The sequence below is a fragment of the Alloprevotella sp. Lung230 genome, assembly GCF_014385435.1.
Lineage (GTDB): Bacteria > Bacteroidota > Bacteroidia > Bacteroidales > Bacteroidaceae > Alloprevotella.
The window spans coordinates 346028-403698 of record NZ_JACSUD010000001.1; the positions used below are offsets into that span (position 1 = coordinate 346028).

The window sequence follows — 57671 nt, forward strand, 5'->3', positions numbered from 1 at the left end:
CACATACCGGTCAGAACTCAACTCATTAAAGGAGTCACCGGCAGCGGCATTTTTGGCACGAGGTATCTGCGTAACATCACCATTTTTTCTCCAGCGCCAGTCTACCGACGCCATTTGGTTACTATTGTTACGCATACTTTCGGCCTGCATCTTTGCGATGTTAATCACCTTACTGCCGACACGGAAGTTGAAGTTGGTCTTCAATGTCCAACGACCATAAGTGAAATCAACTCCAAAACCACCATAGAATTTCGGGTTGGAAGAGCCCAAATAGACAATATCCAATTCGTCAATCTGTCCATCGTGGTTGATGTCTTCATAAATGACATCACCGCCTTGGAACTGGTAGTTCTTACCGCCGTAGTTAAACATCATCGGAAGAGGATTACCGGCTTTGTCGTAGACCACATTACCCTGTGCATCTCTAACAATCGGCGCTGTCTTTCCTGTAGCAGCAGCAGTGTTGACCAAGCGGTTGCCGTTGGCATCCTTCTCAGCCATATAATACTTATTCTTTTCAGGGTTTTGGAAATAGCCTGAGTGGTCATAGTCGTAGGCATACACTCCTTTATAGCGGAATCCATAGATGCCGCCCAATGCATGTCCGATTTGAACACGACTTAGATATTTTTCATTTTCATAGCCAAACTCCTTATTGATAGAAGCCAATACACTGGCATCCATTTCGGTGATGGTGTTCAGAGTTTGCGACAAGTTAGCACGAAGCACCGTGCTGAACTTTCCAACACGGAAGATGGGTTTAGTGTTGAAGAAAAGCTCCCAACCTTGGTTTTCCATCGCACCGACATTGGCATTACCTATGCTGGAGAATCCAGTTGAAGAGGGTACTCTCACTCCGGACATCATCAGGTCGGTAGTGTACTTCTTATAGACATTAAAATCAAACTGGAACAGTTCTTCCAAGAGATGAAGGTCAAAACCGACGTTCCAAGATTTGGTCTTTTCCCAACGGATTTTTGTCAGACGTAAGTTGCTGGGAGCAATACCCTGAACACCGGCATAGTATCCATAAGATTTATACTGGTTGTAAATCAAGCCTTCGCCGAACGAAGCATTACCATTCACACCCCAACCCGGTCGTACAGCCAGCATATTGATGTACTTGGTAAGCGGCTTGAAGAATTTCTCGTCAGAGATATTCCAACGTGCAGAAATACCAGGGAAGAAGCCCCACTTATTACCCGAACCGAACTTGGTCATACCATCGGCACGGAAAGTGAAGTCAAAACTATACTTCGAGCCATAGCTGTAGTGAAGACTACCTGTTCCACTCAAACTACGTCCTCTTGAAGTAGAGGTGTAAGTACCTGAGAGATAGCCCGGCACAGTGGGATCAGTGATTCCCCCGGAAATACCGCTGGAAGACAGACCTTGTGAAGTTGAGTTGGTGACTCTGGTTTCAAAGCGTCCCAACATTTGAAGAGAGTGATTCTCATTTTCAAAATGTGGACGGAAAACAAGTTCGTGGCGGGTCGTAAAGGAGAAGTTTTTGAAATCATCCGTTTTCGTCTGATCCACACCTTGGTTCCAAGAGTTAGAGGTCAACTCATGAGGGAAATAAGAAGAGTTCGTACGTGTGAAAGCATAGAGGTTCACATCCCCCTTATAGTTCAATTGTGTTTCCGCATCGTCCTTACCTAAGAACTTATACTCTACGCTAAACTGAGGGTTGATTGTATAGGTGCTCTCACGTTCCCAAGCACGGTTGGCGATGGCCACGGGGTTTCCGTTATCCACCATATCCTTCAAATAATAAGAAGTGAGATTTGAGTTATTGGCAATCATCACATTCTTATAAGCGTCAGAAGCGGCAGGAGGCATAAGGTAGTATTCTCCCGTGTCGTAATACCGACCAGTGGCTTGGTCATACTCCCAGCGAGTTACAGACATATTGGGCATTGCACGATAGGCTTTACCCAAGATGTTGTTGCCGTAGTTCTTATTGTTCTTCGTGTAAGTGAGCGAGAAGTTTGAAGTAAACTTGATGCGGTCTGACACGTAGTAGTCCAAAGCCAATGAGGAGGTAAAACGATCCAAGCTCTGCTTGATAATGGTTCCCACTTCATGGTCATAGTTACCCGAAATGCGGAAAGAGGCTTTTTCACCACCACCCGAAAGGTTTACGCCATACTTGTGAGTCTGGCCAAATTGTTTCACCTCTTTGACCCAATCGGTATTTTTATTATAGTTATAATAGTAGGCAGGATAACTGGGAAGATACATCAACTCCACAATACTCGAAGCGTTATCACTCTGTTTGGGGTTGAAGTAGGCTTCTTTCAGCATCATAGAATACTGATTACCATTGAGCATACGCATACCCTCAGGCTGCCAGGAGCCCGAGAAACTATAACTGAAATTGACACGCGTCTTACCACGCTTACCGCGACGTGTTGTAATTTCAATCACACCATTGGCACCACGAGCACCCCAAATGGCTGTCGCAGCAGCATCTTTAAGCACTTTAATGCTTGCGATGTCTTCGGGGCTGATTTGGAGAAGCGTTGCAAACTGCTCCGTATTTTCAGTATTGCTATAATCGAGATCAGACTTGTCAAAGTTCTCAAGGATATAACCATCACGTACAATGAGTGGTTCTTGAGAGCCATTGATGGAGCTGACACCGCGCAAACGCATCGAGGTACCCGAACCGAGGTTACCAGAATTGGCTACAATGTCCAAACCGGCAATCTGTCCTTGCAAAGCCTCACCGGCCGTTTCAAAAGCAAGGCCTTCCATGTTATCCATATTGAGGGTCTGCGTTGCAGTTGAGATTTCACGTTCAGGAATGACCAAACCATTGGAACGCACCTTACGGGTTGTCTTAACAATGGCTTCATTCATGCTGCGCTCTTTCATTTCCACTCGGAAAGAAGACTGTCCGCCAATCGCCATTGATTGGGTGCCATAACCGATGTAGGAGATTTCCAATCGGTTAGCGGGATTCTTAATAGTCATGGAGAAGTTACCACTCATGTCGGTCTGGGTTGCAGAAATAACACGATTGGATTTATCCTTCTCTACCACATTGGCCATAGCCACCGGACCATCTATTTTACTGAATACATGTCCCGAAATGCGCTTTTGTTGAGCCAAAACAACAGAGCTGCAAAATACGAGCAGAAGCGTCAAAATGTATTTTAAGTTATTCATAATGGCTTAGAAATTATTCTTTGATTCTGAATTTGGCTACAAAAGCTTTCGCTTTCTTGGGAGACGCCCAAGCTCTCGTATAACTGCTGGAGAGTGATTTGTCGAAAACCAAGGCTTTGTTGATTTGATGCACGACAGCATAAGAGCTGCTTTGAATATAAGTGGGCGCATCCAAAGAGTTATGGTTGGCATCACGCACCAGCATATTGCAGTGACTATTGTCCACTTCTACCTCATTGCCCGCAAGGTCAGTGATTTTCAAGCTATTGCTCGACTGCTTCACTTTCAATCCCAAATAGACTTTCTTCTCTTCATCTACACAAGATGTCATGTATTCTGCGGTACGGGTGGGGACATTGTCCACAAAGAGCGTTTCGTCTTGGAAGTGATACTTCAAGAAGTTCACAAGCGTAGTAATCATAGCTTGTGCCTTGACCTTAACTGCGCTATTGGCAGCTTTGGCAGCGTCAACTGCGGCTTGATTGCTCTTATCTGCGGCCAATACAGGCACAGTCTGTAAGTTGGCTGTGAGATAGGCATCAATTTCGTCCCAAGTTTTCAACCCCTTTGCCAGTTCCGCATCAACTGCAGTATTGGTGGGTACATACACAGTGTAGCGGTAGTTGTTAAAGAAGCGTACCAGCTTGTCGTTTTTCGCAGCATTATACTTGATGGCAGCCTTTTCACCACGCAGGAACACATAGTACTTCGCAGCGACCTTGTCCCATTCTGCGGCAATGGTTTTAGCTTCGCCTCCTGCGGCCAAGATAGAATCCTTGAAACCGGCTTTTTCAAGCAACGCATCAGAAACTCCTTCACAGAGCGAGAGGAATTTCGAATAGTTCGCATTGCTGGCGATGGTGTGATAAGTACTGTTGGTGGTAGACTGGAGAGGACGATCCAACAAGTACACCATACCATTACCATAACCATTGGTCGCTGCGGTTTGGTCAAATTCCTCCAGCACCTTACAAGGGGTTGCTGAGAATTGTTCTTGGAAACCACCGCTCACTTCCATGCCCACGCCACGATTGCTGCTCTTGATGACCACCGGAGCACCGACACGAGAGAGGAAGTATTTTTGATTGCTCTTCACCCCATTGGCCTCATTCTCATTGTGAACAATGATATGTTGGTTCACCATTTCCACAAGAAGTTGTTGCTTCACTCGGCCTGCGGGTAAGTCTAAGAGTTGCTCTGCTTTCGAGCTCTTTTGGTTATCAATATTACCAACAGCCTTACCCGTTGCGAGGTCATACTTATAGGCTTGGGCAAAGACACCGATACGCTTTCCCCCCTTGCCGGAACCGACAGAAGCAGGAATCCACTTGTACACCAAATAGCGGTTGGCATTGCCTGTTGCCAACGAGGCCGGGTCCACATAACCATATTCAGCAAAACCCTTATCGGAAGGAATGAAGAACGAGAAATTGCTCTGCATGGCCTTGAGATAGGTAGAGAAGTACTGCTTTAAGGGGGCGTTGTTATAACTATTACCCTGAATAAAGGAGTCGTCAGCGCGCACAACGGTGCGCATCACTTCGGCATCTTCATTATAAAGTGCAGGAGCGATGACAGAAGCGTAGTCGGCAGGAGTAATCACCTTGTTCATCACATAGACCACGCCGTTATTAGCAAGCAGACTCTTGGTAAAGTTGCTCTTATAAGATTCTTCTGTGGGATAATCTTTCGCGGTAAACATCTGGTCGCGAGCGTCGTTCATGATGGTCAAATACTTAGAAGGCACAGACTCATTAAACGAACTCTTCATCAAGTTGTTAACCAACGCTTGAATAACATCGAGAGGAATTTGGTCGAGGTTATAAATCAGATTTTCACGTGTATTGGGCTTAGTGGCATAGCGTTCAATCAAGACGCGACCACCTCCTCCGGGGAGGAAGTACTTAGCCAAAGCCTCATCATTGGGAACGAACATCGCTCCCATATCTTTCTCTTTCTGTTCAGTATCAGAAGAACGATAAGCGTTCCAACCGGGATCGAAATTGAGCAACGGCATATCGTTGTTGACCAAATTCTCCGGATCTACATTGAAACGTCCGCTACGCGTATTGACAGCAAAATAACGCTTTTCAAAAACAGAGTCGACATTTACATTGTAGAGCGCCTTAAAGTTTTCCGTGAGGGTGGCATTATAATAAGGTGCGCTGAAGCGGTCGAGAATATGGCTGAAAATCTGCGTATCTTCATTGGTACGAATCACTTCGGCCATATTGCCGGGAGGCACCATCACCTTATCTAACACATGAAAATAACCATTCAAGCACACCACGTCTTGCTTCGCAACACGCGCATCGTAGATATAAGAACGATTTTCATCCTCCGGCCACGTATTATTACCGAAGAGAATGAACGAAACGTCACTATGCTTGATACCTTTTTCATTCATTTGCCCTTCCAAGAAGTGCGTAAGCATGGGCATGGTGGCATCATTGGCCATATATATGCCCTTCTTATTAGGATCAGCATGGCGTTTCCAGTACTTTGCCTCCTTTTTGTCTTCATTATAATTGACCGGCAACTGGTCCCAGCGCCAGAAAGGCACAGAATCGGTAGCGGCAGCAGAAGAAACCTGTCGCAGGCACAGATTTTTCTCACCGTTTTCGCAGTTGGACATCATTTCCACCACATAGGCATTGTTCAACTGAGCACCATTAAAAAGGATCCGCTTTTGCGCCATCGTGAGTCCTTCGTAGCTTTTCACTCCCCAAGGATTGTTCTTGAAGAAAGCATCATAAGCCTCATCATTTGCGACAAAAAGTGTCTTACTACCCGTCTTGGACATCACATCCGTGTAGTTCAAGTCGTCGATTAAGCGAATAGTAGTCTTAAAGTTCCCCAACGATTTCAGTTCGTCGTAAATACTACCACCCAAGAAGTTAGGCTTCTTGTCGTCCAAATCATAATCATCGGAGCAAGAGTACGCCAGACCACTCATCGAGAGCAAAAGGCAAGCTCCAAGGACAGCTTTACCCATTCTGCAAAAGCGGTTATTCATACGCATCTTTTAATTGAATGTTATTTATTTTCTTTTTATTGCTAAGTTGCAAAGAGATTTTCGTACCCTATCCACAGAATACGACACCGCAAATTTAATGCAAATTCCGATGTCCGCAAACAAAAAATCAACGTTTTTTTCAACTCCCCTCTAAAAAAGTTATCATAAGATAGGTTTAGGGAAAGAAACTGCAAATAAAAAGACAAAAAACACTTTTACAGTGCAAGAAGAATACAATAAAATACCGTCAAAAAGAATGATTTTCAAAAGCAGACCTTGCAATTAGACAAAAATACACAAGAAAAAGCCGTCTTTAATGATCAAAATCATATAATATACACCTACACATTTATGCAACTTTCGCTTGCATAAAATAAGAAAATGACGTGCTATTTTGAAAAGCGGGATTGTATTTTCACAACCGAAATGAAGCCTACTGTTTACAAAATCCAGAGGGAAACATTTCCATAGACGTATTCCCGAAAAATTCCTCCACTCTCCCAACAGGAAAAATAATCAAAAAAGGTTAATCCCAAAATAAAGAAAGGGGAAGTTTTTAAAGTTGTAAATAACACAAAAATAAAGGCTGGTTAAACGGACAAATTCACGAGAAAAGTAAGCAGAAGGAAAACCACACATCATTTTGTAGAAATACCTATACACAGAAACAAATAAATCTTTTTATTTATAGCCATCTTCAGAACATATACATAGAAATACATATACAAATGAAAAGCAGATTACAAAGAGATCGAGAAAAAAACACAGTTTTTTCGCACAACGAATATTGTCAAAAAAATATTTTCACTATCTTTGCAGCGCATTTTCACTCCTACTGATATACCCTTTCATAGATAGGAGAAATTGGAAAATCTTCTGTTTCAACCTCTAAAAATGTAAACCCTCAATTTGACATTTGACAAGAAAATGAATCAAGAACATTTTGTATCTATCCTCGGTTGGATGGCTACTGCAACTGTCATGGCCATGTACATTTCCGAAGTAGGTATTCAGAATTAATTGATACCAGATTTGTTTCCATTTTTGTCTGCTTGTTTTTGCGAAAAAAGAGTGTAGCGGGCTACACGACTGATGAACAAAAGGGAGACAAAGATAGTGTGAAAATAGAGAACATTCTACAATTAAATCACCCACTTAACCGACAAAGCAACATGAAAAGACTACTTTATATACTGCTGATTTTATTGATACCGGCTCCCATGTATTCACAAATGCTGTTTTCAGAAAATCTTACGATGAACATCGACAGCACCAAAACGATACAAGGAACGATTTCACCCGTATTGGATTTCAAGACAGAAAAAGAAAATGTGCTTACCCTCAAGAATACGGCTAATCTCAACCTGTTAATAGGGCGCAATAGAGTCATCAATCTAATCAACAAACTGGAATTTTCAACCTATGGCAAAAAAGTAACCGTGAGCGGAGGCCATGTCCACACCGAATATCGTTATCTACTCGACCACGCTTTTGAAATCTATCCTTATGCTGAATCTCAATGGGCAGAGAGTAGAGGTATGGCCTATAAGATTTCTACGGGCTTGCAATCGCGTTACCGACTGATTAACAGCAAGCATTGCCTAATATTTGCAGCTGCGGGTCTGTTTTTCGAATATGAAAAATGGGAAAATCCCTCCCCCACCCCTTTAACCAGCAAATACGTAGACAGCCGCAGAGTGAAAAGCCACTTATCACTTAGTTTCAAACATCGATTGGGAGAAAGCTGGGAACTGACAACAACCGCCATCCATCAAGCCACCCCCGACAGCTACTTCAAGAAAGCGCGTTTTGGCGGAGCCATCGACCTCAAATATCGCATCACTCCAACAATCGGCATACGCGGTTCTTACAGACTCATCTACGACACCCACCCGATTGTACCTATAAGAAAAAATTATACGACAATCGACACCGGTCTTGACATTTCGTTCTAACTCAAAGTAAAGGAGTCGAAGCAAGTAACAGACAGATGGCTTTCATCACAAAGAGATTTATAAAATCACTTTCCGTTTTTCAGCAAGAGGATTACTTTCTTGTGGTTTATCCACTTTTGCACAACATTCACTTCACAACATCCATCCGGGCATTCTGCCCCTATCATCTTCCTCTTTCATTGCCCCCAAGAACACGCCTAAAAAACATAGGAGATAGGAAAATCTACCTCAGAGAAAAATAAATTTACCTCAGAGATAGAAAAAACTATCTCTGAGGTAAATAAAACGGAGCGTATGGACTTTGCAGAGGTCTGCACCGCTTCATCAGGAGTACATCATAGTGACGCATTGCATAGAGGAGGGCAAGACGTTGCCCACCTGCTATCGGAGCAATTCCGGGAGTTCCATCGTGTCGGACTTGAGGGTAGCCAACCGTTCTTCCCCTCCGGGCGTCAGTGTAAAAAACATGCGGCGCTTGTCGTCTTTGTCCATGCGGCGCTTGATGAGCCGTTGGCGTTCGGCCGAGGCGATGACCTTTGAGGTGTTGGAGTGCGTCAATCCCAAAGCCTCCGCCACTTCGCCCGCTGTCATCTGTGTGCGTTCTGAGAGCGCACACAGCAGCATCGCCTCGTTGAGGTTGAGGTCATAATGTTCTTCGACATAAGCCTCAAAGGCTATGATGGCACGATAAGTGTCGCGGATGCGGCAAATGCTTGAACTATCCATAGACGTAGAAAAGAATGAAAGAGGGGAGAAGGGAGAGCAACGCTGAAGCGTGGTAACATCAAGACATCGGAGCACCGGAGCCTCGAAGCCTCCATAGCGTAGCCCTCGGAACGTCGGAGCATGCCCTACCGTTTCTTGCACAGACACTGCAACAGCAGTTCGAGCGGGCAAAAGCCCGTAAAGACCGACTGCACGAGATTTGCGCCTGCAAAGATAGAAAGAAAGTTCCAATAAGGCGACACAAAGTGTCCAAGAATGATTTCAGGGAGGAGATTTCGTGCATTTCTGTTGTTTCTTTGGAGGTGGTAGAGATCAATGGTCCTAAGAAACGTTGTGTGAAATCAGTACATTCCCTCAATCGAGCCAAACAAACCTATAGAGAATCAGCGCCTTGCAAGAGATGCGGGTGGGATAAGAGCGTCAATCATCCGGAGCAACTGCGTAAAAAGTTTTGGAGGCCGTCGATGATTTCCGTGAAAAAGAGAGGAGATTTCAGAAATATCGTGTAACTTTGCTCGTGAATTAACAACCGATTGTCTCGCTGTGGTTGGACAGAAAGGACCTTGCATTTCCACCATGAAAGTCTTAAGTAGGTCTTCAGAATGAATTGATACTATATTTGCTTCCATTTTTCGTCAGTTTGTCTTTGCGAAGAAGGAGTGTAGTGGGCTACATGACTGATGGACAAAGGCGAGATAGTGGAAAAAGCAACAAAGAGGGCATCAAAGTAGAGAACTTCTTACGATTAAAATAGCTACGATTAATTTTGAATACCTACACTTACCTTCTGTGGCATTCTTTTCCCTGGGATTTCCTTTTCGAAAATTGAAATCCGGCACGTTCATTCAGACAACCACCTTGACAAAACTAATAAAAAACATCACCTCATGTACGGCAAATTTCAGCAACATCTACAAGCTGAGCTTGCGGCCATTCGCGAAGCCGGGCTTTACAAAAACGAGCGTCTCATCACAAGCCCTCAGCAGGCAGAAATCACAGTAGGTCACCAGAAGGTGCTCAACTTCTGCGCCAACAACTATTTGGGCTTGTCCAACCACCCGCGGCTCATTCAGGCGGCCAAAGACGCGATGGATACGCGCGGCTATGGGATGTCGTCGGTGCGATTTATCTGCGGCACGCAGGACCTGCACAAGCAGCTCGAAGCCTCCATCGCCGACTTCTTCAAGACAGAAGACACCATCCTCTATGCCGCCTGCTTCGATGCCAACGGCGGTGTGTTCGAGCCCTTGCTCACGGCCGAAGATGCCATCATCAGCGATGCCCTCAACCACGCCTCCATCATCGACGGCGTGCGCCTGTGCAAGGCCAAGCGCTACCGCTATGCCAACGCCGACATGGCCGACCTCGAAGATCAACTGAAGGCAGCGCAAGAGCAGCGCTTCCGCATCATCGTGACCGATGGCGTCTTTTCGATGGATGGCAACGTGGCGCCCATCGACAAGATTTGTGACCTGGCCGAAAAGTACGATGCCTTGGTCATGGTCGACGAAAGTCATTCGGCCGGTGTTGTAGGCAAGACTGGCCGTGGCGTTTCCGAGTTCTTCAACACCTACGACCGCGTAGACCTCTACACCGGTACGCTCGGCAAAGCCTTCGGTGGTGCAGTGGGCGGATTTACCACTGGTCGCAAGGAAATCATCGACATGCTGCGTCAGCGCAGCCGCCCCTACCTCTTTTCCAACTCCATTCCTCCCTCGGTGGTGGGAGCGGCCATCGAGACCTTCAAAATGCTCGACGAGAGCAACGAAATCCACGACCGTCTCGTGACCAATGTCGAGTACTTCCGCACCCGGATGCTCGAAGCAGGATTTGACATCAAGCCCACCCAAAGTGCCATTTGCGCGGTGATGCTCTACGATGCCAAACTCTCGCAGGTCTACGCTGCCAAACTCCAAGAGGAGGGCATCTACGTGACGGGCTTCTACTACCCCGTTGTGCCGAAGGACCAAGCGCGCATCCGTGTGCAAATCTCTGCCGGCCACGAGCGCGCTCATCTCGACCGCTGCATCGAAGCCTTCATCAAGGTGGGCCGTGAGCTGGGCGTGTTGAAATAATCGCTGTCTCTACCTCATCCACATGCAAAATGCGTTGAGAAAGAAACTTTTCTTTCTCAACGCATTTTGCATGTGAACAAGTTCTGTAAATGAGAGAGGTCGAGTCAACCGGCAAGTGCAAAATTAAGCTATTCTTTTGAAGAACTCTGCTTTTGGTGTCTCAAACTTTAATTTTTTCCTAGGTCTGCTGTTGATTTTCTTTTGTATGCTCGCAATCTTTTTATCTGTAACTTCATCGAAGTTGGTGTGCTTTGGAATATACTGTCTGATGAGTTTATTTGTATTTTCTATCGCCCCCTTTTGCCATGAGGCATAAGGATCGGCGAAATAGACGACCGCTCCTAAATATTTCGTAATCAGCTTGTGTGGCGCAAATTCAGGACCATTGTCAGTGGTAATGGTCTTGATATATTTCTTGTAGGGCAGAAGCAGCCGTCTGACCTCCTTAACCAAGGGCTCTGCCTTCTTCCCATGGGCAAGTTTGGTCATGAAGAGCATGTTTGTGGAACGCTCCACGATCGTGAGTATGGCGTGGTTGTGTCCATCCACAATCAAATCCATCTCAAAATCCCCAAAGTGTTTTCCGTCCGCCTGCTCGGGACGCGAGTGAATGCTCGTTCTGTCGGCTATGGGGAAAGGCCTGCGTTTGGGTCGGCGCCTATATTTGAGTTTGTGACGGGTGTGGCGCGCCAATTCCCCGCTTGCATCGGCATGAATCATGTTGTAGATGCTTTGATGTGAGACTCTGACGCCTTCCTTCTTCAATACGCCCGATATTTGTCGCGGTGACCATTGTTCTTCTATGATGAGTTGTTTGATTCTCCACACCAATTCGGGAGCAAGGGCTGCATTGCGTGTGGAACGCTTGCGACGCTCCATTGCCTTGTCGTGCGCCTTGAACCAAATGTACTTGCCCGACCGAGTACTGTTGCGTCTTAATTCACGAGAAAGCGTGGATTGACTGGTCCCCACGATACGTGCAATCTCTTTTCTTGGGCATTTTCTTTGCTCTGAGGTTAGTTGTTTGTACATAGCAATACAAAGATAATTAATCTCCAAGAGTCCTCAAAAGGGGACTCTTTTTTGTATTGTCGGTATCGCTCTTCGGGGCTGCGCGCCCCGGCCGCGAGGCAAACCCGCGGTGTTTTTCATAGATTCGGACCTATGAAAAAAACGAATGATTTGTTGCACTTCGATTTTGAAAGTACGACGACGCGTCTACTTAATACTACCCTTTTTAGTTAGTTGTAAGCGACATTTCAGCATAAAGTAAGCGGGAATCACATTCTTGAAGGTTTCAACGTGTCCCTGACTATTGATGGTCTGTGTCGTATTGCTTAAACGGCGCAAGATATCAAAACCTTCCAATTCTACGCTCCACCGCTTACTCAACTCACGGTGTAAACGCGCATTCCAGATGAGTTCATTGGTATTCGCCGCAGGATTTTCATACCCACGCCGACTATACATTTTCAAATCCGTAGAAAGCTGAAAATTCCATAGGCGAGGAGATTTCAGCGTGAAACCATAGTGGAACTCTCCAACGCGGACGGCTGTAAAATCTGCACGCTTACTTGTTGCTTGGTTAAAGCCACCACCACCGAGAAGCGTTAAAGAAAAATTCTTATGGTTGTAGCCTAATTCGATATCGGAGGTCGTCCAAAGCGTATGCACAACGCTTCGTAAGGGGACTGTGTTCGATGCTCCAAGATAATCTACTCCTCGATTCAGCATAAGATAGGACGTGATTTCCAAACTCAGCTGCTGCTTCTTGTCTAGGAAGCGCGAGTGCGTCAGTTTGATGTCCCAGTTGCAATTGCCATCCACATTGCGAGGCGTATAGACCGTGACGCCCGTGTGCCGATTGTAGACCGACGCGTAGCCAATGCTATTGCACTCCCAACTCAAAGAGGAGTTAAGGCTATAGGTCGTATTATCTTCCCTCGGCTTCCATTGCAATTCCGCCTCCAAGTTGTGTGTATGCTCCGGCTTCAAGGCACTGTTTCCCTTCATGATGTTCAACGGGTCGAGCGTATTGTCCTCCTCGATCAAGTCGGTGGTCGTGGGCTGTTGGGCGCTGTGGCTATACTTGAAATTTACATAACTATTTCCCTCATCCCAGCGGCGGCGGAGGTCAATTTCTGGGACAAAGAAAAGATAGTTCTTCCGAATCCTTCCATCGAATCCTCCTCGCGCGTATTTGAAATCAATATGCTCTCGCGTGAAGGGGAATTTCAGCAACACATACCATAGGGAGGTCTCGTACTTCAAATTCAACGCCAAATTGTGCCACACAGCGTGCGAACACAGTTCAAAAGAATTCTGTCGGTCAATATGCTTCAAATACTCTACCTCGGAGGGCAAAGTCCCAATCTCACGGCGAGTGTTTTCGCCCCAGCCTGCCACTCTGCTCAGCAAATAATGTCGGAAATCCTGACGTGTCCTACTATATCGGAGACTATAATCTGCGGTAAAAAGCAAGGCAGCGTTCATCCACGCCATATAGGTTGCACCGCCCTCTGCCGAAAGACTCGAGGAGGGATCCATTTTACTGAAAAGTCGGTCAAAATTGCTAGCCACCGTCTGTGAATGGGGATAGACGACCGAACGATTCAGAAAATCCTTGCTCCTTTCTTGCGAATACGATATCGAACTGTTCGCCAAAATCATGTCATTGCCCCACACTCGCCGCTGCAGACTGAAGGAAGCACTCCCCACAAACGCCTTACGCTTATTCAAATACTCCGATGTGAGTCGGTGCAAAAGCGATTGTCCCCAGGTGGCATGTGGCGACAGCACACGAAGACTGTCCGTGAGGCCCAACTGCGTAAAGGGAGATTGCGAAAAAAGCCCTTGCAAGTTCGCGCCCTGCTTCTTCATGTCCTGATACGATGCATTGAGGCTCAGCCATGTCCACGTGTGTTTCCAAGGATGAAATTCCCAAGTGTTCTGTGTGGTTACGCCAAAGTCACGTTGGTGGTCCTCCAAGGTTTTGTACTTCCACAGACTGCCGTCTGCCACAAAGGAAATGCCCGTCTCTTGTTGTTCCGCAAAACTCTTTTGCGAGAGTACCTGCGTGTTTCCATAGACCTTGTAGCGCTCTTCGGGATGGGTGAAAAGGTAATCAAATCCACCTTTCTTAGTCGTCACTTGGTAGTCAGAAAGGTCATTTGGCGTCCAGTCCTCGTTTTCCCCAGGCTTGTGTTCGTCGCTGATATTGTTCGCATTGCCATACACCGAGAGTCGCGAATGAGGCGTGAAGCGTATCGCAAAGAGTTGCCCCACTTTGCGATTATGCGTGCCGACTCCTCCTAGAAGATGCCCCAGCCAACCGACACTATACGCTTTCTTCAGCCGAACGTCCATCGTAAAGATTTTTTTCTCGGCTTCCTTGCCCATACGACGGCTCAGTTCTGTACTTTTTTCCAAGACCTGCACGCGCTTCACCGTGTATGCCGGCAAATTGTCCAGTATTAGGCTGCGGTCCTCTCCAAAGAATTTCTGTCCGTTCAGCAGTAGATCCTCCACGCGCCTGCCATTGACAAAGATTTCTCCGCCCTTTTTCAACTCTACCCCGGGCAACTGCCGAATAAGTGCATCGAGCATCGACCCTTCGCCTACCTCAAAGGCATCGGCATTAAACACAAGCGTGTCGCCTTTATGATAAAACTTGATTTTTGTCGCCTGTACTACCGCCTCTCCCAACACTTTCTCTTTCGGTTTTCTTCGCAAATAGACGTTGGGCATTTGGCGCATAGTTTCTCTTGACTTAAAACTAATCGCAGGCAACTCTATCTCATGCTCCTCATACCCAACCGCAGAGAATAGCAACTTCCCTTTCGGTACATGCTTACCACACGAGAAGTACCATGTTGCATTATCGTAGCCCACTTTGACATTCTTATCCGTCACCATAGAGTCTTGGGCGACTCCATCCTCCGAGAACAAGGTCACCTTAACACTATCCACAATAATTCTCGTTGCTGCATCAAAGACGCCACCATAAAAATAATGCTCTTGTGCTGAGACTCCGAGAGAAACAAAAAATAGCACAATAAAAACAAGGGATACCTTATCGCGTGTGGTAGCTTTCACTTTCACTGTAGTTTTTATTCTGGTTATGAAGAATTTGCGAAAATAACAAAAGTATTTCCTCGTTAGATAATAAATTCAGCTGATTCAACTCTTCTACGATAGTCGATAGTACCCTTATCTCGCGCCAATGCGGATAAAAAGCCCTGAAAGTGTTTTCAGTCGCTTCCTTTCCCGAAGCTTGTTGCCGGGCTTCCTTGGCTTTCTTCACGTTTTGCCAATTGTTTTCAATGGCTCTGCGTACCGCTTTCCTCATCCGAATGGTCCATGAGCGGTTTTCGACCTCGTCCGGGACGTGTCTTCAGCCCCTTGATGCCCTCCACCTCGAAGCGTTTCAACCATGGGTGACCGAGATGTGTGTCATTTCCGTTTGCACACCGACCTCTTTGGAGGTCAAGCCTTGGGATTTCAATAGGAGGACACGGCAACGCATACGATATGCATGGCTCTTGCCGTGGCGAAAGCCCTCTTCCAATTACAGGCTATCTGATATAAACTAATTCTCAACATCTACCGATCTACTTATGTGCTTGAGGAAAGAGGGGCTTGCAACTGGGGCTTAAGACTGCCCCCGAATCTACGGAAGCTTGTCTTCTCATCAGTCGAAGTAAAAAAAGACAGACCGACAATCGTGGTGATTGCCAGTCTGTCGCTGTACTCCGAGCCGGGGTCGAACCGGCACAGGTTTCCCTATCGGTGTTTGAGACCGACGCGTCTACCGATTCCGCCATCGGAGCATTGGGTGTGCATTGAGTTGCGGTTTGTGGGTGCAAAGATACACGTATTTTTGAAACCGACCAAACCTTCCGGCGAGAAATCTTGCTCTCATTCGGAAAAGTTGCTGTTTTCTGCATTTCTCGGGCAATAGTATTGCTTATTCTTCGTTCTTTCCGTATCTTCGCATAGCAAAATATAGCTCTACGACCGTCCTTCCTATCGGGAGAGAAAGACTTTTCTATAAAAACGGTGGTATTGCTCCATGAGGACTAAAAACACTGCTCAGGCAGAACGTTGCCCATTGTTTATTGCACAAAACAAAGTTTCGACTATGAGAACGCACGACTATTGCATCATCTTGGCCGGTGGCGTCGGACGGAGACTGTGGCCGGCGAGCCGCGAACAACGCCCCAAACAATTCATCGACTTCTTCGGAGTGGGCCGTACCTTGCTGCAGCTCACCTACGATCGCTTCGCTGCCATTCTCCCCCCGCAGAACATCTACATCTCCACCTTTGCCAACTACGAACAGTTGGTGCGCGATCAGCTCCCGATGCTCACCGACGAGCAAATCCTCATCGAGCCGGTGCAGCTCTCCACGGGGCCGGCGGCGGCATGGGCCTCCTGGCACATCGCCCAGCGCGACAACGAAGCCTGCATCGTGACCACACCGGCCGACCAACTCATCACGGGCGAGGTCGCCTTTGCGCGAGAGATTGCCGAAGGGCTTGACTTTGTGCGCGAAAGTCGGCAATTCCTGGCGATGAGTGTCAAGGCCGCGACCCCCATGACGGCCTATGGCTACATCCAGAAAGGAGAGTCTCTTGCGGGACATCGCTATCAGGTGAAGTCGTTCACGGAAAAGCCTCCCCTCGAGTTTGCGCGCACCTTCGTGGAGAGTGGCGAATTTCTTTGGAACACCGGCCTGTTTCTTTGGGCGGTCGGCACGATGTGTCGGGAGTTTGAACGCTTGATTCCGGGATTGGTGCACGCCGATGTTATGGTGTCGACTCGCGAGGAGGAGCAGGCCCTGATTGCTCGCTGCTATCCGGCGGCGGAGTTTCGCACCCTCGATGCTGTGGCGCTGGAAGGCGATGTGCCTGCCGTGGTGCAGGAGTGCACCTTCGGATGGCGCGATGTGGGTTCTTGGCCGGTGATGAAAGAGGCGCTCGAAGGCGATGTCGACGGCAATGCTCGGATTGGCGGTGCGGGCGTGGTGTTTCAAGCCACGCAAAACACCCTTATCTGCCTCCCCGAAGGTGTGGGGGCGGTGGTGCGCGGGCTGAACGACTATTTGGTGGCGCTGGAAGGTAACATGCTGCTCATCACGCCCAACGACGATGCCTCACGTCCCCGCCACCTCACCACCGAGGTGCAGGTGAAGTTGGGCGAAAGTTTTTTGTAAGTAGGTCTTCAAAATTAATCGTGACAATCTTCTGCGTAGAGTGTTCTCTACTTCGACACCATCTTTGTTTCAATTGATTTTGAACACCTACTTAGCCTTCTGCCCCTTTGCTCTCTCCAAATGGGTTTGCGCTTTTGGCAAATCGACAGCTCCGTACTTTCAAAATCGAAGTGCAAAAAAGGACGACAACGAGGCGGTTGGTTGTGAAATAATCGTTACTTTTGCAGCCAAAATAGAGCGAAAACGTTTATATCCTTAACGTTCTACAGAGTTTTATTCAAATGGCACAACCCAAAATCATCGACATCGAACAAGTGTTGCGCAACAAGATGGGGGGCAAGGCTCGCTTTGTTCCCCGCTTTTTGATCAACTACCTCAAGCGCATTATTCACCAAGAATGGCTCAACGAATTCATTCTGCGCGAAGGCGAAACGGAAGGGGTGCGCTGGATGGAGGATTGCATGCAATATCTGCGCCTCAACATAGAAGTGCACGGACTGGAGAAGTTGCCGAGTGATGCCGATGGACGATGTTTCACCTTTGTCTCCAATCACCCCATCGGAGGGCCTGATGGCATTGTCTTAGGCGCGGTCTTGGGGCGTCACTACGAGGGGCGCATCCGCTTTTTGGCCAACGATCTACTGATGAACCTCACCGGACTCGCCCCCCTCTTCATTCCCATCAACAAGACGGGCCGCAACGGGCGAGACTTTCCGCGCATGGTCGACACAGCCTTCCGCGGCGACCACCACATCATTTTGTTTCCCGCCGGCTTGTGCTCGCGCCAAATCGATGGGCGGATTCAAGACGTCGCTTGGAAGAAAACGTTTGTCAGCAAAAGCATCGAGACGCAGCGCGACGTCATCCCCATCCACTTCAGCGGGCGCAATTCCGCCTTTTTCTATCGGCTGGCCAACCTCTCCAAATGGCTGGGCATCAAGTTCAACATTGCCATGCTCTACCTTGTGGACGAACTCTACAAAAAGCAGGGCCACACCTTTGTCATCCACATCGGATGCCCCATCCCCTGGCAGAGTTTCACGGCCGAAAAGACACCCGCACAATGGGCTGCCGCCGTGCGCCAACAAGTCTACGACCTACCTCAGCCCTCCTCGGCTGCACCCCTCTAAGCCTTATGCAAGAAATCATCGCTCCCATCAGTCGGGCTTTGCTCAAAGCCGAACTCACTCCCGAACTCAAACTGCGCCAAACCAACAAGGCCGGCAACGAGATTTACATCATCACCCATCACAACGCCCCCAACGTGATGCGCGAAATCGGGCGCTTGCGCGAAATCGCCTTCCGCGCTGCCGGGGGAGGCACAGGACTTCCTCTCGACCTCGATGAGTTCGACACCTGCGAGCACCCCTACTATCAGCTCATCGTCTGGAATCCCGATGCCGAAGAAATCCTGGGAGGCTATCGTTTCCTCCCCCCGAGCGACATCCGCTTCCAAGACAATGGGCAGCCACGTCTGGCCACGGGCCACATGTTTCAGTTTTCCGACAACTTCATCGAAAACTTTCTTCCGCAGACCGTCGAACTCGGGCGATCTTTCGTCACCCTCGAATACCAAAGTACGCGCAATCTGGCTAAGAGCCTCTACGCCCTCGACAACCTTTGGGACGGACTGGGTGCGCTCACCGTCGTCATCCCCGGTCTGAAATACTTCTTTGGGAAGATGACCATGTATCCCTCCTTCGACCGCCAAGCGCGCGACATGATACTGCACTTCCTCAAACGACACTTCGGCGACCGCGACGGACTGGTCACTGCTGTGCATCCCATCCTCCCTGAAATGCCCGAAGACGAACTCCGCCGCCTCTTTGTGGAAGACGACTTCCGCGCCGACTACAAAGTGCTCAACAAGGCGGTGCGCGAGCGCGGCTTCAACATCCCTCCGCTCGTCAATGCCTACATGAATCTTTCACCCACGATGCGCGTGTTCGGCACCGCCATCAACGAAGACTTCGGCAAGGTCGAAGAGACCTGCATCCTCATTGCCGTCGACGAGATATTGGAGGACAAACGCAAGCGCCACATCGAAAGCTACGTTGACCCCGACACCCTCCCGGGCATGCACAACCTCTTCTTCAAAGAGTAAGCCTCAAGCCGCATGCGACCTCCCTGCCGCTTCTCCACCTTCGTATAGCTCCACAAAACGCCACAGCTCAACTTCGCTGTGGCGTTTTTTGTTTGAATACACCGATGATCCATCTTCCTCCTATGAAGACCGAAATTGTCTTATAAGAGAATTAAAATTGTCTTATAAGAAAATTGAAATTGTCTTATAAGAGAATTTGAATTGTCCTACAAGAGAGTTTGACCCTTAAGCTTCTTTTCGTCCAGCAAAGTGGTGGAAAGTGTGACATAAAAACGCTCCTACTCGAAAGGGAGTGTCTCACCTTGCGAGTAGGAGCGAGAAGTTCCTCCCGAATTGGTGTGGAGAATCAAACAACTCATCATAGAAGAACAATGGTCACCGCGACAAATATCGGGCGTATTGAAGAAGGAAGGCGTCAGAGTATCACATCAAAGCATCTACAACATGATTCATGCTGATACAAGCGGAGAATTGGCGCGCCATACCCGTCACAAGCTCAAATATAGGCGCCGACTCAAACGCAAGCCTTTCCCCATAACTGATAGAACGAGCATTCACTCGCGTCCCGAGCAGGCGGAGGGAAAACGCTTTGGGGATTTTGAGATGGATTTGATTGTGGATAGGTACAACCACGCCATACTCACAATCGTGGAGCGTTCCACAAACATGCTCTTCATGACCAAACTTGCTCATGGGAAGAAAGCAGAGTCATTGGCCAAGGAGGTCAGACGGCTGCTTCTGCCCTACAAGAAACACGTCAAGACCATTACCACTGACAATGGTCCTGAATTTGCGGCACACAAGCTGATTACGAAATATTTGGGAGCAGTCGTCTATTTCGCCGATCCTTATGCCTTATGGCAAAAGGGAGCTATAGAAAATACAAATAAACTCATCAGACAGTATATTCCAAAGCACACCAACTTCGATGAAGTTACAGATAAAAAGATTGCGAGTATACAAAAGAAAATCAACAGTAGACCCAGGAAAAAATTAAAGTTTGAAACACCAAAAGCTGAGTTCTTCAAAAGAATAGCTTAATTTTGCACTTGCCGGTTGACTCTACGACGTTGTTCTTTAATCATCATTGATTGTTAAAGAGATTACTTTTTGTGTCCCCTCGTTGGAAAATTATTTTCATTAGCGTGAAAGTTCCGTTTTTCTTCGTTTTATTCATTATAAGTTCATAACTTTGTAGTCAAAACCAAGATAAACTATCATTCGATGGGACAGAAAGAGCATATCAACCTCATCAAGGAGCATTTGAAGAAGCGAGGTATCACCCAAACATGTCTCGCCAAAGAGTTCTGCGAATTTTGCCCACCCATTATGCAAGTTATGGGCTGACAATAACTATGAATGCTTACGTCCTATATAACAGTTAATCATCTGATAAAGCAGTTGATGTTTCCAAAGATATTATTGGTAAAGTAAAGATAAGGGAATAATTATGTGGCCAGATAAAGAAACAGAGATTGACTACCTAAATTTTGGTTACATGGTAGATCTGGTTGCTGATATAGCGACCAATAGAGATTTGTCACCATCAACAATAGGGTTGTATGGCGACTGGGGCAGTGGCAAATCTAGCCTAATGAAATTAGCTCAAAAGAAAATTGAAGAGAAGTACCCTAAGAACGAGAAAAAGAAAGATACTGTTAAAACCCTATGCATAGAGTTTAACGGTTGGCTTTTCGAAGGATATGAAGACACCAAGACATCTCTTTGTGGTGCGATATTGGATGCACTTGCTGACGAGAAACGCTTTAGCAAGAAAGTGACAGATTATGCAAAAGAGCTGATAAAGAAAATCGACATCAATAAGATTTTAGGGAAAGGAGTCAAATATGGATTGGATTTATTTCTGTCTGGAGGTATTGGGATATTGACCGATTTGTCGCTTAGGAGTTTACTATCTACCATTAAGTCTAATGCAGGCGAAGTACAAGCGAAAGACATAGAAGAGATCCTTAGTATGCTTAAGAAGAACGATAAGACACGGACAGAGATCAAAAACTTTCGAAATGAGTTTAAAGATCTGCTGAAGAAGAGTAAGGTGGAAAATGTCGTTGTGTTCATTGACGAACTTGACCGTTGCCTGCCCGACACCGTGCTTGAAGTTTTTGAAGCCATGCGATTATTCTTATTCGTAGAAGGCATGTCATTTGTTATAGGCGCAGATGAACGTCTGATACAGTATTCCATAAAGAGCAAATACAAAGAGGTTCCAGGAAATAATTTGGATATTGGGAAAGAGTATCTGGAGAAGGTAATCCAATATCCGTTATACATACCTCAATTGACACGAGCTGAAGTCAATCAGTATCTTGCTTGTCTGTTGTTGAAACAAACGCTATCTGATGAAAAGTTTAAAGAAATACTAGGTATAGTCTATACTTTGACTCCAGATCAAGACTTTTCTATGGACCTTATTAGTGACAAAGCACCAGATCTTACAGAAAATTGCAAACAGGAAATGGCACTTGCGCGACAAGTTTCATCTGTATTGGCCCCTAGTATTAATGGAAACCCTCGACAGTGTAAGCGTTTTTTGAATACATTGTATATGCGACTTGAACTTGCCAAAGCAAGGAATGTTACTCTTGATAAGAATATATTGGCTAAGCTTATGTTGGCAGAATATTTTAATCCAGAATTTTTCAAGGCCGTCACAAAGCCTGAAAATAGAGAGCTTTTCAAGGCTTTTGAAAAAGGAGAGGAATTGAATGAAGACAATCCTTTTGCTGCGTGGAAAGAAAAGGATTGGGTGAAAAAGTGGATGCAAAATGGTACACGATTGGATGACGAAAAGTTAGATAAATACGTCTATTTTGCAGATATCAAAAATCGCTATGGACAATCAAATCTCGATCTATTGAGCCCAACTGCCCGCAAGTGTTATGATCTATTAGTTGACGGTACAGAAATGAATAGAAATGTTGCCTTAAAACTGGTAGGCAAACTTTCACCTGGAGAGAAAACCATCATTGCATCAGAGGTTTTTGCTGTGATAGAAAATACATCAAATATGAATGTGGAGGTGTTAAGGTCTTATACCGAGTTCTGTTTGAAAGCGGAAATGATGGAAGAAGCAGTGAAAAAACTGATGGAGCAACCTGCAAGTAAATACAGTGCTATTGCTTACAGTCAGTTAACTCCATTTATAAACAAGCTATCGCCGGAGGGGGCAAAGGAGTTTAATTCTTACCTTTCGACAAACATGGAAGTGAAGAAGACCATTGAGAGACAGGCAAAATTAAAATCAATAATACCTTCAGATAAAAAATAATGGGCACATCAAGTTTATATGGCGGTCCAAAGAAGACATCTTTATTGCCATCTGATTATGATCCTAATGTGAATCCAGAACAGGAAGCTCCTGCAGAAGATGCACCATTCGCGGCTGTACCTACTGAAGACAGACCAGAAGAGGAAGAACCTCAACAGGGCAAGCCAGAGGGTCAAGAGAATGAACAACCGAACCAACCCTCTGCTAACTGGGGTACGGCACGCGGTTCGATGCGGAAAGCCATGAACAATGGAAGTAGTGGCAACGTCAAGAGTGCTATAAGAAATTATACCAAAGCACTTGGCGGACATACTAATGCTACGCGACAGGCTACGAAGGTTCGCAGAACTGCAGGAATCCTCTACTCCTACTTCGCAGGAACTCCTGAAACCATTCGTCAACGCCTTGTAGAGATAGGGATACGGTTCGATGGAAGGGCTACGAAAGACATCTTTAATGATATATGCAGACTTATTGCCCCCATACCCAACGACCTTGAAGACTCTCTGACAAATAAAGCCCTACGGGAGACTTTTGCAGATGTGGCGGCAGATCAGAGCATCGACCTCAATCAACTTGAAAGCTTTAATGAAGAATTACTGCAACGATTAGTGGGGGGATTGATAAAACATTATATTTTTGACAAACTGTTACTACAATCTGAGCAGACTGCACTTAAGAACTGTGAACAGATATCAGGCCTACGAGAGTTGGAGAAATCCATTAAGATATACATTGATGGGATAGTTGACAGTGTTGTTCCTGATCTTATTAAGAGTGGGTTGAATCCTGCGGACTTCAACCGTGCACTGGAAACATTGTGTGATATTTCTTATCAACAAATGGAGGAGCTGCGATGAAAGAGAGTTTTGTTTTTACATTGTCGGAACACGATAGTTTTCAAGCTGATGGATCAAGAAGAGTAAATATCAATGATTCGTCAGCATTCCAATATACATTTTGGAATCCAACTGCTGGTTTGGGAAAGAAACAGATGTATGTCACGCCCCTGAGTTTTACCGATGAGGCTCTAGACTTATTGTACATTTCCCTTATGGTATTCTGTGTTGACAGGAGTGTGGGTCGTAAAAAACAGGAAGATGCCTGGACTCGCAACCTTGAACTGTACATCCCTGTAAAGGCTTATGAGAAATGGGAACGTTCTAAATCTATTCTCATAAATGCACTCAATTTCTTGACAGGTGATCACTGGACAATACATTTCAGAGAAAGAGTTGCCATTACGGAAGATGAGGACAGCTACAAAAAAGGCAGATGGCGTTATCGGCACTCTGTCAGAAAGATAGACACTGATGTTTTCTGTATGCTTTCTGGTGGATTGGATTCTTTTATCGGTGCTATTAATCTACTCAAAGACGGAAAGAGACCTATCTTCGTCAGCCATTATGGTGGTGGCAAGGGAGTGAAAAAATTCCAAGACAAAGTAGTTAGCTTATTGAAAGACCAATATTCTATTGTCCCAGAACGATTCTTCAGGTTTTATGCCGCTTCACAGAATGGTGTGGAGGACACAACACGTTCCCGCTCGCTCATGTTCTTTGCCCATGCCATTGCTATTGCTTCAGGTATGGGACATCATGTTGACTTGTATGTACCGGAGAACGGTGTGATTTCGTTGAATATACCCCTGACCGTTATGCGATTGGGTAGCCTCAGTACACGCACGACTCACCCGTATTTCATGAAAATGCTTCAAAATCTATTAACAGAGTTAGATCTTGAAATTTCGTTAGTCAATCCTTTTCAGATGAAGACAAAGGGTGAAATGATGAAGACCTGTAAAGACCTTGATTTCCTTAATACCCATTATAAGGAGACATTGTCTTGTTCGCACCCAGACCAAGGACGCTGGACAGGAGAGGCAGTAGGGCATTGTGGAGAATGCCTGCCTTGTACCATTAGGAAAGCGGCTATAAAAGCTGCAGGGTTAGATGATGTCACTACCTATCGACACCATTACGAAACTAAAACAGGAGTAGAGGCATTATGTTCTTATAAATTGGGATTAACAACTCAAAAGGACAGTTATGCGGCCATACAGATGTCAGGTCCAATTTCGGAACATCTACATGATTATGTCAGTCTTTACGAACGAGGTATCAAAGAATTGGAAAATCTAATCAATTTACTATAATGGAATACCTCTACGACACCCATTTTCATTTGGATTTACAGAAAGATCGAACTGCGGCTATTCGAGAAATCGAGGGGAATAAAATATATACTATAGCAGTTACTAACTTGCCAGATTTATATAGGAAGGAATCTGGTGAGATAGCGAGCCAATATATTAGATTTGCACTTGGTTTTCACCCAGAGTTGATTCATCAATATAAGAGCCAAATTCCATTAATGTGGGAACTCTTGCCTGAAGCACATTATATTGGAGAAGTAGGTTTGGACTTTGTTGATACAATGTATAAGAACGAACAGATAGCATTCTTTAGTGAACTGATAGAAAGATGCCGTTTTTGTAGAAACAAAATAATAACAATCCATTCACGTCGTGCCGTACGTCAAGTTCTGAGAATTATTGGCAATAATTATAGGTTTAAGCCTATCCTTCATTGGTTCACAGGTAGTAATGATGAACTACTTGAGGCTGTAGATGCTGGATTTTATTTCTCTATCAATGGAGCGATGATGACTTCTAAAAGATTTCTCGCCTTACTTCCATTAATCCCTAAAGAACGATTATTACTGGAAACAGATAGCCCATTTACATATTGCCAGAAGACACACCACCACACGCTGGAGAACATCATGCGCCTTATAAAGAAAGAAAAAGAAAATGTTGATCTATGGTGTAATTTAAAGACGATATTGTCATAATAATAGAATTCTTTACTATATTAATTTATTGCTGTCCGGTAAAAGTTTTTCTCTCCACATAAAATAAGGCTGAAGTCCGTAGTTGGACTTCAGCCTTTTGGTTTATCTTTGTTTTTACCACAAAACATGATAACCATGAACAAAGGTACTCATTTCTTCGGACAGCCGATGTACGGTCAGCTTATAAGTTTGCTCGACAAAGCGCAAATTCTTCGTATCAGTCAAGAAAACGGTGGAGAACACTACGTCAAACACTCCGATGCTTGGCAACACTTGGTCGTTATGCTCTATGCAGTGGTCAAACGCTTTGACTCCCTGCGCGAAATTGTGGCATCTATGCTACCCGAAGCCCGTAAATTGGGACATTTGGGCATTAACGCCATGCCGCGTCGCTCCACACTCTCGGACGCCAACCTGCGCCGCAACGAATGTATCTTCGAAGCCATTTACCGAGAGCTGTATGCCACTTATAAGCACGTGCTTTCCGCGGACAGCCGACGGCGCGGGTGTCCAAAGTGGATCGAACGCTTGCAAATCATCGATTCGACGACCATTTCGCTCTTCTCCAATCTCATTTTCAAAGGTGTCGGACGGCATCCGAAGACAGGGAAAAAGAAGGGCGGGATCAAAGTCCACGCCAATATTCATGCCAACGAGTTTGTGCCCTCCGATATCCGCTTCACCTCGGCGGAAAAGGGTGATTCCTTTATGCTCCGCCCCTCCAACTACCACTGCGGCGATATCTTGGCCTTTGACAGAGCTTATATCGACTACGCCAAGTTTGAAGAAATGACGGAAGCCGGCGTGAAGTATGTCACCAAGATGAAGAAGAATCTCCGGTACGAAACCCTTGAAGATGTGATGTATATGACCTCGGAAGAGGTGATGGTATACCGCGTGCAGCAAGTGGTGTTCACCAAACGGAGCAAAGGAGGAGAGGAACTAAAACACCGGGCAAGAATCATCACCTACGCTGACCGTAAGAAGCACAAAACCAAACTGATCTCGCTGCTTACCAATGACATGGAAATGTCGATTCAGGACATCATCGAGATCTATCGCCAAAGGTGGGAGATAGAACTACTTTTCAAGCAACTCAAACAGAATTTTCCCCTCAGATATTTCTATGGAGAGAGCGCCAATGCCATCAAAATTCAGATTTGGGTCACATTGATTGCCAATTTACTGCTCATGGTGCTGCAAAAGCGGATCAAACGCAATTGGAGTTTCTCTAATTTGGCCACGATGGTGCGCATCATGCTCATGTACTACATTAACTGCTATAGTTTCTTCGAGCATCCGGAAAAAGATTGGTCGAAGATTTTGGATACCCACGATAAGCCACCCGCCGAACCTTCACTCTTTGACTAAGGGGGCTTACTTTTCGAAAAAGGAATCCGCAATGCCTATGGATGGGCGTTGCGGATAGGGAAAATGTGTCGTTTTGAAGTTTAGCGGACAGCAATAATATTAATTTAGAAGAGAATCAAGTTTGTGAAAATAGCCATATAATCCCCAAGAAGTTTTGCAACTCTTTGCTGGAATACTTTCTTTTTGGGGTGTAATAAAGGGTGTAAATCACATAACTTTCTGATTTACACCCTTGTTTGCGGAGAGAGAGGGATTCGAACCCCCGGAACAGTTACCCGTTCACCGCATTTCGAGTGCGGCCCGTTCGACCACTCCGGCATCTCTCCTGGGAGTGGAATTGGTAAAGATGAAATAGGATCCCTTTTGGAAAACCACGAAGGTATCTGATTCGGCTGCAAAAGTACAATCAAAAAACGACGTGAGCAAGCCTTTTCTTCGCTTTTTTCGTCACCTGCCCGATTTTGAAAGTACGACGACGGTACGGTACGACGACGGTACGACGACGGTACGTACAGATTTTGAAAGTACGTACAAGTTTTGAAAGTATAGGTTTTGAAAGTGCAACAGATTTTGAATATACACATTTCGGCAGAAGCAGAAGCCAACTCCTCAGACGACTCCGATGATGTCGTGCAGGTCGCGGATGCCGTGGCTGTCGCACCATTCGTTGATGCCGTCAATGACTTTAAGAGTGACGGTGGGGTCGATGAAGTTGGCCGTACCGATTTGGACAGCGGTGGCGCCGCACATGAGAAACTCGATGGCGTCGTGGGCATTCATAATCCCTCCCAAACCGATGACGGGGATGCGCACAGCTTTGGCCACTTGGTGCACCATGCGCAAAGCGACGGGCTTGACGCAAGGGCCGGAAAGTCCGCCCGTTCCGATGCTCAGCCGGGAGCATCGGCGCTCGATGTCGACGCTCATGCCCATGAGGGTGTTGATGAGCGAAACGCTGTCGGCGCCCTCAGCTTCGACAGCGCGAGCAATTTCGGCGATGTCGGTGACATTGGGGGAAAGTTTGACAATCAGGGTCTTCGGATAGGCCGCCCGCACGGCTCTGACGACGGAAGCAGCTCCGGCACACGTTACACCAAAGGCCATACCGCCGTCGTGTACGTTGGGACAGGAGATATTGAGTTCGATGGCGGGAATGCGGTCTAACGCTGCGACCTTTTCAGCGCACGCGGCATAGTCTTCGGGCGACGAGCCACTCACGTTTACGATGGCCGCGGCGTCAATGTCTTTGATTTGAGGATAGATGTGTTCGGCAAAATAGTCTACGCCTTTATTTTGCAGTCCCACGCAGTTGAGCATCCCACCGGTGGTTTCTGCCATGCGCGGATAGTCGTTGCCTTGTCGCGGCATAAGGGTTGTCCCTTTGACAACAAAGCCTCCGAGGCGGTTGAGGTCGATGAAGTCGGCAAACTCAAGGCCGTAGCCGAATGTTCCGGAGGCGGTGAGCACAGGATTTTTGAGTCGAAGCGCTCCAATCTGAACGGCAGTCTGTACCATTGTCTTATTCCCAGGTTAGTTCGTTAGTATTGAATACGGGGCCCTCGGTGCAGACACAGAGGTTGCCGCGCACGGTTTTCTCGACACAGCAAAGGCAGGCACCTACTCCACAGGCCATTAGGTTTTCGAGCGAAACGTGGCAAGGCAGTTCGTGCTGTCGGGCCAATCGGGCAACGGCGACCATCATCGGTTTGGGGCCGCAGGCGGCCACGGCATCAAAGGTTTCGGTTTCCCAAAGGCTGTGGTGGGTCACAAAACCGCGTTCGCCCAGCGTTCCGTCTTCCGTGGTCACGCACACGGTGCCAAATTCAGCAAACCGCTCTCGTTCCAAAATGTCGCGGCTGCTGCGTCCGCCGAGCAAGAAGGTGGGGCGGTGGCCTGCAGCGTGCAACTGCCGACCGTAGAGGAGCATGGGAGCCGTGCCCACGCCGCCGCCCACGAGCAGTAGACGCTGCGATGCGGCAGTGGGAGCAGGGAGTGCAAAGCCGTTGCCAAGCGGATAGATGCAGTTGAGCCGGTCGCCCACTTGCAGCCGCGCCAGTGCGCGCGTACCCTCACCGACGAGATGGATGAGCAAATCGAACGTGTTGTGCACGGCATCGTGGTCGTTGATGGAAATGGGGCGACGCAGGAATGTGGTGGGCGAACCCTCGACGGCGATTTGTACGAATTGCCCTGGCAACATGGGGGGAAGCGGTGCTTGCTCATCGGTGAGACGCAGGAGGAGATAGTCTTCGCGAAGCATCTCGCGACCGACCAGCCGCAGATCTTTGACGTATTTTTTCATAAGGGAAACAGATGGCCTGAACGGCTGTTTACGGAAAGAAGAGCGCTTGCGCGCTTAATTTTGGCGCGAAAATACGAAAAAAACGGCTGTTTCTCCTCTCTTTTCCTGGGTAATTCCTATCTTTGCTCAGAAAATTGTTCGTTTCTAAACGGAAAAACTTCCTTAAGTGAGACGCAATCTATAAACCAAACTTTGAATTACATAAACCAAACCTTGGTTTATAGATTTCCTTTGAGAAAACCAACTTTTTCACTCAGCCCGACAAGAATTGCCCTAAGGACAGTGTTGTGGCGAGAAGGAACACCGACTTAAGAAACATAAAAACAGCAATAATAACAGTATGGCCTTATTAGAAGTATGCTGCGGCACGTTGGAAAGTGCCCAAAATGCGCTGGCAGGCGGTGCCGGTCGTATCGAACTTTGTGCTGCACTCGACGAAGGAGGGCTCACCCCGAGCTACGGCTTGATGCACGCCGTTGCGCATCTGAAAGGCATCGGCAAGCACGTCCTCATCCGCCCCCGGGGAGGGGATTTCCTCTATTCGGAAGCGGAAGTGAACCTGATGCTCGAGGACATCGCTTTGGTGCGTCGTTTAGGACTGGACGGCGTTGTTGTGGGGGCTTTGCTTCCGGATGGAGACATCGATGTGCCGACGATGCGACGTCTGATGGCGGCAGCGGGAGATTTGTCGGTGACTTTCCACCGCGCTTTCGATCTGTGTCGCGACAAGGGTGCAGCGCTCGAAAGGTTGGTTGAGTTGGGCGTGAATCGCGTGCTCACCTCTGGAGGCGCTCCCACGGCCTGGGCAGGACGAGACACCCTGCGCCATCTTGTGGAGCAAGCAGCAGGCCGCATCGGCATTCTTCCCGGCGCGGGCGTCACCCCCGAAAATGCAGCGGACATCTTGCGCGCTACCGGGGCTTGCGAAATCCACGCTTCCTTGCGCGTTCCGCTGCGCAGCAAGATGCGGTATCAGCAGCAGGGCGTCACCATGGGCGCTGCCGATCGCGATGAATTTGAACGAAAAGAGACCTCGACAGAAAAAGTTGAAGCCCTTTTGAAAGAAATTTCCTCAATCGCTTGGTAGTTTCAAAAAAAGGCCGTACTTTTGCATCGCATTTGAGAGGAACACATCTCGCAAGCAAAACGGGCGCTTAGCTCAGCTGGTTCAGAGCGTCTGCCTTACAAGCAGAGGGTCGGGGGTTCGAATCCCTCAGCGCCCACAAAATAGCATCATTTCAAGAGATTGAAATGATGCTTTTTTCTTTTTGCATTTTTGTTTTCTCTTTCCCATCGACCTCTGCCTGCCAGGGCGCTCTGTTCAGATGGTTTTCTCACCCCAACACCTTCTCGTAGGCCATACGCTGCCCTTGCGGATAAGAGATTTCTCCGCAATAGACAAACCCTTGTTTTTCAAAGAGTCGCTGCATGCGCTCATTGTCGTAGTTGGTGTCCGCCTTAAAACTGCACACGCCTTTGGAGCGGCTCAGCGCTTCCACCTCCTGCACAAAGCGCATCCCGATGTGACGACCTCGTTCGCTTCCGACCACGGCAAGACGATGGAGCACCACGTAGGGCTGCTCCGTCAGCCAGTGGCCTTGCAGCGCCGCGTAGGCTGGTTCGCCATCAAACATCACTGCGCCATAAGCCACAAGGCGTCCCTCTCGAAACAATCCATAGGCACAGCCACCTCTGATGTCCGCCTCGATGTGCTCACTCGTGGGATAAGCCTCGCTCCATTGGCGCTTCCTCTCCCGAAGCATCTGCTGCTTGGCCTCCTCGATGATTTTCACCGCCTCATCAAGATGCGCGAGGGTCAATTTGCTAAAAATGTATTCTACAGTTGTAGTCATAGCGGACACTAAGAAATAGCATAAACAGGTGTTCAGCGACAGGGGTAGCCTTACAATTTATCCGGCAACTGGAACAAGCGCGTGCCGTTCGAGCCTTTAATGAGGATAAGACAATCCGTGAGGGGATGGGCTTGCAGTTCGGCTTCGACGGCCTCCACATTGTCGAAGTGCACGAAGCGCGTTGTGCAGGCTTGTGGAAATGCCTTGGGGTGGGCAGCGAAGAATGGACCCACGAGCCACACCCTTTCGCAACCGGCAGTAGCAGCGAGTTGCGCCACCTCTTCGTGTGCCGCTTCGGAAGCCGCCCCCAGTTCGCGCATATCACCGAGAATCATCATCTTGTGGGGGTCGGAGATGTGGCGGAAGTTTTCAATCGCGGCATGCATGGAGGAGAGATTGGCATTGTAGGCATCCACCACCAGGCGGTTGCGAGCCGTCTTGCGGAATTCCGATCGGCTGTTGCTCGGACGATAGTGACGCAGGGCATGGTCTATCTGCTCGGCCGGCACGTCAAAGCGCAGACCGATGGCGATGGCTGCCAAGGCGTTCTTCAAGTTATAGGCCCCAATCAGTTGTGTCTCCACCTCGTGCAATGCTCCGGTGGCTTGCTGCCAACGCAAAGTGAGGAAAGGCGCACAATCCACCACCTCACCGCGCACATCCCCCTCGCCCGCCATTTCGGAGTAGGTGCAACCGGCCAAATCGCGGCCCAGCGGGGCAAGATAGGGGTTGTCGAGGTCGAGCAGGATGAAAGGCTGTTCAGCACCCGCCGCCTCACGACGCCGACGGATGTGCGCATAGAGTTCGGTTTTCGTGCGCACCACCCCTTCAAACGAACCGAAGCCTTCCAAGTGGGCTTTGCCGACATTGGTGATCAGCCCACAATCGGGGTAGACGATGTCGCTCAGCATCGCAATCTCTCCGGGATGGTTGGCGCCCGTTTCCACCACCGCGATGTCGTGGGCCGCCGTGAGGCGCAGCAGGGTGAGCGGCACACCGATGTGGTTGTTCAGGTTGCCTTGGGTGTAAAGCACATTGTACTTTTCGGCCAACACCGCCGCCGCCAGCTCCTTGGTCGTCGTCTTGCCGTTGGTTCCCGTGATTTGCACGATGGGCGTACCGAGTTGTCGGCGATGATGGTGGGCCAATTGTTGGAGCGTGGTGAGCACATCCTCCACCCACAGGCATCGCGTATCGGCAGCCGCCACCTCGGCATCGTCCACCACGGCATAAGCGCAACCGGCCGCCAAAGCCTGAGCGGCAAATTGATTACCGTCGAACGTAGCCCCTTTGAGGGCAAAGAAAATGCTGCCTTCGGGGCAGTGTCGGGTATCGGTGGTCACCACAGCGTGGCGTTTGAAGATTTCGTAGAGTTCTTGAAGTTCCATAAATAAATGGGGTGTTATTTTCCTTGCAAAATTAGCGTTTACTTCCCAAAAAGCGAAAAAAGCCGGACATTTATTTTGTATTTCTGCCTGCAAAAACTACCTTTGCAGGAAATACGCAATACAATGCCACAATCTCCAGCTCCCTTCACCCTCAATTTAGGCGGACGCCTCTTCACGCTCGACCGCCCGGTGGTGATGGGTATCCTCAACGTCACCCCCGATTCCTTCTACGAGGGTTCGCGCACGCCCTCTTCTCAACCCGAGGCCATCCGTCGCCGTGTCCGCCAGATTGTGGACGAAGGCGGGCAAATGATAGACATCGGAGCCTACTCCACCCGACCGGGAGCGAGCGAAGTGTCGCCCCTCGAAGAAATGGAGCGTCTGGAAAGCGCCTTACAGGTGGTGCACGAAGAGGCTCCGGAAGCCATCATCTCCATCGACACCTTTCGGGCCGATGTGGCTCAAAGTTGCGTGGAGCAACTGGGGGCGCACCTTATCAACGACATTTCGGGCGGCGACCTCGACAAGGGGATGTTCCGCACGGTGGCGCGCCTCGGTGTACCCTACGTCTTGATGCACATGCAGGGCACTCCAGGCACGATGCAGGTGGCACCCCACTACGACAATGTGGTGGCCGAAGTGCTGGAACATTTGGCGCGCCGCGTCCAAAAATTGCGCGACTGCGGCGGCAAAGACATCATCATCGACCCCGGATTTGGGTTTGGCAAAACGCTGGAACACAACTATCGTCTCATGGAGCGCCTCGAAGACTTCCACGAATTGGAACTGCCGCTGCTGGTGGGCATCAGCCGGAAGTCGATGATCTATCGTCTGCTCGACACCTCCCCCCAAGAGGCGCTCAACGGCACCACCGTGCTCAACACCATCGCCCTGCTCCGTGGTGCACACATCCTCCGTGTTCACGATGTGAAATCCGCGGTGGAGGCGTGCCGCATTGTCGAAAAGATGCGGGAGGAGAATTGACCTTTTGCCCCCCTGAATTGCACAAGTCTAAAAGACCTACTTACCTATGATTTATGATTGAAGTTGGCATCAAGGATATTATCGACATCGTCTTGGTGGCGTTGCTCCTTTTCTACATCTACAAACTCATGCGCGAGTCCAGTTCGGCCAACATCTTCGGCGGTGTACTGATTTTCGTGCTGGTTTGGATTTTTGTGTCGAAGGTGTTTGAGATGCGCTTGCTCGGCGGCATCTTCGACACCCTCATCAACGTCGGTTCGCTGGCACTCATCATCCTGTTTCAAGAGGAGATCCGACAATTCTTTTCCTCCATCGGCACGCAGCGCGCCTCGCGAGTGTTCCATTGGCTGCACCGCCATCGCGAGGGCAACATCCACCGCGAGGACATCATGCCCATCGTCATGGCCTGTATGAGCATGGGCAAACAGAAAATCGGGGCCCTCATTGTCGTGGAGCGCGACATGAACCTCAACGACATCTCCAAGACCGGTGAAATCATCGATGCCACCATCTCCCAGCGCCTCATCGAAAACATCTTTTTCAAGAACTCTCCCCTCCACGATGGTGCCATGGTGGTGAGCAAAAAGCGCATCAAAGCCGCGGGGTGCATCCTCCCCGTCTCTCACGACAACGCTATCCCGAAATCCCTCGGTCTGCGCCACCGTGCGGCCTTGGGCATTTCTCAAAAATGCGACTGTATGGCCATCATCGTGAGCGAAGAAACGGGCGGCATCTCCATTGCTCAAAATGGGCAATTTGCCCTCAAACTTTCGGCCGAGCAACTGGAAAGCCGGCTCACGGCCCTCATGGAGCGAATGGATTAGCGTCAAAAGGCATTCTACAACCCATTTTTTTGCCCATTTGCCAAGAATTATGTATTTTTGCAGTCATATTGTAATCAGTTTATGACAAAACTCAATAACGTAAAACCACATCGTTTGCACAACGAAGGCACGCCCACACTCATCGTGGGGGGCGTTGTTTTGTTGGCCTATATCGTGTTGGGCTATTGGCTGTTGGCCGATTTCTGCCTCCCTCTCTACGTCGGCGTACTGACTGTTCTGCTGATCGTCTATGGCATCATTGTCAACTTCTTCCGCTGCCCCATCCGCATCTTCTCCGGAGAGACGGAAAACGTGGTCGTCGCTCCCGCTGATGGGCGCGTTGTGGTCATCGAAGAGGTCGAAGAAAATGAATATTTCCACGACCGCCGCTTGATGATTTCGGTGTTCATGTCCGTCACCAACGTCCACGCCAACTGGTTTCCGGTGGAAGGACAAGTCAAACTCGTGCGCCATCACAACGGCAACTTCCACAAGGCTTGGCTGCCCAAGGCAAGCGTTGAGAATGAGCGCAGCACCGTGGTGATAGAGACTCCTTCCGGCCACGATGTACTGGTGCGCCAGGTGGCGGGCGCTGTGGCGCGCCGCATCGTCACCTACGCCGTAGAAGACCAACCTTGCTGCATCGACAATCACTTGGGCTTCATCAAGTTTGGTTCACGCGTAGACGTCTATCTCCCCATCGACAGCGAGGTGCACGTTGAGCTGGGACAAGCCTCCACCGGCAACGAGACCGTCTTGGCCCACCTCAAGCCCAAGCACCCCTAATTGTAGACTTCACGCCACGTAGTCTCTTCCCTTCGCGCGCGTATACACTATATAGTGCACGTTTTTTGCCTTCACTCCTTCACCCATGAGGGTAATCACCGGAAAATCAAGCATTTGAAGGTGAAGGCAAAAACTTGATTTGGATTCACTCATCTCTATTTTCATCTAAAATAGAACCAGATGTTCCCTCACGGCATCCCCCGGACATCCCCCACATTCCGGCACCGGTGAAGGCAGTGAAGGCAAAAATAAACGTTTTGCAGTAAGTGCGCGCAGGCGCATACGCGCGTGAAGTCCCTCTCTCCCCCTCGTCTTCCTCGCCCTCCCATTCCGTGATTTCTACCTCAGAGGTAGTTTTGCGTACCTCAGAGGCAGACGAAACTACCTCTGAGTTTTTTCAACGAGGGAGGGTTGCGTTTTCGCCTCTTGTTTTTTCAAGACCTTCCCTTTCCGGCTCTCCTTTTTCAACCTATCCTTTTATGAAACGTCACATTCCCAACGCCTTGACCTGTTGCAATCTGCTCTGCGGATGTTTGGCAATGGGGGCCGCCTGCTACCAAATGCTCGACTACGCCATGGGCTTCATCGTGCTCGGAGCAGTATTTGATTTTTTCGACGGCTTTGCAGCACGCTTGCTCCATGTTTCCAGTCCTATCGGCAAGGAGCTGGACTCGTTGGCCGATGTCGTGACCTTTGGTGCTGCCCCGGCAGCGATGGTGGTCAATCTGCTCTGGTTCGTGGGAGGCCATATTCCCACCAGCGACAGTGGCTATGACTGGATTTCCTACTGCTCGCTCACGGCTTTGCTCATCGCTGCCTTCTCGGCTTTGCGCTTGGCAAAATTCAATTTAGACACCCGGCAGACCACTTCTTTCATCGGGCTGCCCACGCCTGCCAATGCTTTGTTTTGGGGTGGTTTGGCGGTGTACCTCACCGACCACCTGTTCTCCCTCACTCCTACACAAGCCATGGCGATTTACTTTGCGTTGCTGCTTTTGGTCGCCGTTTTCTGCGGATTACTGGTGAGCGAAATTCCGATGTTTGCCCTGAAATTCAAGCACTTTGCTTGGAAGGGAAATGAGGTGCGGTATCTTTTTCTGCTCTCCTGTATCGTGCTGTTGGGGGGTGCTTTTGCGCTGGGTGCCGGTGTCCTGGGCGTCTCCCTCTGCATTCTGCTCTACATCCTCGTGTCGATAGGGGTGCACAGATTTACGTCAAAATAGGCAGAAACACACTTTTGGCACACTTCTTGCTTCATTCTTGATGACCGCTCCTCAGTGGAGAGAGACATCTACTTTTTTTGTGCCACCCTCAATCCCTTCCGTATGAAACTCTTAGGTTGCTTAGGCCTGCTCCTCTTCGGCGGCATTTTAGTGATTGCCGTCTTCTTAAGAAGCCTCTACGACTTTGCATTGACCGCATTGGGCCTCAAGCCCTCTTCATCTCAAACAGCCGGCCAACAAGGCCAAACTCCCCATCACCACTCCTCCCGGCACGACACCTCATCAGTGCGTGGCACGGCTGCCAATGGGCACACCGGCCAGCAAAAAGAAAAAATCTTTGAGAAGAGCGACAACGAATATGTCGACTTCGTCGATTTGCCCTAACTTTCTGATTCCCTTTTCACCTTCCCACAAAAAACTCTGTCCACGTGCCCGTTGTCTACCTCAACCGCCACACCTCCTGCCCCCTCTACATCGGTTCGACCCCGTTGGGTTTCGGTCTCATCCAGGCCGAAACCGGTTTTCGCGGGCATTTCAATCCGCATTTGTCCACCATTCTGCTCGTGCTGGAAGGTCGTCTGCGCATCTCGGGGCCGAACATCGGAACGCAGGTGGTGGACAAGAACGAAATGTACATCGTCCCCTTAGGGACAGAACACGAAGTCACGGCCATAGAGCCTACGCGCGCCCTTCGGCTCTACCTGATAGGCAACAAACTGGAGTTTTGCGGGCGGGTGATGAACGAAGAACTCATCTTGCGGGCGAAGACCAAGCGCAACAAGCCCACCACCCTGCCGCTGCTTCCCGTGGTGCGAAAATTTGCCGACCTGATGGTCGCCTACATCCAAGACGGTCTTTTGTGCTGCGACATTCACCAGCTGAAACAGCAGGAATTTGCCTCCATTTTGCAAGCCTACTACAAGAAGATTGTACTGTCGAAATTCCTTGTGCCGCTCTATCTCACGTCCAATTCTTTCATGGAGGAAGTGCTGACCATGGCGGCCGAATTGCTGACGGTGGACGAGATGGCCGCTCGTCTGGACATGCCGCGCTCGGAGTTTGTGCACTTGTTTGCGCTCCACTTCAAAGAGCCCCACGGCAAATGGCTGACACGCAACAAGGCCGGTGCCCTCTATAAGACTCTGCGCAACAGTTCGCTGTCTCTGTCCGAGATTGCACGTTTGCTCCGTTTCTCCTCTCAGCAGCACATGAACACGTTTTGCCGCGTGCATTTAGGTTGCACCCCGCGCCAAGTCATTGATGGTTTTGTGCCGGACGCCTTTGCAGAAAAGGAGGAGGAGAACGTTCACAACGAACTCTGACTACCCATCCAGCTACCTGTTCACTCATCCACCGACATAACATTTGAATAATACTTTAATTGCAATCCTCCCTACATGACACAAGACGAGAAGTGGCAAATGCAGTATGATCAGGTGAAGACCTTTATGGAGGTCAATCACCGCCGTCCCTCTAAGTATAAACCGGAAGAACTTCGGTTGTTCAACTGGTTCAAACACACCAAGAAAATGATTGCCAAAGGGGATTATCATCCCGACAGGATTGAAAAATTTGCTCTACTCGTAGAGATGGCGCTAAAATATCGCCGGAAGAATCAATACGAATAGTGAGCTGCCGTGGAAACCCCGTTCTTCCTCCAAAGAGTAGGAAAATAGGCATCGTCACTTATCACTCCACCACATGAAACTCTACTTTCTCGGCACCGGAACTTCTTCGGGCGTACCCCAGATGGGATGCCATTGCTCGGTGTGTCGTTCGGCCGACCCACACGACGAGCGCACGCGCACTTCCGCCCTCATCGAAACCGACGACCATCAGCTCATCCTCATCGACTGTGGTCCGGACTTTCGGCAGCAGATGCTCCGTTTTTTGGAGGCACACCCCTATGCGCCCGACACGACCCTGCCCTACCACTACCAAAACGTGGCCGAGATGACCGACGAGCAGGCCAAAGCCGCAGGACTGCACGAAGCACCGCGCTATGACTATGCCCTTCCCGCGATTGATGCAGTGCTGATGACGCACGAACATTTCGACCACGTCGGCGGTTTGGACGATTTACGGCCGTTTTCGATTTTTCAACCCATCGAGATTTGCGCCGAAGCGAGGGTGGCTGCCCCTATCCTCCGCAACATGTTCTACTGCTTCCGAGAGAAGCGCTATCCGGGCTCGCCCCACTTGGTGATGCGTGAGATTTCGCCTGACACTCCTTTCAGCATCGGCACTACGCAGATTGTCCCCATTCGCGTGATGCACGGGAAGCTCCCCATCGTGGGCTATCGCATCGGCGACTTGGCCTACCTCACCGACATGAGTACGCTGCCCGACACAGAGCGCCACAAATTGGCCGGCGTGCGCACAATGGTGGTCAACGCTTTGCGCCACGAAGCTCATCCCACCCACCAGAACCTGCAAGAAGCCATCGCGTTCGCCCGAAGTGTCGGTGCGGCACACACCTACTTTGTGCATATGAGCCATGGAGCCGGCACACAGGCCGAAGCCGACCGCACGCTCCCCCACGGAATGACCTATGCCTACGATGGGCTGGAAATAGACCTATAAAAATTTCCCCACTTCCTCGTGCAACTTTATCTTGCACAGAGAAGTGGGGAGATTTTGTCTTCGGATGGGTGCTTTCCTCAGAAGCGGGCGGTGGCCTGAACGTCGAAGACGTTGTAGCGGCGGTCGGCTCCGGAAGTCGCCGCCGAGCGGTCGTAGGTGTGGGTGTAGTTGAACTGCATCATGAAGTGTGTGTTGAACCAATAGGAAGCGCTCAGCCCCCAGTCCGTTTTGAGGCTGTTCCACGTGCGGGCATTGTCGCGGTAGCAATCCCAACGCCCATAGACCTTCAGGCCGGGCACGGCCTTGATGTTGCCTCCGGCCATAGCATACCAACCATCGCTGCGGTTGGAGGCGTCCAATATGGCTCGCGCGGCGGCAGGAGTGGCAGCTTTCATGGCCGCTTCAGTGGCGGCATAGGTAGCCCCAACGCTGTGGACATATTCGCCACGAAACATCCAATCGGCCTCGTAGCTCAAGCCCAAGCCATAGCGTTTGCGATTGACACTGACGGCCGTGTTTTTCTCATCGGTGGAGCGGCCATCCCATCCAAAGGCCGCAATGCGCAGGTTTTTCACCGGGCTGATCCAAAGTCCTCCCACGAGATCTTTGTGATTGTTGTAATCTTTGTGGTTGCCGCCCTGTCCGTTGAACACTCCGACATGATAGTGAAGAAGGGTGTGCCCATCGGCCATCGGAAGGAGGTCGCCGTTGAGCTGTACGCCCAAATCGCGACACCCTGTCGGGCGCTCGCCGAGACGATCGGTGAGTCCTTGTAGTTTGGTGGCTACTTGCGAAAAACTTCCCATCTCAAGTTTGATGGGGGCAATGGGGCTGTCGAAACCGAAGGCGCGATTGAACTGTCCGAATTTGAGACGCACAAACTTGAACTTCTCCCACTGCAGATAGGCATCATGAATGCGCGGTCCACGATCGATGCCGGGCGCACCGGCCATCTCAAACTGAACAAAATAAGCCAAGTTTTGCCAGGCCTGCCCATTGACAATCAGACGCAAATAGCGCGTTTCAAAACTACTATGAGCGGCAAGACCTTTCTGATCACTATAAGCGTAGCGCCCCGTAACATAGCCACTAAATTTGACGGTGGGCTGAAACTCTCCCAGGGCCTTGGGGGCAAACTGCGCGAGAGAGGTGGCAGGGGACGAGCTGTTGCGCGCATCCGGAGCGGGCGAAATCTCTTCTGCGGAGTCGGAGGAGATAGAGGATGCCGACGACACCATATTATCATTGCCCCATAGACTGCTTGTGTAAAGCAAAAGGCTGGAAAGAAAAAGAGTTTTTTGATTCATACGAGGATTCATGCGAAATAATTTTATGTGGTTTATCTTCTGCAAAATTAGAAAAAAAACGCAAAGTGAGGGCGAGAAAGCGCGAAAATGAAAAGTCTATCTTCAAAAAAGTCATCAAACCCTCGGTAAATTCAATTTTTCTATTTATTTTTGCAGCAAATACAAACCTTTATTCTATCAAGTAAGCATGGAAATGGAAGAAATCCTCGACAAGCCCTATGTGATTGGTTTAGACATGGGCGGCACAAATTCAGTATTCGGTATTGTAGACCAGCGCGGCACAATTCTTGCGCAAACGGCCATCAAGACCAAAGCCTACCCCGATGTGAAAGACTATGTGGCAGCAGCTGTTGAAGCCCTGCAACCCGCCCTTGACGTGGTGGGCGGCATTGAGAAAGTGCGCGGTATGGGCATCGGCGCTCCCAATGGAAACTTTTATAATGGCACCATTGAGTATGCCGCCAATCTCATTTGGCAGGGCGTGGTGCCGATTGCCGAACTCTTTGAAGAAGCGTTGGGTGTCCCTTGTCGCGTCACCAACGACGCCAATGCCGCCGCAATGGGCGAAATGACCTATGGCGTAGCTCGCGGTATGAAAAACTTCATCATGATTACCCTCGGCACCGGTGTGGGCTCGGGCATCGTAGTGGATGGACACATCGTCTATGGTTCAGACGGCTTTGCCGGCGAATTGGGGCACTTTGTGGTGGACCACTCCGAAGCCGGACGCCAATGCGGTTGCGGACGCCACGGCTGCTTGGAGACCTACTGCTCGGCAACGGGTGTGGCACGTACGGCACGCGAAATCCTCTCGCGCAGCGATGACCCCTCTCCTTTGCGAGAACTCGACCCCGAAAGCATCACCTCGTTTGATGTGTTCCAAGCGGCAGAAAAAGGCGACAAGTTGGCCCGTGAGATTTTTGAATATACCGGTGAGCTCCTCGGCCGCAGTTGTGCCGACTTTGCGACGTTCAACACACCAGAAGCGTTTGTCTTCTTCGGTGGTTTGGCCAAAGCGGGCGACTACATCATGGAACCCATCCGTCGCGCCTATGACAAGCATGTGCTGAGCATCTTCAAAGGCAAAGCCAAACTCTTGGTATCGACCCTCAAAGGCGCAGAAGCCGCGGTGCTCGGTGCTTCGGCTCTCGGCTGGGAGTAGCCCCCGGCTTTCACTCTGAAAAAATACAGAGGCAGGCTTCGGAAGCATCGTTGCTCCCGAAGCCTGCACTTTTTTGTCGTCCCTCTTCTGCCTGCGACTAAGATTGAGACGTAAGACGGCTACGGTGAATCTTGAGTATCCTTTATAGCGACAAACATGAAATGCGAGTTCGGTTCTCGTACTGAATACGGTGAATCTTGAGTATCCTTTATAGCGACAAATACGAGATTATTCGTTTTGCTGCAAGGTCTACTTATCAAATCAGAACAGCAGAGAAAAGAGAAAATGCGAAAAAGTTTTGGGGATTTTCTTGAAAATGTTGTATCTTTGCACCACCAAAGACGAACGAAAGTGAACAAAGGCAATGATGATGGGGCGACATTTTTTATGTTATCCTCTACAAATCAACTCATTAAGATGAACAAGTATTGTTCATCACATTTGTTATGCGTCCGCACTTCGGGAGAAATCCGCCCGTAGCCGCGGACTTTCGTCTTTTATGGCCTTTCTCTCGTTTTTTTCGTGAGCTTCTTTCGTTACCACTCTTCGGCTGCAATTCTTTCGTTACAACAATAAACAATTTAAATAACAACTCACATTAGAGCTATGAACTTTACCTTATTTGTCACCGCTTTGCTGACAGGTCTCGGGTTTGTCGGACTTGTGACGGTGCTGGCGCGACTGCTGGCTCCTCGCAGTTTCAACCCGCAGAAAGAGGATCCGTTCGAATGTGGTATCCCGACACGTGGGCGCTCCTGGATGCAGTTTCGCGTGGGCTACTATCTCTTCGCCATCCTCTTCCTGATGTTCGATGTGGAAACGATGTTCCTCTTCCCTTGGGCCGTCGTGATGAAGACGCTGGGTAGCGCCGCACTTCTAAGCATCGCTTTCTTCTTGTTCATCTTAGTTCTGGGCCTTGCTTATGCCTGGAAGAAAGGAGCGTTGGAATGGCAATAAAGAAATCTCCTGTCATCAACAATATTCCCTACGAAGAATTTCAAGACAACGAAACGCTTGAAAAGCTCGTTGAGGAACTCAACCAAAATGGTGTGGGAGTGATGGTCGGCAGTCTCGACACTCTCATCGACTGGGGGCGTAGCAATTCACTCTGGCCGCTCACATTTGCCACTAGTTGCTGCGGCATCGAGTTTATGGCTGTGGCTGCTGCACGCTATGACATGGCACGTTTCGGCTTTGAAGTAACGCGCAACAGTCCTCGTCAGGCCGATGTTATTTTGGTCAATGGTACCATCACCACCAAGATGGCACCGGTATTGAAGCGTCTGTACAACCAAATGGCCGACCCCAAATATGTCGTGGCCATCGGAGGTTGCGCCATCTCGGGCGGTCCTTTCACCAAGAGTTATCACGTGGTGAAGGGGGTCGACAAGATTCTTCCGGTCGATGTCTACGTGCCCGGATGCCCGCCTCGTCCTGAGGCGTTCCTCTACGGAATGATGCAACTCCAGCGCAAAGTGCGCGTCGAAAACTTCTTCGGCACAACCAACCGCAAGGAAAGCGATCCTTACAAGGAAGAAATGAATGAACAGTATGTCGAACTTCTCAAACAACAGGAGGAAGCCTAATGGATTTAGAAAAAGATTTGACTCCCGCAGCCGAACAACCTGCTGCACCTGCAGAAAGCCCCAAGGCCTCCCCTGCTCCTGCTGTTGAACCCGCGGCCGCCGCTCCCACAGCCCCGAAGGAAGAGAAGTCGGAAACCACCATAGAAGCAAAGCCTGAACTGGCTGCCACCACGGCAAAACCGGCTGCCCCACGTCCGGCAGCGGCTCGTCCGGCTCCTGCTCCTGCCAAACCAGCCGACAACAAGTTTGAGCCCGAAGTAGTGGCCCCGGCTGACCTGCACCAACGTCTGGCTGCCCTGAAAGCCGAAGGCTATGGTCTGCTCGAGAACCTCACCGCCACCGACTGGGGCGAAGAGGGAATGGGCGTGATTTACTCTCTCGCCAATCCCGAAACCTTCAAGATGGCACACGTCAAAGTGGTGGCCGAGGACAAAGAGACGCCCTGTCTCGACAGCGTTTCGGACCTTTGGGACATTGCCAACATCTACGAGCGCGAAGCCTATGACTTCTACGGCATCATCTTCCTCAACCACCCCGACCTGCGCCGCATTTTCCTCCGCGAAGACTGGAAAGGCTATCCTTTCCGCAAGAACTATGACGAGAGCGAAAATCCCGAAATTCCCGAAGGCGATGAGCCCATTTCGGACCTTGCCGTAAAGTATACGCGCAAAGAAGACGGCACGCTCCACAAGGAAGAAACGCCCCTATTTGCTGAGGATGATTATGTCATCAATCTCGGTCCTCAGCACCCCTCCACCCACGGAGTGTTGCACTTCCGCACCCGTTTGGAAGGTGAAATCATCACCAAACTCGACCCGCACCTCGGTTATATCCACCGTGGTATAGAGAAGATCAGCGAACAGCTCACCTATCCGCAGACCCTCGCCCTCACTGACCGTATGGACTACTTGGGCGCTATGCAAAGCCGTCATGCACTCTGTGCTTGTATCGAAAAGGGACTGGGCGTGGAAGTGAGCGACCGCGTACAAGTGATTCGCACCATCATGGACGAATTACAACGTATCGACTCGCACATTCTCTTCTTCTCCTGCCTTTGTCAGGACTTGGGGGCTACTACGGCTTTCCTCTATGGGTTCCGCGACCGCGAGAAAATTCTCGACATTTTTGAAGAAACCTGCGGCGGCCGCCTCATCATCAACTACAACATGATTGGTGGTCTGGCGCACGACTTGCATCCCAACTTCCAGCGTCGCGTCAAGGAATTTATTCCCATGATGCGCGAAAACCTGAAAGAATATGACGATATCTTCACAGGCAACGTCATCTTCCGCAACCGTTCTATCGGTGTGGGTACGCTCAGCAAGGAGCAAGTGATTTCCTATGGTTGCACCGGTCCTACGGGACGCGCTTCGGGTTGGCACAACGACCTGCGCAAGCATCGTCCCTATGCTGCCTACGATCGTGTCAACTTCAACGAAGTGGTGCGTAGCGAAGGCGACAGCCATGCCCGCTACTTGGTGCGTTTGGACGAGATCCGCGAGTCGCTCTCGATCATCGAACAGCTCATCGACAACATCCCCGAAGGCAACTATGCCGAAAAGATGAAGCCCATCCTCAAGATTCCTGCGGGCACTTACTACCACGCTGTGGAAGGAAGCCGCGGACTCTTTGGTGTGCACATCGAGAGCAAAGGCGACAAGATGCCCTACCGTCTGCACTACCGCGCCACGGGGCTGCCCTTGGTGGCCGTGATGGACACGGCTTGCTCGGGCAACATGATTGCCGACTTGATTACAATCGGTGGTACGGTCGACTACGTTGTACCCGACATTGATCGATAATCACGTTCGTCCTCTCAAGACACTAAAAAGTTTACAATTTTTCCAGACTACTGGTTTACCAAATCTCAAATAATATGTTTGACTTTTCAGTCGTAACGTCATGGCTGCATGGTGTGCTTTCGGGTGCTATCGGCGACAGTTGTGCTGTGCTGGTGGAGAGTGTGTTGGTGGCACTGGCCATCGTCACAGTCTATGCCATCTTGGCGATGATTATGATTTATGCGGAGCGCAAAGTGTGTGCTGCTTTCCAATGTCGCATCGGTCCCGACCGTGTGGGTAAATGGGGCTGGTTGCAGGTCATCAGCGATGTGCTGAAGATGATGACCAAAGAGGTCATCAACCTCCGCAAGACCGACCATTTCCTTCACAAACTTGCCCCGTTTTTAGTGGTAACGGCTTCGATGACCACTTTTGCTTGTCTGCCTTGGAACAAGGGAGCACAAATCATCGACTTCAACGTCGGCGTTTTCTTCTTCCTTGCCGTGGGTAGTATCGGTGTAGTGGGCATTTTGCTCGCCGGTTGGTCGTCCAACAACAAATATGCTCTCATCGGTGCTATGCGCTCGGGCGCACAAATCATCTCCTATGAGCTCTCCATCGGTATGGTGATGCTCACGATGATTGCCCTCACCGGCACGATGAGTTTTTCTGAAATCTGCCAACAACAAGCCGTCGAGGGTTGGAACATTTTCCGTGGGCATATCATTGCCATTCCGGCCTTTGTGGTCTACCTCATTGCGGGTAATGCCGAGTGCAACCGTGGTCCGTTTGACCTCCCTGAGAGTGAAAGTGAGTTGACCGCAGGTTACCACACCGAGTATTCAGGTATGGACTTCGGTTATTACTATCTGGCCGAATACCTCAACATTGTGGTATGTGCCGGAATGGCCAGCACCATCTTCTTAGGCGGATGGGCCCCCTTGGTCGTACCCGGTCTCGATGGTTTCAACGAAGTGATGGCTTTGATTCCCGGCTTTGTTTGGTTCATCGGCAAGACTTTCTTTGTCGTAGCGCTCCTTCTTTGGGAACGTTGGACCTTCCCCCGCTTGCGTATCGACCAAATTCTCACGCTCGAATGGAAGTATCTCATTCCCATTTCCATGGCACTCCTCGTGGGTATGTCGCTATTGGTAAGTTTCGGTCTTACCCTCTAACCTCCTCCTAAAAAACAAAGAAATTATGGAACAAAACAATTATTTCGCTGGTCTGATAGGGGGAATTAAGAGTTTGTGCACGGGTCTGAAAGTGACCATGCGCGAATTCTGGACTCCTAAAATCACCGAGCGCTATCCCGAAAACCGCAAGGAGAACAAGATGTTCGACCGCTTTCGTGGCCAACTCATCCTTCCTCACAACGAACTCAACGAGCACAAGTGTGTGGGTTGCGGTGTTTGTCAAATGGTGTGCCCCAACGACACCATCATCATCGAAACCGAAATGGTGGAAACCGAAGAGGGCAAGAAAAAGAAGATTCTCAAGAACCACATTTACGACCACGGCAAGTGCATGTACTGCATGCTTTGCGTGACCAGTTGCCCGCATGGCGCATTGGACTTCGACAACGAATTTGAATATGCCGTTTTCGATCGTGCCAAGCTCGTCAAGCACCTCAATCATCCTGGTTCTAAGTGTCAACCCAAGAAGTAATGCCCAAATAGAAAAACAATGAACGCTTACAATATAATGTTTGTCATCTTGGCCGTGCTGATTCTCTGCTCTTCCGTTGCCACAGTGGTCACCAAGAGCATCATTCGCGCTGCCACCTATCTGCTTTTTGTGCTTTTGGGCACTGCAGGGCTCTATTTCCTCCTCGGCTACACTTTCCTTGGGTCAGTTCAGACAATGGTCTATGCCGGAGGCATCATCGTGCTTTACGTTTTCTCCATTCTGCTCACCAGTGGGCAACAAGAAAAACTGAGTCAGAACTCTGCCCTCAAAACCCTTGCGGCCATCTTGCTGAGTTTGGCTGGTTTTGGTGTCGTTGTCGGCATTTTCTGGGCTCATGGTTTCATCGGTGCCGAGACGCTCAGTGCACCTTCCGAAGCCGCCACTCCCTCGATGAAGGAAATCGGTGGCTATATGCTTTCGACGGGTCGTCACGGCTATCTGCTCCCATTCGAAGCCGTTTCGGTATTGCTGCTGGCCTGCATCGTGGGTGGTCTGCTCATTGCTCGGAAACGATAATCGCCCCTAAAACCAAACAGAATTATGATACAGATAGAATATTTCCTCGTTATCGCCGCTTTCATGATGTTTGCCGGGGTCTATGGTTTTCTGACCCGCAAGAGCACTTTGGCCATCCTACTGAGCATTGAACTGATGCTCAACGCTGCCGACATCAATTTTGCGGTCTTCAATCGCTTGCTCCACCCTGCCGGACATGAGGGCTTGTTCTTTGCCATTTTTGCCATTGCTATTGCAGCTGCCGAAAGTGCCATTGCCATTGCCATTATGATCAACATTTACCGCCAGTTGCAAAACATCTCTGTCGACAAACTCACAAAGATGAAATGGTAACATTCAAAGAAAATTAGCACAATGGATTATACAATCTTTATCCTCTTATTGCCCCTCTTCTCTTTCCTCCTTATCGGTGTGGTCGATATGGACATCACGAAGACGGGACGAGTGTGGAGTCACAAGGTGGCGGGATTGATTGGCACAACCTCTTTGGCCATCGTTACCGTTCTTTCCTATCTCGCGGCCTACCAGTATTTCACGGCTGAACGCCTCGCCGATGGCACATTCCCTACGATTGTGCCCTACAACATCACGTGGTTGCCACTCGGTTCGCTTCATTTCGACTTGGGCATCTTGCTCGATCCCATTTCCGTGATGATGCTGATCGTGATTTCCACCGTTTCGCTCATGGTACACCTCTATTCGTTCGGCTATATGCACGGCGAACGTGGTTTCCAGCGCTATTATGCTTATCTTAGCCTCTTCACGATGTCGATGCTCGGACTCGTACTCTCTACCAACATCTTCCAAATGTATCTCTTCTGGGAGTTGGTGGGTGTTTCGTCCTACCTGCTCATCGGCTTCTACTACACCACGGCTCCGGCTATCGCTGCCTCTAAAAAGGCATTCATCGTGACCCGCTTTGCCGATATGTTCTTCTTGGTCGGCATTTTGGTGTTTGGCTATTTTGCTCACTCTTTCAATTTCTCATTCGCCGGTACAGTGCAGATGGGTGAAGGAGCAGCAGCTTTCATCCCAGTTGCTATCAGCAAAGAGGTTGCCGCTGCCGGTTTCCTCATTCCCAGCGCCTTGGTACTGATGTTCATCGGCGGCGCGGGTAAGAGTGCCATGTTCCCCCTCCACATTTGGCTCCCCGATGCTATGGAAGGCCCAACTCCAGTTTCGGCCTTGATTCACGCCGCTACGATGGTCGTGGCCGGTGTATTCCAAATCGCCCGCATGTTCCCCATGTGGATGGAATATGCTCCCGACAGCCTCTCTATCGTGGTATGGATAGGTGCTTTCACCGCTTTCTATGCCGCTGCCGTGGCTTGTGCCCAAAGCGACATCAAGCGCGTACTGGCATTCTCCACCATTTCGCAAATCGCCTTTATGATGGTGGCACTGGGTGCTTGTCTGCCCGGACACCATGGAGCAACAATCGACAATCACGCGTCGTTGGGCTACATGGCCTCTATGTTCCACCTCTTCACCCACGCCATGTTCAAGGCCTGCTTGTTCCTCGGCGCCGGTGCCATCATCCACGCAGTTCACAGCAATGAGATGAGCATGATGGGTGGTCTGCGCAAGTACATGCCCATCACCCACATCACCTTCTTGGTGAGTTGTTTGGCGATTGCGGGTATTCCCGGCTTGAGCGGTTTCTTCTCGAAAGACGAAATCATCACCGCCTGCTTCGAATACAGCCCCGTGCTCGGTTGGTGGATGACAGCAGTCGCTGCCATGACCGCATTCTATATGTTCCGATTGTACTACGGTATCTTCTGGGGTACGGAAAACGTGGAAGCTCATGCCCACCACACTCCTCACGAGGCGCCTTGGACGATGACCCTTCCCCTCATTATTCTCACCGCCATCACCCTCGGTGCCGGCTGGTTGCCCTTCGGACACTTTGTGAGTGCCAGCGGCGAAGCCTATGACATCCATCTGAATGCGCAAGTTGCCATCACCAGCAGCGTGATTGCCATTATCAGCATTGGTTTGGCTACGTGGATTTTTGCGGGAAAGAAGCAGCCCATCGCCGAAAAGATGTATGCCGCTGCCCCCCGACTCCACCATTGGGCTTACAAGCGTTTCTACCTCGATGAGGTTTATCAATTTGTAACGCACAGAATTATCTTCAAGCGCATTTCTACCCCCATCGCTTGGTTCGACCGCCACATCATTGATGGTTTCTTCGATTTCTTGGCTTGGGGCACCCACCGCCTTTCAGCGCTCATCAAAGACCTGCAAAGTGGAAGTGTTCAAAAATACGCTTTTGTGTTCCTCCTTGGTGCGCTCATCCTCTTACTCATCATGATTTTCTAAATCCAACAATATGAATTTTCTCTCGATATTCGTAATCATTCCCTTGGTGATGTTGCTGGGTCTTTGGTTGTCCCGCAGCCTCAACCAAGTGCGAGGTGTGATGGTAGCAGGTAGCACCGCCCTTTTGGCACTCTCCGTCTATCTCGTTTTCGCGTTCCTCGACGCACGCGCTGCTGACCCCACCAGCGAAATGCTTTTCGTCAGCAGCATTGAGTGGTTCCCTCCCCTTCACATCAACTACACCGTCGGTGTCGACGGCATCAGCGTAGCGATGTTGTTGCTCTCGGCCATCATCGTCTTCACGGGAACTTTTGCCTCTTGGCAACTCAAACCGCTCACCAAAGAATACTTCCTTTGGTTCACCCTCCTCTCTATGGGTGTGTTCGGCTTCTTTATCACCATCGACATGTTCGCCATGTTCATGTTCTACGAAATTGCCCTTATTCCCATGTATCTCCTCATCGGAGTTTGGGGTTCCGGCAAAAAGGAATATGCGGCCATGAAGCTCACCCTTATGCTCATGGGTGGTTCTGCCTTCTTGATGTGTGGTATTTTCGGCATCTTCTATGGTGCAGGTGGACAAACGATGAACATCATCGACATTGCCAACCACACGAATGGCGCTCATGCCATCGCCTCCGGCTGGCAAATGCTTTGGTTTCCCATGACCTTTGTCGGTTTTGGTATCCTCGGTGCACTTTTCCCTTTCCACACGTGGTCGCCCGATGGTCACGCTTCCGCCCCCACAGCAGTTTCGATGCTTCACGCCGGCGTATTGATGAAACTCGGTGGCTACGGCTGTTTCCGCATCGCTATGTATCTGCTTCCTGAGGCCGCCAACGAACTCAGTTGGATTTTCCTCGTGCTCACCGGCATTTCCGTAGTCTATGGTGCTTTCTCGGCTTGCGTACAAACCGACCTCAAATACATCAACGCCTACTCTTCCGTGTCCCACTGCGGTTTGGTGCTCTTTGCCATCTGCATGAACACCACCACCGCCAGCACAGGAGCCATCCTTCAGATGCTCTCTCATGGATTGATGACCGCCCTCTTCTTTGCGCTCATCGGCTTCATCTATGGCCGCACCCACACCCGCGACATCCGCGAATTGGCAGGTTTGATGAAGATTATGCCCTTCCTCGCCGTCTGCTACGTCATTGCCGGTTTGGCCAACCTTGGTCTGCCCGGTCTCTCCGGTTTCATTGCTGAAATGACCATCTTCGTGGGTTCGTTTGAGAACACCGGTACGTTCTACACCACGATGACCATCATTGCCTGCACTTCGATTGTCATCACGGCGGTCTACATCCTTCGCTTGGTCGGCAAGATTCTCTATGGTGTCCCCACCAACGAGCATCACCTCCAACTGACCGATGCCACCTGGGACGAACGTTTCTCGGTCATCTGCCTCATCCTCGCCGTTGCTAGTTTGGGACTTGCGCCTTTCTGGGTGAGCAATATGATTGAAACCGGCGTTGCCCCCATCATCAATCACATCCACAGCGCCGGCAGTCTGCTGCAAAGCGTCAGCAATCCTTTCTTGTAATCTCCCTAATTCCACCAAACATTCACTAACATGGATTATTCTCAGTTTCTCAGTATGCAAGCTGAACTCTCTCTGTTGGCGGTGATCGTCATTCTCTTTGTGGCCGACCTCTTCATGTGTGCCGACCGCAAGGGTGGCAAGGGAGTCTACAACACCCCATTGCCCGTCATTCTGCTTGCACTCCATACGCTCCTCAACCTCGTCCCCGTTTGTCCGCTCACGGGAGCCTGCCGCGCCACCACCGGCGAAGCCTTCGGTGGCATGTACGTGGCCACACAGATGGGAGTTATCGTCAAGACCGTGCTCAACGTGGGCACCATCGTGGCCTTCTTGATGGCTCACAAATGGCTTTCGCGCGAAGAAAACCTCGTCAAGCAAGGGGAGTTCTACCTCGTCACCCTCTTCACCCTTTTGGGGATGTACTTTATGATTTCGAGCGGTCACTTCCTGATGTTCTTCATCGGTCTCGAACTCGCCTCCGTGCCCATGGCGGCCATCGTGGCGTTCGACAAGCACCGCTACGAAAGCGCAGAAGCCGCGGCCAAGTTCATCTTGCTCGCCCTCTTCTCCGCTGCCCTCCTGCTCTATGGCATTTCCTTTGTCTACGGTGGAGCCGGAACCCTCTATTTTGATGCCGTCGGCTCTCATGCCGTGGCCGGACAGCCCTACGCGATTTTGGGATTGTTACTCTTCCTCACCGGGATGGGCTTCAAAATCTCCCTCGTCCCCTTCCACCTTTGGACAGCCGACACCTACGAAGGTGCTCCCACCACCGTGACCGGCTATTTGAGCGTCATCTCCAAGGGTAGTGCAGCCTTTGTGCTGTTCACCATCCTCATCAAAGTGTTCCCCTCTTTGGTGAATGAATGGAACACGGCCTTCGTTTGGCTCATCATTGCCTCCATCACCGTGGCCAACCTCTTCGCGCTTCGTCAGAAGAATTTGAAGCGTTTCATGGCTTTCTCGGCCATCTCTCAAGCCGGCTACCTCGTGCTGGCCATTATGGATGGTACCGCACAAGGCATGACTGCACTGGTGTTTTACCTGCTCGTCTACATGGCGGCCAACCTCGGTGCATTTGCCGTAATGAACGTCATTGAGCAAAATAGTGGCAAGATAGGCATGGACGACTACAACGGCCTCTACAAGACCAACCCTCGCCTGGCCTTCCTCATGACACTCTGCCTCTTCTCTTTGGCCGGTATTCCTCCCTTTGCCGGTTTCTTCTCGAAGTTCTTCGTGTTCATGGCCGCCTTCAAGGCCGGATGGCACTGGGTGGTACTCGTAGCGTTGATCAACACTGTTATCTCGCTCTATTACTATCTGCTCATCGTCAAAGCCATGTACATCAACCCCAACGACACCCCCATCGCCACCTTTAAGAGCGACTGCTATTCTCGCACCGCCCTCTTTATCTGCGTGGCCGGCGTACTCTTGTTGGGCATCATCGGCGGTTTCTACAACTACATCGACCGGTTTGCTTTCGGGCTCGACCATCTCTTCGTCAGCCTATAAGCCTCCGATCATCTCTTTGACAAGGAGACAATGCTCTGTTTCTCTCACAGAGAGGAGCACGCGTTGTCTCCTTTTTTATGCAATTCTCATGGCAACAACCCAAATTTCTCCCTCGCGCCGATTCTCCCATCGCGAGATTTTGACCATAGCCTTCCCCATCTTGCTCAGTTCGCTCGTCGAGCAGATTGTGGGCATGACCGACACCGCCTTTTTGGGGCGTGTGGGCGAAATCGAACTCGGAGCTTCGGCCTTGGGCGGCATCTTCTTCATCTCCGTCTTCATGCTCATTTGGGGGTTTTGCTCAGGCGCACAGATTTTGATGGGACGCCGCAATGGAGAACAAAACTTTGCCGACATCGGCACCGTCTTCTACCACAGCCTCGGCTTTCTGCTCCTGCTCTCCACGCTGATTCTCATCGCCACCCTCGTCTTTGCCCCCACTGTGCTGCGGCTCATCATCTCTTCGCCCGAGGTGTGCGAGGCCGCGTGGGACTATCTCTACTGGCGCATTCTGGGCATCCACTTCACCATGGTGGCCTCACTGTTCCGCGCCTTCTATGTCGCCACCACCCGTACCGGTGTGCTGCAACTCAACTCGGTGGTCATGGTGGCGTGCAACGTCCTCTTCGACTATCTCCTCATCTTCGGTCACTGGGGATTTCCTGAACTGGGCATTGCCGGTGCCGCCATCGCGTCGAGCCTGTCGAGTGCATTTTCCATGCTCTTCTTCATCGTCTACACCCTCTGGCGAGGCGATGCTGCGCACTATGCCCTCAATCGTCTGCCCCGCTTCCGTCCCCGCCTGTTGGGCAAGATGCTCAATGTGAGCGTGTGGATGATGGTGCAGAGCTTCCTCTCTCTCTCCACGTGGTTCATGTTCTTCATCGCCATCGAACACCTCGGTTCGCGCGAACTGGCCGTTACAAATGTGATGCGCTCCATCTCGGGCTTCACCTATATGAGCCTTATGGCCTTTGCTTCGACCGCCTCCACCCTTACTTCCAACCTCATCGGCGCCGGCAACTTCTCTGCCGTACGCCCCATGATTGGGCGCGTTGTCCGCCTCGCGGCCTATCTGCTCATCCCCACGTGGGTGATTATCTGCCTTTTCCCGGCTGCCGTGCTCAGCATCTTCACCAACGATGCCACACTCATTGCTGCCGGTATCGTCCCCTTGTGGGTGCTCGGGTCGAGCTATCTCTTTCAGGTTCCCGCGCAAATCCTCTTTATGAGCGTCTCCGGCACGGGCAATACCCGCACGGCTCTATGGGTAGAAATCTTCTCCCTCATCATCTACTGCACCTTCGTGTGGGGGATGGTGCTCCAACTTCGCTGCAACCTTGCCGTCGCCTGGACCTCCGAGATCATCTACGCTTTCTTCATCCTGCTCCCCTCCTATGCCTATATGCGCTGGGGCAAGTGGCACCGCAAGCAGATTTGAGCCATCGCGCACGCCCTTTTCCAGCTTTCCTTTGCCCATTCCGCGCAAAAGTCGTATTTTTGCACGCACAACTCCCATCGTCTCAACACTGAAAATTACCCCTTATGTTCGATAATCTCAGCGAAAGACTCGAGCGGTCTTTCAAAATCCTCAAAGGTGAAGGCCGCATCACCGAAATCAACGTGGCCGAAACCCTCAAAGACGTGCGACGTGCCCTCCTTGATGCCGACGTCAACTACAAAGTGGCCAAGAGTTTCACCGACACCGTCAAGCAAAAAGCACTCGGACAAAACGTGCTCACCGCCGTGAAGCCTTCGCAGCTCATGGTCAAGATTGTACACGACGAACTGGCTGCGCTGATGGGTGGAGAAGCAGCCGACCTCCGTTTGGAGCACCGACCTTCCGTCATCCTCATGGCCGGCCTCAACGGTGCGGGTAAGACCACCCTTTCGGGAAAACTTGCCCTTTTCCTCAAAACGAAGAAGAACCGCCGACCGATTCTCGCTGCCTGCGACACCTATCGTCCTGCCGCCATCGAACAGCTCCGTGTGCTGGCTGAACAAATCGAGGTGCCCATCTTCATGAATCTCGAAGAGCGCGACCCTGTCAAAATCGCGACCGATGCCATTCAAGAAGCCAAGGCCAAAGGCTACGACACCGTCATCATCGACACCGCCGGCCGTCTCGCCATCGACGAAGCCCTGATGAGTGAGATTGCAGCAGTCAAAGCCGCTACCCAGCCCGACGAAACCCTCTTTGTCGTCGACGCCATGACAGGACAAGATGCCGTCAACACCGCCAAAGAGTTCAACTCCCGCCTCGATTTCGACGGCGTCGTCCTCACCAAACTCGACGGCGACACCCGCGGCGGTGCAGCACTCTCCATCCGCTCCGTGGTCGACAAGCCCATCAAGTTTGTCGGAATGGGCGAAAAGATGGACGCTCTCGATGTGTTCCACCCCTCCCGCATGGCCGACCGTATTCTCGGCATGGGCGACATCGTCAGCCTCGTCGAGCGCGCCCAAGAGCAATACGACGAAGAGGAAGCTCGCAAGCTGCAGCGTAAGATTCAGAAAAACCAGTTCGACTTCAACGACTTCCTCGCACAGCTCCGCCAAATCAAGAAGATGGGCAACATCAAGGACCTCGCCGCCATGATTCCCGGTGTGGGCAAAGCCATCAAAGACGTCGACATCGACGATCGCGCCATCCTCGGTGTCGAAGCCATCATCCTCTCCATGACGCCCTACGAACGCCAGCACCCCGAAGTCCTCAACGGCTCGCGCAAAGCCCGCATCGCCAAGGGGTCGGGCAAGACGGTGCAAGATGTCAACCGCCTGCTCAAGCAGTTCGACCAAACCCGCAAAATGATGAAAATGGTCTCCGGTGGAGGCCTCAAACAAATGATGGGGCGCATGCCGAAGTTTTAAGCTGCCGCCCCTGAATCCAATAGACGTTGGCACAACAGCACACCGCTGTGCCCAACGTCTATTTTGCTACCCTACCCTCTTTCTCTCTACCCACCTCTAACCCCTCAACACCATGCCTACCCTCATCGACGGCAAAGCCACAGCCACCCAAATCAAAGCCGAAATCGCACAACAGGTCGAAGCCCTCGTGGCCGCAGGCCATAAGCGTCCCCACCTCGCCGCCATCCTTGTGGGCAACGACGGCGGCAGCGAAACCTACGTTCGCAATAAAGTACTCGCCTGCGAAGCCTGCGGATTTGAAAGCACCCTCATCCGTTTCGAAGACACCGTCAGCGAAGCCGAACTCCTCAGCAAAATCGACGAACTCAACCACGATGCTCGCATCGACGGCTTCATCGTCCAGCTGCCCCTCCCCCGCCACATCGACCGCCAGAAAGTCATCGAGTCCATCGACCATCGCAAGGATGTCGACGGCTTCCACCCCATCAATGTCGGCCGCCTCGCCATCGGCCTGCCCTGCTTCATCAGCGCCACCCCATTGGGCATCCTCACCCTCCTCCGGCGCTACGGCATCACCACCGCCGGCCGGAAGTGCGTCGTAGTGGGGCGCAGCAACATCGTGGGCAAACCCATGGTGCAACTCATGCTGCAGAAAGAGCACGGCAACGCCACCGTCACCTGCGTCCACTCCCACACCAAAAACCTCACCAGTGAATGCCGCGAGGCCGACATCCTCATCGCCGCCATCGGCCGCCCCGGCTACATCACGGCCGATATGGTCAAACCCGGTGCCACCGTCATCGATGTCGGCACCACCCGCGTGCCCGATGCCTCCCGCCCCTCCGGCTTCCGCCTCTCGGGCGATGTCGATTTTGAGAGCGTAGCCCCCGTAGCCGGGGCCATCACGCCCGTTCCCGGTGGTGTCGGCCCCATGACCATTTGCATGCTCATGCTCAACACCCTCGCCGCTGCACAGAAGACCTACTATCCCGACTAAACGCATGGACAACGGCTTCCGCTTTTCAGACGTTTTCCTTCTTCGAGGAAGACACAACAAAGATTTCCATCTAAAAAGGTGGAAATCGGACGTCAACCATTTCTGAACATCTACTCAAAGGGGCAAAAGTTTTCTCCGAAGCGTGCAAACTTCGTTAGGTCACGCGCAAACTATAAACCAAGGTTTGGTTTATATAATTCAAGGTTTGGTTTATGTAATTCAAACTTTGGTTTATATCAACCAAACCTTGAATTAAAGAATTTCTTTGTTGTAATGAAGTTTCCGACGTTCGTAGTTGACTTTGCGACGTTCATAGATGACTTTGCGACGCTATCGGGAGATAACGCTGCCCGAGAAAGGAAGAGCTACAAGCAAGAAAAATCCCCGAGCCACATCAGTGTGGTTCGGGGATAATTGTGCGGCTTTCGACCGCCTTAAAGAAAGATGGATGCCTTGCGGCCAAGATTTATGCCTCTTCGGCAGGAGCGGCAGCGGATTCAGGAGTTTCTTCGGTGGCGGGAGCCGTGTAGAAATCTTTGTAGCCGGCTTTGGCGAGGAGGTTGTACCACTGCACGAGTTTGCGGATGTCGCTCAAGTGGACGCGGTCGCGATCCCAGGCGGGGAGGGCAATGTTGTCCATGAAGTCGGTGAGCTGCGCTTCGGTAGCGGTTTTGTGAGAAAATTCGGTGGGAGCGCCATTGAGGGCATCGCTGATGTTCTGGAAGACGAGCATGAGCGAAACGTCCTCGGCTTCGGTGTACATCGACACATCAGCGAGGGAGGTGACGCGGTCGCGTGCTCCGGCGGGAAGGCGGCGGTGGGTTTCGTCGATGGCTTCGACAATGAGGTTGCCGTTGCCACGTGCAACGAGTTTGTAGAGACCGGGCTTGCCGGCAATGGCGAGAAGGGTTTCTTGCATAATTGAGTTGTTTTGTTTCTGTTCGGAGTAGATGTTCAAAATTAATCGTAGCTCAGTAGGTGTGCAAAATTAGCGCTTTATTTCTGTTTTGCAAAGCGGTGCACCCTTTTTGTGTACTTAATAAGTAGGAACACCCACTTATTGCTTGTTGAATTTGAAGTGGCGGAAGTAGCACTCCACGTCTGCACCCGAGATATTGGTGAGACGAAACGCTTTGACAGTAAGGCCGCTCAGTTCGTTGCCGGTGTGGATGACGGGGTCGGTGGGCTTGTAGTGGAGGATGGAAACCGTCTTCCACGTACCGTCTTCGAGAAGGCAGTCGAGGCGGAACTTACCGGCAATCTCGTTGACGCCAAGGTTGAAGTCCATACCGGTGAGGGTGAAGGGGCGGTCGCCGACGATGGTGAATTGTGCGCCGGCCGGCCACTTGATGACCTCGTTGGAAGGGGTGATTTTGGCTTCTCCGCCATAGAGCGAAATGGGGAGTTGACGCAGTTGCCCTACGTTGCTTTCAATGGTGAATGGCGCGTAGGCAGAGATAGGTTCGTAGCCATGGTTTCTGCAAACTCTGCTCATGAGGCGATCGAGCATCGGCATCAGGCGGAGAGTGGCGAGTTTGGTACCGGTTTGATAGGTGTGGAGTTGGTGTTTGTCCACCTCGTTCTCATACATCTGCTTGCGCAACGATTGCGCCTGACGATAAAGACTGTAGAACGTGTAGAGGTCGTCGGGATTGT

The 57671-nt window shown here is 50.2% G+C and carries 48 protein-coding genes, 3 tRNA genes and 1 pseudogene (2 of these 52 running past the window's edge); 36 read left to right on the plus strand and 16 right to left on the minus strand.

Going from position 1 to position 57671, the window contains the following annotated elements; all coding sequences use genetic code 11:
* Together H8527_RS01290 and H8527_RS01295 are read right to left on the minus strand one after the other, a co-directional pair.
* Nucleotides 1-3174, minus strand: partial view of a SusC/RagA family TonB-linked outer membrane protein gene (locus tag H8527_RS01290; RefSeq protein WP_187544956.1) — the 5' portion only. The gene continues 243 nt to the left of window position 1, outside the view; only the first 3174 of its 3417 coding nucleotides appear in the window; its start codon is at nucleotides 3172-3174; its stop codon lies beyond the left edge, outside the window.
* 13 nt (nucleotides 3175-3187) lie between these two features.
* A complete protein-coding gene (locus H8527_RS01295) occupies nucleotides 3188-6169 on the minus strand; it encodes a hypothetical protein (protein WP_187544957.1) in 2982 nt (993 codons plus the stop codon).
* A 1193-nt stretch (nucleotides 6170-7362) separates the two neighbouring features.
* Here H8527_RS01295 and H8527_RS01300 point away from each other — a divergent pair.
* On the plus strand, nucleotides 7363-8145 hold the full coding sequence (locus H8527_RS01300; protein ID WP_187544959.1) for a DUF481 domain-containing protein: 783 nt from the start codon (nucleotides 7363-7365) through the stop codon (nucleotides 8143-8145).
* A 381-nt stretch (nucleotides 8146-8526) separates the two neighbouring features.
* On the opposite strand, the gene H8527_RS01305 is transcribed toward H8527_RS01300, so the two are convergent.
* On the minus strand, nucleotides 8527-8871 hold the full coding sequence (locus H8527_RS01305; RefSeq protein ID WP_187544961.1) for a MarR family winged helix-turn-helix transcriptional regulator: 345 nt from the start codon (nucleotides 8869-8871) through the stop codon (nucleotides 8527-8529).
* A gap of 125 nt (nucleotides 8872-8996) precedes the next feature.
* The gene (locus H8527_RS01310; RefSeq protein ID WP_370539211.1) at nucleotides 8997-9113 is read right to left on the minus strand and encodes a DUF2892 domain-containing protein; all 117 of its coding nucleotides are present in this window, start codon (nucleotides 9111-9113) and stop codon (nucleotides 8997-8999) included.
* A 645-nt stretch (nucleotides 9114-9758) separates the two neighbouring features.
* Here H8527_RS01310 and kbl point away from each other — a divergent pair.
* Nucleotides 9759-10946 (plus strand): glycine C-acetyltransferase, encoded by a 1188-nt coding sequence (kbl, locus tag H8527_RS01315; RefSeq protein WP_187544962.1) that lies wholly within the window; start codon nucleotides 9759-9761, stop codon nucleotides 10944-10946.
* A 123-nt stretch (nucleotides 10947-11069) separates the two neighbouring features.
* Here kbl and H8527_RS01320 read toward each other — a convergent pair whose 3' ends face one another.
* The 4 genes from H8527_RS01320 to H8527_RS01335 all read right to left on the minus strand — a co-directional run bounded on the left by H8527_RS01320 (nucleotide 11070) and on the right by H8527_RS01335 (nucleotide 15775).
* Nucleotides 11070-11978 carry an IS30 family transposase gene (locus H8527_RS01320; protein WP_187544964.1) on the minus strand — a complete coding sequence of 303 codons (909 nt, stop codon included), beginning with the start codon at nucleotides 11976-11978 and terminating at the stop codon, nucleotides 11070-11072.
* 186 nt (nucleotides 11979-12164) lie between these two features.
* Nucleotides 12165-14915 carry an outer membrane beta-barrel protein gene (locus H8527_RS09985; protein ID WP_187544966.1) on the minus strand — a complete coding sequence of 917 codons (2751 nt, stop codon included), beginning with the start codon at nucleotides 14913-14915 and terminating at the stop codon, nucleotides 12165-12167.
* Nucleotides 14916-15018: 103 nt separating this feature from the next.
* Nucleotides 15019-15249 carry a hypothetical protein gene (locus H8527_RS09810; RefSeq protein ID WP_255498482.1) on the minus strand — a complete coding sequence of 77 codons (231 nt, stop codon included), beginning with the start codon at nucleotides 15247-15249 and terminating at the stop codon, nucleotides 15019-15021.
* Between the two features lie 444 nt (nucleotides 15250-15693).
* Nucleotides 15694-15775, minus strand: a tRNA-Leu gene (locus H8527_RS01335).
* A gap of 311 nt (nucleotides 15776-16086) precedes the next feature.
* Between H8527_RS01335 and H8527_RS01340 the strand changes: the two genes are divergently transcribed.
* The 10 genes and pseudogenes from H8527_RS01340 (at nucleotide 16087) to H8527_RS01380 (ending at nucleotide 26777) form a co-directional block, all read left to right on the plus strand.
* Nucleotides 16087-17160 (plus strand): mannose-1-phosphate guanylyltransferase, encoded by a 1074-nt coding sequence (locus H8527_RS01340; protein WP_187544968.1) that lies wholly within the window; start codon nucleotides 16087-16089, stop codon nucleotides 17158-17160.
* Between the two features lie 281 nt (nucleotides 17161-17441).
* The gene (locus H8527_RS01345) at nucleotides 17442-18290 is read left to right on the plus strand and encodes a 1-acyl-sn-glycerol-3-phosphate acyltransferase (protein ID WP_187544970.1); all 849 of its coding nucleotides are present in this window, start codon (nucleotides 17442-17444) and stop codon (nucleotides 18288-18290) included.
* A gap of 5 nt (nucleotides 18291-18295) precedes the next feature.
* Complete coding sequence (locus H8527_RS01350; protein ID WP_187544972.1) at nucleotides 18296-19264, plus strand: GNAT family N-acetyltransferase; 969 nt, start codon at nucleotides 18296-18298, stop codon at nucleotides 19262-19264.
* 333 nt (nucleotides 19265-19597) lie between these two features.
* Nucleotides 19598-20305: an IS30 family transposase gene (locus H8527_RS01355; protein WP_187544974.1), complete on the plus strand. Its 708-nt coding sequence runs from the start codon at nucleotides 19598-19600 to the stop codon at nucleotides 20303-20305.
* A gap of 183 nt (nucleotides 20306-20488) precedes the next feature.
* Nucleotides 20489-20569, plus strand: a pseudogene (locus H8527_RS09815) (transcriptional regulator); the annotation flags it as partial.
* Between the two features lie 145 nt (nucleotides 20570-20714).
* Complete coding sequence (locus tag H8527_RS01360; protein ID WP_187544975.1) at nucleotides 20715-22553, plus strand: P-loop NTPase fold protein; 1839 nt, start codon at nucleotides 20715-20717, stop codon at nucleotides 22551-22553.
* Nucleotides 22553-23413, plus strand: coding sequence for a hypothetical protein (locus H8527_RS01365; protein ID WP_187544977.1), 861 nt, complete (start codon nucleotides 22553-22555; stop codon nucleotides 23411-23413). The genes H8527_RS01360 and H8527_RS01365 overlap by 1 nt, the downstream gene beginning before the upstream one ends.
* On the plus strand, nucleotides 23410-24708 hold the full coding sequence (gene qatC, locus H8527_RS01370; RefSeq protein ID WP_187544978.1) for a Qat anti-phage system QueC-like protein QatC: 1299 nt from the start codon (nucleotides 23410-23412) through the stop codon (nucleotides 24706-24708). Before H8527_RS01365 ends, qatC begins: the two co-directional genes overlap by 4 nt.
* Nucleotides 24708-25406: a TatD family hydrolase gene (locus H8527_RS01375; protein ID WP_187544980.1), complete on the plus strand. Its 699-nt coding sequence runs from the start codon at nucleotides 24708-24710 to the stop codon at nucleotides 25404-25406. The genes qatC and H8527_RS01375 overlap by 1 nt, the downstream gene beginning before the upstream one ends.
* 135 nt (nucleotides 25407-25541) lie before the next feature.
* Nucleotides 25542-26777, plus strand: coding sequence for an IS4 family transposase (locus H8527_RS01380; RefSeq protein ID WP_187544982.1), 1236 nt, complete (start codon nucleotides 25542-25544; stop codon nucleotides 26775-26777).
* A gap of 239 nt (nucleotides 26778-27016) precedes the next feature.
* On the opposite strand, the gene H8527_RS01385 is transcribed toward H8527_RS01380, so the two are convergent.
* The 3 genes from H8527_RS01385 to H8527_RS01395 form a co-directional block, all read right to left on the minus strand.
* Nucleotides 27017-27103: transfer RNA gene (locus H8527_RS01385), tRNA-Ser, on the minus strand.
* 283 nt (nucleotides 27104-27386) lie between these two features.
* Nucleotides 27387-28292, minus strand: a complete 906-nt coding sequence (locus tag H8527_RS01390; protein ID WP_187544984.1) for a dihydroorotate dehydrogenase — start codon at nucleotides 28290-28292, stop codon at nucleotides 27387-27389.
* A gap of 4 nt (nucleotides 28293-28296) precedes the next feature.
* Nucleotides 28297-29079 carry a dihydroorotate dehydrogenase electron transfer subunit gene (locus H8527_RS01395; RefSeq protein ID WP_187544986.1) on the minus strand — a complete coding sequence of 261 codons (783 nt, stop codon included), beginning with the start codon at nucleotides 29077-29079 and terminating at the stop codon, nucleotides 28297-28299.
* A 340-nt stretch (nucleotides 29080-29419) separates the two neighbouring features.
* Here H8527_RS01395 and H8527_RS01400 point away from each other — a divergent pair, with 340 nt between their 5' ends.
* On the plus strand, nucleotides 29420-30166 hold the full coding sequence (locus H8527_RS01400) for a copper homeostasis protein CutC (protein WP_187544988.1): 747 nt from the start codon (nucleotides 29420-29422) through the stop codon (nucleotides 30164-30166).
* 61 nt (nucleotides 30167-30227) lie between these two features.
* Nucleotides 30228-30302: transfer RNA gene (locus H8527_RS01405), tRNA-Val, on the plus strand.
* Nucleotides 30303-30413: 111 nt separating this feature from the next.
* Here the strand turns inward: H8527_RS01405 and H8527_RS01410 are convergent.
* Both H8527_RS01410 and murF read right to left on the minus strand, forming a co-directional pair.
* Nucleotides 30414-30932 carry an N-acetyltransferase gene (locus tag H8527_RS01410; protein WP_187544989.1) on the minus strand — a complete coding sequence of 173 codons (519 nt, stop codon included), beginning with the start codon at nucleotides 30930-30932 and terminating at the stop codon, nucleotides 30414-30416.
* 50 nt (nucleotides 30933-30982) lie between these two features.
* Nucleotides 30983-32320, minus strand: coding sequence for a UDP-N-acetylmuramoyl-tripeptide--D-alanyl-D-alanine ligase (gene murF / locus H8527_RS01415; RefSeq protein WP_187544991.1), 1338 nt, complete (start codon nucleotides 32318-32320; stop codon nucleotides 30983-30985).
* Between the two features lie 123 nt (nucleotides 32321-32443).
* Between murF and folP the strand changes: the two genes are divergently transcribed.
* From folP to H8527_RS01455, 8 genes are all read left to right on the plus strand, one after another.
* Nucleotides 32444-33304: a dihydropteroate synthase gene (gene folP, locus H8527_RS01420; protein ID WP_187544993.1), complete on the plus strand. Its 861-nt coding sequence runs from the start codon at nucleotides 32444-32446 to the stop codon at nucleotides 33302-33304.
* A 53-nt stretch (nucleotides 33305-33357) separates the two neighbouring features.
* Nucleotides 33358-34128: a diadenylate cyclase CdaA gene (gene cdaA / locus H8527_RS01425; protein ID WP_187544995.1), complete on the plus strand. Its 771-nt coding sequence runs from the start codon at nucleotides 33358-33360 to the stop codon at nucleotides 34126-34128.
* Nucleotides 34129-34209: 81 nt separating this feature from the next.
* Nucleotides 34210-34914: a phosphatidylserine decarboxylase family protein gene (locus H8527_RS01430; protein ID WP_187544996.1), complete on the plus strand. Its 705-nt coding sequence runs from the start codon at nucleotides 34210-34212 to the stop codon at nucleotides 34912-34914.
* A 479-nt stretch (nucleotides 34915-35393) separates the two neighbouring features.
* Nucleotides 35394-36137, plus strand: coding sequence for a phosphatidylcholine/phosphatidylserine synthase (locus H8527_RS01435; protein WP_187544998.1), 744 nt, complete (start codon nucleotides 35394-35396; stop codon nucleotides 36135-36137).
* Between the two features lie 102 nt (nucleotides 36138-36239).
* The gene (locus tag H8527_RS01440) at nucleotides 36240-36521 is read left to right on the plus strand and encodes a DUF4834 family protein (RefSeq protein WP_187545000.1); all 282 of its coding nucleotides are present in this window, start codon (nucleotides 36240-36242) and stop codon (nucleotides 36519-36521) included.
* Between the two features lie 44 nt (nucleotides 36522-36565).
* Nucleotides 36566-37459: a helix-turn-helix domain-containing protein gene (locus tag H8527_RS09990; protein ID WP_187545001.1), complete on the plus strand. Its 894-nt coding sequence runs from the start codon at nucleotides 36566-36568 to the stop codon at nucleotides 37457-37459.
* A gap of 75 nt (nucleotides 37460-37534) precedes the next feature.
* Nucleotides 37535-37765, plus strand: coding sequence for a hypothetical protein (locus H8527_RS01450; protein ID WP_187545003.1), 231 nt, complete (start codon nucleotides 37535-37537; stop codon nucleotides 37763-37765).
* 73 nt (nucleotides 37766-37838) lie between these two features.
* Complete coding sequence (locus H8527_RS01455) at nucleotides 37839-38720, plus strand: MBL fold metallo-hydrolase (protein WP_187545005.1); 882 nt, start codon at nucleotides 37839-37841, stop codon at nucleotides 38718-38720.
* Between the two features lie 77 nt (nucleotides 38721-38797).
* Here the strand turns inward: H8527_RS01455 and H8527_RS01460 are convergent, their stop codons facing one another.
* The gene (locus H8527_RS01460; RefSeq protein ID WP_222935074.1) at nucleotides 38798-40027 is read right to left on the minus strand and encodes a porin; all 1230 of its coding nucleotides are present in this window, start codon (nucleotides 40025-40027) and stop codon (nucleotides 38798-38800) included.
* A 187-nt stretch (nucleotides 40028-40214) separates the two neighbouring features.
* Here H8527_RS01460 and H8527_RS01465 point away from each other — a divergent pair, with 187 nt between their 5' ends.
* The 14 genes from H8527_RS01465 to H8527_RS01530 all read left to right on the plus strand — a co-directional run bounded on the left by H8527_RS01465 (nucleotide 40215) and on the right by H8527_RS01530 (nucleotide 56015).
* A complete protein-coding gene (locus H8527_RS01465) occupies nucleotides 40215-41189 on the plus strand; it encodes an ROK family protein (RefSeq protein WP_187545008.1) in 975 nt (324 codons plus the stop codon).
* A 606-nt stretch (nucleotides 41190-41795) separates the two neighbouring features.
* Nucleotides 41796-42146 carry an NADH-quinone oxidoreductase subunit A gene (locus H8527_RS01470; protein WP_187545009.1) on the plus strand — a complete coding sequence of 117 codons (351 nt, stop codon included), beginning with the start codon at nucleotides 41796-41798 and terminating at the stop codon, nucleotides 42144-42146.
* Nucleotides 42137-42775, plus strand: coding sequence for an NADH-quinone oxidoreductase subunit B (locus H8527_RS01475; protein WP_187545011.1), 639 nt, complete (start codon nucleotides 42137-42139; stop codon nucleotides 42773-42775). The genes H8527_RS01470 and H8527_RS01475 overlap by 10 nt, the downstream gene beginning before the upstream one ends.
* On the plus strand, nucleotides 42775-44577 hold the full coding sequence (locus H8527_RS01480) for an NADH-quinone oxidoreductase subunit D (RefSeq protein WP_187545012.1): 1803 nt from the start codon (nucleotides 42775-42777) through the stop codon (nucleotides 44575-44577). The genes H8527_RS01475 and H8527_RS01480 overlap by 1 nt, the downstream gene beginning before the upstream one ends.
* 74 nt (nucleotides 44578-44651) lie before the next feature.
* The gene (locus H8527_RS01485; RefSeq protein ID WP_187545014.1) at nucleotides 44652-45731 is read left to right on the plus strand and encodes a complex I subunit 1 family protein; all 1080 of its coding nucleotides are present in this window, start codon (nucleotides 44652-44654) and stop codon (nucleotides 45729-45731) included.
* A 25-nt stretch (nucleotides 45732-45756) separates the two neighbouring features.
* A complete protein-coding gene (locus H8527_RS01490; protein WP_187545016.1) occupies nucleotides 45757-46224 on the plus strand; it encodes a 4Fe-4S dicluster domain-containing protein in 468 nt (155 codons plus the stop codon).
* Nucleotides 46225-46242: 18 nt separating this feature from the next.
* Nucleotides 46243-46761 carry an NADH-quinone oxidoreductase subunit J gene (locus H8527_RS01495; RefSeq protein WP_187545017.1) on the plus strand — a complete coding sequence of 173 codons (519 nt, stop codon included), beginning with the start codon at nucleotides 46243-46245 and terminating at the stop codon, nucleotides 46759-46761.
* Nucleotides 46762-46785: 24 nt separating this feature from the next.
* Nucleotides 46786-47094: an NADH-quinone oxidoreductase subunit NuoK gene (gene nuoK / locus H8527_RS01500; RefSeq protein WP_187545019.1), complete on the plus strand. Its 309-nt coding sequence runs from the start codon at nucleotides 46786-46788 to the stop codon at nucleotides 47092-47094.
* A 21-nt stretch (nucleotides 47095-47115) separates the two neighbouring features.
* A complete protein-coding gene (gene nuoL, locus H8527_RS01505) occupies nucleotides 47116-49086 on the plus strand; it encodes an NADH-quinone oxidoreductase subunit L (protein WP_187545021.1) in 1971 nt (656 codons plus the stop codon).
* Between the two features lie 10 nt (nucleotides 49087-49096).
* Nucleotides 49097-50632 carry a NuoM family protein gene (locus H8527_RS01510; RefSeq protein ID WP_187545022.1) on the plus strand — a complete coding sequence of 512 codons (1536 nt, stop codon included), beginning with the start codon at nucleotides 49097-49099 and terminating at the stop codon, nucleotides 50630-50632.
* A gap of 30 nt (nucleotides 50633-50662) precedes the next feature.
* The gene (locus tag H8527_RS01515; RefSeq protein WP_187545024.1) at nucleotides 50663-52147 is read left to right on the plus strand and encodes an NADH-quinone oxidoreductase subunit N; all 1485 of its coding nucleotides are present in this window, start codon (nucleotides 50663-50665) and stop codon (nucleotides 52145-52147) included.
* Nucleotides 52148-52235: 88 nt separating this feature from the next.
* Nucleotides 52236-53588: an MATE family efflux transporter gene (locus H8527_RS01520; RefSeq protein ID WP_187545026.1), complete on the plus strand. Its 1353-nt coding sequence runs from the start codon at nucleotides 52236-52238 to the stop codon at nucleotides 53586-53588.
* 104 nt (nucleotides 53589-53692) lie between these two features.
* Nucleotides 53693-55018, plus strand: coding sequence for a signal recognition particle protein (ffh, locus tag H8527_RS01525; RefSeq protein ID WP_187545028.1), 1326 nt, complete (start codon nucleotides 53693-53695; stop codon nucleotides 55016-55018).
* A 112-nt stretch (nucleotides 55019-55130) separates the two neighbouring features.
* Nucleotides 55131-56015: a bifunctional 5,10-methylenetetrahydrofolate dehydrogenase/5,10-methenyltetrahydrofolate cyclohydrolase gene (locus H8527_RS01530; RefSeq protein ID WP_187545029.1), complete on the plus strand. Its 885-nt coding sequence runs from the start codon at nucleotides 55131-55133 to the stop codon at nucleotides 56013-56015.
* Between the two features lie 466 nt (nucleotides 56016-56481).
* Here the strand turns inward: H8527_RS01530 and H8527_RS01535 are convergent, their stop codons facing one another.
* On the minus strand, nucleotides 56482-56934 hold the full coding sequence (locus tag H8527_RS01535; RefSeq protein WP_187545031.1) for a DUF5606 domain-containing protein: 453 nt from the start codon (nucleotides 56932-56934) through the stop codon (nucleotides 56482-56484).
* A 138-nt stretch (nucleotides 56935-57072) separates the two neighbouring features.
* Nucleotides 57073-57671, minus strand: the end of a protein-coding gene (locus H8527_RS01540) for a beta-N-acetylglucosaminidase domain-containing protein (protein WP_187545033.1). Its footprint extends 1639 nt past the window's final position; the window shows 599 of its 2238 coding nt (coding positions 1640-2238); the start codon falls outside the window, past its right edge — the gene reads right to left on this strand; it ends in the stop codon at nucleotides 57073-57075.

Bases quoted from the DNA above. Each gene is read 5' to 3' on its own strand.
- H8527_RS01295 (WP_187544957.1), bottom strand. From the start codon at position 6,169: ATGGGTAAAGCTGTCCTTGGAGCTTGCCTTTTGCTCTCGATGAGTGGT.
- H8527_RS01300 (WP_187544959.1), top strand. From the start codon at position 7,363: ATGAAAAGACTACTTTATATACTGCTGATTTTATTGATACCGGCTCCC.
- H8527_RS01305 (WP_187544961.1), bottom strand. From the start codon at position 8,871: ATGGATAGTTCAAGCATTTGCCGCATCCGCGACACTTATCGTGCCATC.
- kbl (WP_187544962.1), top strand. From the start codon at position 9,759: ATGTACGGCAAATTTCAGCAACATCTACAAGCTGAGCTTGCGGCCATT.
- H8527_RS01320 (WP_187544964.1), bottom strand. From the start codon at position 11,978: ATGTACAAACAACTAACCTCAGAGCAAAGAAAATGCCCAAGAAAAGAG.
- H8527_RS01340 (WP_187544968.1), top strand. From the start codon at position 16,087: ATGAGAACGCACGACTATTGCATCATCTTGGCCGGTGGCGTCGGACGG.
- H8527_RS01345 (WP_187544970.1), top strand. From the start codon at position 17,442: ATGGCACAACCCAAAATCATCGACATCGAACAAGTGTTGCGCAACAAG.
- H8527_RS01350 (WP_187544972.1), top strand. From the start codon at position 18,296: ATGCAAGAAATCATCGCTCCCATCAGTCGGGCTTTGCTCAAAGCCGAA.
- H8527_RS01360 (WP_187544975.1), top strand. From the start codon at position 20,715: ATGTGGCCAGATAAAGAAACAGAGATTGACTACCTAAATTTTGGTTAC.
- H8527_RS01365 (WP_187544977.1), top strand. From the start codon at position 22,553: ATGGGCACATCAAGTTTATATGGCGGTCCAAAGAAGACATCTTTATTG.
- qatC (WP_187544978.1), top strand. From the start codon at position 23,410: ATGAAAGAGAGTTTTGTTTTTACATTGTCGGAACACGATAGTTTTCAA.
- H8527_RS01375 (WP_187544980.1), top strand. From the start codon at position 24,708: ATGGAATACCTCTACGACACCCATTTTCATTTGGATTTACAGAAAGAT.
- H8527_RS01380 (WP_187544982.1), top strand. From the start codon at position 25,542: ATGAACAAAGGTACTCATTTCTTCGGACAGCCGATGTACGGTCAGCTT.
- H8527_RS01390 (WP_187544984.1), bottom strand. From the start codon at position 28,292: ATGGTACAGACTGCCGTTCAGATTGGAGCGCTTCGACTCAAAAATCCT.
- H8527_RS01395 (WP_187544986.1), bottom strand. From the start codon at position 29,079: ATGAAAAAATACGTCAAAGATCTGCGGCTGGTCGGTCGCGAGATGCTT.
- H8527_RS01400 (WP_187544988.1), top strand. From the start codon at position 29,420: ATGGCCTTATTAGAAGTATGCTGCGGCACGTTGGAAAGTGCCCAAAAT.
- H8527_RS01410 (WP_187544989.1), bottom strand. From the start codon at position 30,932: ATGACTACAACTGTAGAATACATTTTTAGCAAATTGACCCTCGCGCAT.
- murF (WP_187544991.1), bottom strand. From the start codon at position 32,320: ATGGAACTTCAAGAACTCTACGAAATCTTCAAACGCCACGCTGTGGTG.
- folP (WP_187544993.1), top strand. From the start codon at position 32,444: ATGCCACAATCTCCAGCTCCCTTCACCCTCAATTTAGGCGGACGCCTC.
- cdaA (WP_187544995.1), top strand. From the start codon at position 33,358: ATGATTGAAGTTGGCATCAAGGATATTATCGACATCGTCTTGGTGGCG.
- H8527_RS01430 (WP_187544996.1), top strand. From the start codon at position 34,210: ATGACAAAACTCAATAACGTAAAACCACATCGTTTGCACAACGAAGGC.
- H8527_RS01435 (WP_187544998.1), top strand. From the start codon at position 35,394: ATGAAACGTCACATTCCCAACGCCTTGACCTGTTGCAATCTGCTCTGC.
- H8527_RS01440 (WP_187545000.1), top strand. From the start codon at position 36,240: ATGAAACTCTTAGGTTGCTTAGGCCTGCTCCTCTTCGGCGGCATTTTA.
- H8527_RS01450 (WP_187545003.1), top strand. From the start codon at position 37,535: ATGACACAAGACGAGAAGTGGCAAATGCAGTATGATCAGGTGAAGACC.
- H8527_RS01455 (WP_187545005.1), top strand. From the start codon at position 37,839: ATGAAACTCTACTTTCTCGGCACCGGAACTTCTTCGGGCGTACCCCAG.
- H8527_RS01460 (WP_222935074.1), bottom strand. From the start codon at position 40,027: ATGAATCAAAAAACTCTTTTTCTTTCCAGCCTTTTGCTTTACACAAGC.
- H8527_RS01465 (WP_187545008.1), top strand. From the start codon at position 40,215: ATGGAAATGGAAGAAATCCTCGACAAGCCCTATGTGATTGGTTTAGAC.
- H8527_RS01470 (WP_187545009.1), top strand. From the start codon at position 41,796: ATGAACTTTACCTTATTTGTCACCGCTTTGCTGACAGGTCTCGGGTTT.
- H8527_RS01475 (WP_187545011.1), top strand. From the start codon at position 42,137: ATGGCAATAAAGAAATCTCCTGTCATCAACAATATTCCCTACGAAGAA.
- H8527_RS01480 (WP_187545012.1), top strand. From the start codon at position 42,775: ATGGATTTAGAAAAAGATTTGACTCCCGCAGCCGAACAACCTGCTGCA.
- H8527_RS01485 (WP_187545014.1), top strand. From the start codon at position 44,652: ATGTTTGACTTTTCAGTCGTAACGTCATGGCTGCATGGTGTGCTTTCG.
- H8527_RS01490 (WP_187545016.1), top strand. From the start codon at position 45,757: ATGGAACAAAACAATTATTTCGCTGGTCTGATAGGGGGAATTAAGAGT.
- H8527_RS01495 (WP_187545017.1), top strand. From the start codon at position 46,243: ATGAACGCTTACAATATAATGTTTGTCATCTTGGCCGTGCTGATTCTC.
- nuoK (WP_187545019.1), top strand. From the start codon at position 46,786: ATGATACAGATAGAATATTTCCTCGTTATCGCCGCTTTCATGATGTTT.
- nuoL (WP_187545021.1), top strand. From the start codon at position 47,116: ATGGATTATACAATCTTTATCCTCTTATTGCCCCTCTTCTCTTTCCTC.
- H8527_RS01510 (WP_187545022.1), top strand. From the start codon at position 49,097: ATGAATTTTCTCTCGATATTCGTAATCATTCCCTTGGTGATGTTGCTG.
- H8527_RS01515 (WP_187545024.1), top strand. From the start codon at position 50,663: ATGGATTATTCTCAGTTTCTCAGTATGCAAGCTGAACTCTCTCTGTTG.
- H8527_RS01520 (WP_187545026.1), top strand. From the start codon at position 52,236: ATGGCAACAACCCAAATTTCTCCCTCGCGCCGATTCTCCCATCGCGAG.
- ffh (WP_187545028.1), top strand. From the start codon at position 53,693: ATGTTCGATAATCTCAGCGAAAGACTCGAGCGGTCTTTCAAAATCCTC.
- H8527_RS01530 (WP_187545029.1), top strand. From the start codon at position 55,131: ATGCCTACCCTCATCGACGGCAAAGCCACAGCCACCCAAATCAAAGCC.
- H8527_RS01535 (WP_187545031.1), bottom strand. From the start codon at position 56,934: ATGCAAGAAACCCTTCTCGCCATTGCCGGCAAGCCCGGTCTCTACAAA.